The sequence below is a fragment of the Rhizobium sp. 18055 genome (assembly GCF_902706285.1).
Lineage (GTDB): Bacteria > Pseudomonadota > Alphaproteobacteria > Rhizobiales > Rhizobiaceae > Rhizobium.
Genome location: NZ_CACSKD010000006.1, coordinates 227,670 through 283,649 on the forward strand (window position 1 = coordinate 227,670; position 55,980 = coordinate 283,649).

At 62.7% G+C, this 55,980-nt stretch carries 55 protein-coding genes, 1 tRNA gene and 1 pseudogene (2 of these 57 running past the window's edge); 35 read left to right on the top strand and 22 right to left on the bottom strand.

Going from position 1 to position 55,980, the window contains the following annotated elements; all coding sequences use genetic code 11:
• From GVL52_RS13415 to GVL52_RS13445, 7 genes and pseudogenes are all read left to right on the top strand, one after another.
• Nucleotides 1-1,039, top strand: the 3' portion of a protein-coding gene (locus tag GVL52_RS13415) for a VOC family protein (RefSeq protein ID WP_160007812.1). It extends 392 nt beyond the left edge of the window; the window shows 1,039 of its 1,431 coding nt (coding positions 393-1,431); the start codon falls outside the window, past its left edge; the stop codon is at nt 1,037-1,039.
• A gap of 25 nt (nt 1,040-1,064) precedes the next feature.
• Complete coding sequence (locus tag GVL52_RS13420; protein WP_160007814.1) at nt 1,065-2,348, top strand: FAD-binding oxidoreductase; 1,284 nt, start codon at nt 1,065-1,067, stop codon at nt 2,346-2,348.
• Between the two features lie 25 nt (nt 2,349-2,373).
• A complete protein-coding gene (locus GVL52_RS13425; protein ID WP_160007816.1) occupies nt 2,374-3,912 on the top strand; it encodes an aldehyde dehydrogenase family protein in 1,539 nt (512 codons plus the stop codon).
• Nucleotides 3,913-3,996: 84 nt separating this feature from the next.
• Nucleotides 3,997-4,986, top strand: a complete 990-nt coding sequence (locus tag GVL52_RS13430) for an Ldh family oxidoreductase (RefSeq protein ID WP_160007818.1) — start codon at nt 3,997-3,999, stop codon at nt 4,984-4,986.
• Between the two features lie 137 nt (nt 4,987-5,123).
• Nucleotides 5,124-6,152 carry an iron ABC transporter substrate-binding protein gene (locus GVL52_RS13435; protein ID WP_160007820.1) on the top strand — a complete coding sequence of 343 codons (1,029 nt, stop codon included), beginning with the start codon at nt 5,124-5,126 and terminating at the stop codon, nt 6,150-6,152.
• A gap of 72 nt (nt 6,153-6,224) precedes the next feature.
• Nucleotides 6,225-7,897 (top strand): annotated as a pseudogene (locus tag GVL52_RS13440) (ABC transporter permease).
• On the top strand, nt 7,894-8,931 hold the full coding sequence (locus GVL52_RS13445; protein ID WP_160007822.1) for an ABC transporter ATP-binding protein: 1,038 nt from the start codon (nt 7,894-7,896) through the stop codon (nt 8,929-8,931). Before GVL52_RS13440 ends, GVL52_RS13445 begins: the two are co-directional and overlap by 4 nt.
• A gap of 16 nt (nt 8,932-8,947) precedes the next feature.
• Here GVL52_RS13445 and GVL52_RS13450 read toward each other — a convergent pair whose 3' ends face one another.
• Both GVL52_RS13450 and GVL52_RS13455 read right to left on the bottom strand, forming a co-directional pair.
• Nucleotides 8,948-10,276 carry a glucoamylase family protein gene (locus tag GVL52_RS13450; RefSeq protein WP_160007824.1) on the bottom strand — a complete coding sequence of 443 codons (1,329 nt, stop codon included), beginning with the start codon at nt 10,274-10,276 and terminating at the stop codon, nt 8,948-8,950.
• A 198-nt stretch (nt 10,277-10,474) separates the two neighbouring features.
• Nucleotides 10,475-10,549 (bottom strand) — tRNA-Gly (locus GVL52_RS13455).
• 254 nt (nt 10,550-10,803) lie between these two features.
• On the opposite strand from GVL52_RS13455, the gene GVL52_RS13460 reads away from it, so the two are divergent.
• The 4 genes from GVL52_RS13460 (at nt 10,804) to GVL52_RS13475 (ending at nt 13,361) form a co-directional block, all read left to right on the top strand.
• Nucleotides 10,804-11,313, top strand: coding sequence for a prolyl-tRNA synthetase associated domain-containing protein (locus GVL52_RS13460; RefSeq protein ID WP_160007826.1), 510 nt, complete (start codon nt 10,804-10,806; stop codon nt 11,311-11,313).
• Nucleotides 11,314-11,378: 65 nt separating this feature from the next.
• On the top strand, nt 11,379-12,365 hold the full coding sequence (gene trxA / locus GVL52_RS13465; RefSeq protein ID WP_160007828.1) for a thioredoxin: 987 nt from the start codon (nt 11,379-11,381) through the stop codon (nt 12,363-12,365).
• A gap of 126 nt (nt 12,366-12,491) precedes the next feature.
• A complete protein-coding gene (locus tag GVL52_RS13470) occupies nt 12,492-13,163 on the top strand; it encodes an LON peptidase substrate-binding domain-containing protein (RefSeq protein ID WP_160007830.1) in 672 nt (223 codons plus the stop codon).
• Between the two features lie 9 nt (nt 13,164-13,172).
• Nucleotides 13,173-13,361 (top strand): Trm112 family protein, encoded by a 189-nt coding sequence (locus GVL52_RS13475; protein ID WP_160007832.1) that lies wholly within the window; start codon nt 13,173-13,175, stop codon nt 13,359-13,361.
• An 11-nt stretch (nt 13,362-13,372) separates the two neighbouring features.
• On the opposite strand, the gene GVL52_RS13480 is transcribed toward GVL52_RS13475, so the two are convergent.
• Nucleotides 13,373-14,620 (bottom strand): ubiquinone biosynthesis hydroxylase, encoded by a 1,248-nt coding sequence (locus GVL52_RS13480; protein ID WP_280179104.1) that lies wholly within the window; start codon nt 14,618-14,620, stop codon nt 13,373-13,375.
• Nucleotides 14,621-14,673: 53 nt separating this feature from the next.
• Between GVL52_RS13480 and tesB the strand changes: the two genes are divergently transcribed.
• From tesB to GVL52_RS13510, 6 genes are all read left to right on the top strand, one after another.
• Nucleotides 14,674-15,558, top strand: a complete 885-nt coding sequence (gene tesB, locus GVL52_RS13485; RefSeq protein ID WP_160007836.1) for an acyl-CoA thioesterase II — start codon at nt 14,674-14,676, stop codon at nt 15,556-15,558.
• A gap of 211 nt (nt 15,559-15,769) precedes the next feature.
• Entirely contained in the window at nt 15,770-16,120 is a 351-nt protein-coding gene (locus GVL52_RS13490) for a P-II family nitrogen regulator (protein ID WP_183899926.1), read from the top strand.
• Between the two features lie 28 nt (nt 16,121-16,148).
• Nucleotides 16,149-17,513, top strand: coding sequence for an ammonium transporter (locus GVL52_RS13495; RefSeq protein ID WP_160007840.1), 1,365 nt, complete (start codon nt 16,149-16,151; stop codon nt 17,511-17,513).
• Nucleotides 17,514-17,756: 243 nt separating this feature from the next.
• On the top strand, nt 17,757-20,423 hold the full coding sequence (locus tag GVL52_RS13500) for a DNA translocase FtsK (protein WP_160007842.1): 2,667 nt from the start codon (nt 17,757-17,759) through the stop codon (nt 20,421-20,423).
• Between the two features lie 161 nt (nt 20,424-20,584).
• Nucleotides 20,585-21,259, top strand: a complete 675-nt coding sequence (locus GVL52_RS13505) for an outer membrane lipoprotein carrier protein LolA (RefSeq protein ID WP_160007844.1) — start codon at nt 20,585-20,587, stop codon at nt 21,257-21,259.
• A 438-nt stretch (nt 21,260-21,697) separates the two neighbouring features.
• A complete protein-coding gene (locus tag GVL52_RS13510) occupies nt 21,698-22,501 on the top strand; it encodes an exodeoxyribonuclease III (RefSeq protein ID WP_160007846.1) in 804 nt (267 codons plus the stop codon).
• An 18-nt stretch (nt 22,502-22,519) separates the two neighbouring features.
• On the opposite strand, the gene GVL52_RS13515 is transcribed toward GVL52_RS13510, so the two are convergent.
• Nucleotides 22,520-22,975: a cyclic nucleotide-binding domain-containing protein gene (locus GVL52_RS13515; protein ID WP_160007848.1), complete on the bottom strand. Its 456-nt coding sequence runs from the start codon at nt 22,973-22,975 to the stop codon at nt 22,520-22,522.
• 2 nt (nt 22,976-22,977) lie between these two features.
• Complete coding sequence (locus GVL52_RS13520; RefSeq protein WP_160007850.1) at nt 22,978-23,661, bottom strand: response regulator transcription factor; 684 nt, start codon at nt 23,659-23,661, stop codon at nt 22,978-22,980.
• A 170-nt stretch (nt 23,662-23,831) separates the two neighbouring features.
• On the opposite strand from GVL52_RS13520, the gene GVL52_RS13525 reads away from it, so the two are divergent.
• Nucleotides 23,832-24,353, top strand: a complete 522-nt coding sequence (locus tag GVL52_RS13525; protein WP_200847818.1) for a L,D-transpeptidase — start codon at nt 23,832-23,834, stop codon at nt 24,351-24,353.
• A gap of 139 nt (nt 24,354-24,492) precedes the next feature.
• Nucleotides 24,493-25,323 carry an aldo/keto reductase gene (locus GVL52_RS13530; protein WP_160007854.1) on the top strand — a complete coding sequence of 277 codons (831 nt, stop codon included), beginning with the start codon at nt 24,493-24,495 and terminating at the stop codon, nt 25,321-25,323.
• Nucleotides 25,324-25,576: 253 nt separating this feature from the next.
• On the opposite strand, the gene GVL52_RS13535 is transcribed toward GVL52_RS13530, so the two are convergent.
• From GVL52_RS13535 to GVL52_RS13555, 4 genes are all read right to left on the bottom strand, one after another.
• Nucleotides 25,577-26,113: a histidine phosphatase family protein gene (locus GVL52_RS13535; protein WP_160007856.1), complete on the bottom strand. Its 537-nt coding sequence runs from the start codon at nt 26,111-26,113 to the stop codon at nt 25,577-25,579.
• Between the two features lie 104 nt (nt 26,114-26,217).
• Nucleotides 26,218-27,627, bottom strand: a complete 1,410-nt coding sequence (gene leuC / locus GVL52_RS13540) for a 3-isopropylmalate dehydratase large subunit (protein ID WP_160007858.1) — start codon at nt 27,625-27,627, stop codon at nt 26,218-26,220.
• A gap of 258 nt (nt 27,628-27,885) precedes the next feature.
• The gene (locus tag GVL52_RS13550) at nt 27,886-28,707 is read right to left on the bottom strand and encodes an amino acid ABC transporter permease (RefSeq protein ID WP_160007976.1); all 822 of its coding nucleotides are present in this window, start codon (nt 28,705-28,707) and stop codon (nt 27,886-27,888) included.
• A gap of 22 nt (nt 28,708-28,729) precedes the next feature.
• Nucleotides 28,730-29,527, bottom strand: coding sequence for a transporter substrate-binding domain-containing protein (locus tag GVL52_RS13555; protein ID WP_160007860.1), 798 nt, complete (start codon nt 29,525-29,527; stop codon nt 28,730-28,732).
• Nucleotides 29,528-29,865: 338 nt separating this feature from the next.
• On the opposite strand from GVL52_RS13555, the gene GVL52_RS13560 reads away from it, so the two are divergent.
• Complete coding sequence (locus GVL52_RS13560; RefSeq protein ID WP_160007862.1) at nt 29,866-30,309, top strand: SRPBCC family protein; 444 nt, start codon at nt 29,866-29,868, stop codon at nt 30,307-30,309.
• A gap of 229 nt (nt 30,310-30,538) precedes the next feature.
• On the top strand, nt 30,539-30,910 hold the full coding sequence (locus GVL52_RS13565) for a DUF2007 domain-containing protein (RefSeq protein WP_160007864.1): 372 nt from the start codon (nt 30,539-30,541) through the stop codon (nt 30,908-30,910).
• An 80-nt stretch (nt 30,911-30,990) separates the two neighbouring features.
• Here the strand turns inward: GVL52_RS13565 and rplS are convergent, their stop codons facing one another.
• The 6 genes from rplS to ffh form a co-directional block, all read right to left on the bottom strand.
• Nucleotides 30,991-31,536, bottom strand: a complete 546-nt coding sequence (gene rplS / locus GVL52_RS13570) for a 50S ribosomal protein L19 (RefSeq protein WP_160007866.1) — start codon at nt 31,534-31,536, stop codon at nt 30,991-30,993.
• Nucleotides 31,537-32,509: 973 nt separating this feature from the next.
• Nucleotides 32,510-33,190, bottom strand: coding sequence for a tRNA (guanosine(37)-N1)-methyltransferase TrmD (gene trmD / locus GVL52_RS13575; RefSeq protein WP_160007978.1), 681 nt, complete (start codon nt 33,188-33,190; stop codon nt 32,510-32,512).
• A gap of 8 nt (nt 33,191-33,198) precedes the next feature.
• The gene (rimM, locus tag GVL52_RS13580; RefSeq protein WP_160007868.1) at nt 33,199-33,768 is read right to left on the bottom strand and encodes a ribosome maturation factor RimM; all 570 of its coding nucleotides are present in this window, start codon (nt 33,766-33,768) and stop codon (nt 33,199-33,201) included.
• 118 nt (nt 33,769-33,886) lie between these two features.
• Nucleotides 33,887-34,261 (bottom strand): 30S ribosomal protein S16, encoded by a 375-nt coding sequence (rpsP, locus tag GVL52_RS13585; protein WP_160007870.1) that lies wholly within the window; start codon nt 34,259-34,261, stop codon nt 33,887-33,889.
• A 48-nt stretch (nt 34,262-34,309) separates the two neighbouring features.
• On the bottom strand, nt 34,310-34,630 hold the full coding sequence (locus tag GVL52_RS13590) for a chorismate mutase (protein ID WP_160007872.1): 321 nt from the start codon (nt 34,628-34,630) through the stop codon (nt 34,310-34,312).
• A gap of 16 nt (nt 34,631-34,646) precedes the next feature.
• Complete coding sequence (gene ffh / locus GVL52_RS13595) at nt 34,647-36,233, bottom strand: signal recognition particle protein (protein ID WP_160007874.1); 1,587 nt, start codon at nt 36,231-36,233, stop codon at nt 34,647-34,649.
• A gap of 319 nt (nt 36,234-36,552) precedes the next feature.
• On the opposite strand from ffh, the gene GVL52_RS13600 reads away from it, so the two are divergent.
• The 6 genes from GVL52_RS13600 (at nt 36,553) to GVL52_RS13625 (ending at nt 43,454) form a co-directional block, all read left to right on the top strand.
• Nucleotides 36,553-37,560 carry an MBL fold metallo-hydrolase gene (locus GVL52_RS13600; RefSeq protein ID WP_160007876.1) on the top strand — a complete coding sequence of 336 codons (1,008 nt, stop codon included), beginning with the start codon at nt 36,553-36,555 and terminating at the stop codon, nt 37,558-37,560.
• 694 nt (nt 37,561-38,254) lie between these two features.
• On the top strand, nt 38,255-39,175 hold the full coding sequence (gene dapF / locus GVL52_RS13605; protein ID WP_160007878.1) for a diaminopimelate epimerase: 921 nt from the start codon (nt 38,255-38,257) through the stop codon (nt 39,173-39,175).
• Nucleotides 39,172-40,446: a tRNA (N(6)-L-threonylcarbamoyladenosine(37)-C(2))-methylthiotransferase MtaB gene (mtaB, locus tag GVL52_RS13610; protein ID WP_160007880.1), complete on the top strand. Its 1,275-nt coding sequence runs from the start codon at nt 39,172-39,174 to the stop codon at nt 40,444-40,446. Before dapF ends, mtaB begins: the two co-directional genes overlap by 4 nt.
• A 12-nt stretch (nt 40,447-40,458) precedes the next feature.
• The gene (gene ftsY / locus GVL52_RS13615; protein WP_160007882.1) at nt 40,459-42,159 is read left to right on the top strand and encodes a signal recognition particle-docking protein FtsY; all 1,701 of its coding nucleotides are present in this window, start codon (nt 40,459-40,461) and stop codon (nt 42,157-42,159) included.
• A 66-nt stretch (nt 42,160-42,225) separates the two neighbouring features.
• Entirely contained in the window at nt 42,226-42,870 is a 645-nt protein-coding gene (locus tag GVL52_RS13620; RefSeq protein WP_160007884.1) for a septation protein A, read from the top strand.
• Complete coding sequence (locus tag GVL52_RS13625; protein ID WP_160007886.1) at nt 42,867-43,454, top strand: DUF2585 domain-containing protein; 588 nt, start codon at nt 42,867-42,869, stop codon at nt 43,452-43,454. Before GVL52_RS13620 ends, GVL52_RS13625 begins: the two co-directional genes overlap by 4 nt.
• 38 nt (nt 43,455-43,492) lie before the next feature.
• On the opposite strand, the gene GVL52_RS13630 is transcribed toward GVL52_RS13625, so the two are convergent.
• The 5 genes from GVL52_RS13630 to ccmA form a co-directional block, all read right to left on the bottom strand.
• Nucleotides 43,493-44,122 carry a DsbE family thiol:disulfide interchange protein gene (locus GVL52_RS13630; protein ID WP_160007980.1) on the bottom strand — a complete coding sequence of 210 codons (630 nt, stop codon included), beginning with the start codon at nt 44,120-44,122 and terminating at the stop codon, nt 43,493-43,495.
• A gap of 77 nt (nt 44,123-44,199) precedes the next feature.
• Nucleotides 44,200-44,373 (bottom strand): heme exporter protein CcmD, encoded by a 174-nt coding sequence (gene ccmD, locus GVL52_RS13635; RefSeq protein ID WP_160007888.1) that lies wholly within the window; start codon nt 44,371-44,373, stop codon nt 44,200-44,202.
• A 3-nt stretch (nt 44,374-44,376) separates the two neighbouring features.
• Nucleotides 44,377-45,138, bottom strand: a complete 762-nt coding sequence (locus tag GVL52_RS13640) for a heme ABC transporter permease (protein ID WP_160007890.1) — start codon at nt 45,136-45,138, stop codon at nt 44,377-44,379.
• Nucleotides 45,139-45,185: 47 nt separating this feature from the next.
• Nucleotides 45,186-45,845, bottom strand: coding sequence for a heme exporter protein CcmB (gene ccmB / locus GVL52_RS13645; protein WP_160007892.1), 660 nt, complete (start codon nt 45,843-45,845; stop codon nt 45,186-45,188).
• Between the two features lie 565 nt (nt 45,846-46,410).
• Nucleotides 46,411-47,058, bottom strand: a complete 648-nt coding sequence (ccmA, locus tag GVL52_RS13650; protein WP_160007894.1) for a heme ABC exporter ATP-binding protein CcmA — start codon at nt 47,056-47,058, stop codon at nt 46,411-46,413.
• A gap of 259 nt (nt 47,059-47,317) precedes the next feature.
• On the opposite strand from ccmA, the gene acnA reads away from it, so the two are divergent.
• The 3 genes from acnA to GVL52_RS13665 all read left to right on the top strand — a co-directional run bounded on the left by acnA (nt 47,318) and on the right by GVL52_RS13665 (nt 51,749).
• Nucleotides 47,318-50,008 carry an aconitate hydratase AcnA gene (gene acnA, locus GVL52_RS13655; protein WP_160007896.1) on the top strand — a complete coding sequence of 897 codons (2,691 nt, stop codon included), beginning with the start codon at nt 47,318-47,320 and terminating at the stop codon, nt 50,006-50,008.
• 236 nt (nt 50,009-50,244) lie between these two features.
• Nucleotides 50,245-50,982, top strand: a complete 738-nt coding sequence (locus tag GVL52_RS13660; protein WP_160007898.1) for a thioredoxin family protein — start codon at nt 50,245-50,247, stop codon at nt 50,980-50,982.
• 353 nt (nt 50,983-51,335) lie between these two features.
• Entirely contained in the window at nt 51,336-51,749 is a 414-nt protein-coding gene (locus tag GVL52_RS13665) for a DUF2794 domain-containing protein (RefSeq protein WP_160007900.1), read from the top strand.
• Nucleotides 51,750-51,806: 57 nt separating this feature from the next.
• Here GVL52_RS13665 and GVL52_RS13670 read toward each other — a convergent pair whose 3' ends face one another.
• Nucleotides 51,807-52,364, bottom strand: coding sequence for a GNAT family N-acetyltransferase (locus tag GVL52_RS13670; RefSeq protein ID WP_160007902.1), 558 nt, complete (start codon nt 52,362-52,364; stop codon nt 51,807-51,809).
• Between the two features lie 202 nt (nt 52,365-52,566).
• On the opposite strand from GVL52_RS13670, the gene GVL52_RS13675 reads away from it, so the two are divergent.
• The gene (locus tag GVL52_RS13675; RefSeq protein WP_160007904.1) at nt 52,567-52,905 is read left to right on the top strand and encodes an Imm8 family immunity protein; all 339 of its coding nucleotides are present in this window, start codon (nt 52,567-52,569) and stop codon (nt 52,903-52,905) included.
• Nucleotides 52,906-53,108: 203 nt separating this feature from the next.
• Here the strand turns inward: GVL52_RS13675 and GVL52_RS13680 are convergent, their stop codons facing one another.
• Entirely contained in the window at nt 53,109-53,279 is a 171-nt protein-coding gene (locus GVL52_RS13680; RefSeq protein ID WP_244619170.1) for a hypothetical protein, read from the bottom strand.
• A gap of 464 nt (nt 53,280-53,743) precedes the next feature.
• Between GVL52_RS13680 and GVL52_RS13685 the strand changes: the two genes are divergently transcribed.
• The 4 genes from GVL52_RS13685 to soxR all read left to right on the top strand — a co-directional run.
• Complete coding sequence (locus GVL52_RS13685) at nt 53,744-54,217, top strand: hypothetical protein (RefSeq protein WP_160007908.1); 474 nt, start codon at nt 53,744-53,746, stop codon at nt 54,215-54,217.
• A gap of 99 nt (nt 54,218-54,316) precedes the next feature.
• A complete protein-coding gene (locus GVL52_RS13690) occupies nt 54,317-54,961 on the top strand; it encodes an HD family hydrolase (protein WP_160007910.1) in 645 nt (214 codons plus the stop codon).
• A gap of 5 nt (nt 54,962-54,966) precedes the next feature.
• Complete coding sequence (locus tag GVL52_RS13695; protein ID WP_160007912.1) at nt 54,967-55,422, top strand: hypothetical protein; 456 nt, start codon at nt 54,967-54,969, stop codon at nt 55,420-55,422.
• Nucleotides 55,423-55,605: 183 nt separating this feature from the next.
• On the top strand, nt 55,606-55,980 hold the 5' portion of the coding sequence (soxR, locus tag GVL52_RS13700; RefSeq protein WP_160007914.1) for a redox-sensitive transcriptional activator SoxR. It continues 66 nt past the right edge of the window; 375 of the gene's 441 nt are visible here — the first part of the coding sequence; its start codon is at nt 55,606-55,608; its stop codon lies beyond the right edge, outside the window.

A 55,980-nucleotide genomic window follows, 5' to 3' on the forward strand; every position in this document is an offset into this window, starting at 1 on the left:
TCGGGTCTTCACCTCGCTGCTACGGCTGGAGCTGATCGAGGACGAGGCGCTGAGGGCGGAAGCCGCCGATATCCTGTCTAGGCGCCGGATCTATACCGAGCGCGCCATCGCGCTGATCGAGCGCCACGAGCAGGTCGGCGGGCTGAGCGAGGCCGAGGCTGCAGAGTTCGTGGCTGAGGCGCTGGAGACGTTTCGTTGGCATGGCGAGGCCACCGTCAGCGCCGAGACCTACAAGCGGCTGCACGACGCGCACCGGCTGATCGCCGATGTCGTCAGCTTCAAGGGTCCGCACATCAACCATTTGACGCCGCGCACGCTCGATATCGATGCCGTGCAGGCGCGTATGCCGGAGCGCGGGATCACGCCGAAGGCGGTCATCGAAGGCCCGCCGCGCCGTGACTGCGACATCCTGCTGCGCCAGACCAGCTTCAAGGCGCTGGAAGAGGCGATTGCCTTTGCCGGCGACACGAGTGCTGTCAAGGGCACGCACACGGCCCGGTTCGGCGAGATCGAACAGCGCGGCGTGGCGCTGACGGCCAAGGGGCGGGCGCTCTACGACCGGCTTCTGGCGTCGGTTCGTGGCGAGGTGCAGGTCGGCGCCGGCGGTGCCAAGGCCGGTGATTACGGCAGCGAACTCTCCGAGCGGTTTCGCGAACTGCCGGACAGCTGGGCGGAATTGCGCCAGCAGGCGCTGGCCTTCTTCCACTATTCGGTAACGCCCGAGGGGATTGCCGCTGCCGTCAGCGAGACGCTTCCCGACGATGCCGATCAGCTGATCGAGTGCGGCTATCTGGTGTTCGATCCGATCGTCTACGAAGATTTTCTGCCGGTCAGTGCGGCCGGTATCTTCCAGTCCAATCTCGGCACCGACCAGCAGCAGAATTATGCGACGCGCTCGAACCGGGCGGCGTTCGAAGCGGCGCTTGGCGCCGTGGTTACCGATGAGCTTGACCTTTATGCGGAGCGTCAGGCACGCTCGCTGGAAACGGCGATCGAGCTGCTGAGGCTTGCCGGCCTGCAGCTGAAGACCGTGGCCTGACCTGATCGACGAATGGACCTGATCGATGCTCAATGATCCGCGCTCCCACGGCCTCTGGGAAAAGACAGCACCGCAGCCGCCCGCGACCTCTCCTCTTGAAGGCGCGGTGACGGCCGATGTCGTGGTCGTCGGTGGCGGGTATACCGGGCTGTCGTCCAGCCTGCATCTGGCGGAAGCCGGGAAAAAGGTGGTTTTGCTTGAGGCCAACGAGGTCGGCTTTGGCGGCGCGGGGCGCAATGTCGGGCTGATCAATGCCGGCATGTGGGTGATGCCCAACGATCTGCCCGGCGTTCTCGGCCCCGTCCATGGCGAGCGCCTGCTCGACCTGCTCGGCAATGCGCCGAGCCTGGTGATGGAGCTGATCGACAGGCACGGCATCGCCTGCGAGCTCGAGCGCAATGGCACGCTGCATGTGGCGGTTGGCACCAATGGCCTGAAGGAGATCACCGATCGCGCCCAGCAATGGGCGGCCCGTGGCGCCCCGGTGACGCTGCTCGATGCGGCAGAGACCGCGCGCCGGGTCGGCAGCCATGCCTATACCGGATCGCTGCTCGACATGCGCGCCGGCACGCTGCAGCCGCTCGCCTATGCCCGTGGGCTGGCACATGCCGCCGTCAAGGCAGGCGTGTCGCTGCACACGGGAAGCTCTGTCGTCTCGACCGAGAAGAGCGGCAAGCGCTGGACGGTGAAGACCGCGAAGGGCTCGGTCACCGCCGACTGGATCGTCGTCGCGACCGATGCCTACAGCACCGGCCCATGGGAACAGGTGCGGACCGAGCAGGTGCATCTGCCCTATTTCAACCTGGCGACCAGGCCGCTCAGCGACAATCTGCGCAAGTCGATCCTTGCCGGCCGCGAGGGCGTCTGGGACACCAAGGAAATCCTCTCCTCCTATCGCATGGACCAGGCCGGTCGGCTGGTGTTCGGCAGCGTCGGGGCGCTGCGCAACACCGGGCTTTCGGTGCACAAGGGCTGGGCCAAGCGTTCGCTGAAAAAGCTGTTCCCGCAGCTTGGCGATGTCGAATTCGAATGCGAGTGGTACGGCAAGATCGGCATGACCGACAATGCGCTGCCACGCTTCCACAAATTTGCCGACAACGTCGTCGGCTTCTCGGGCTACAATGGCCGCGGTATTGCACCCGGAACGGTGTTCGGCCGCACGCTTGCCCGCCATATCCTTGGCGAGATGAGCGAAGCCGATCTGCCGCTGCCGCTGACGACAGCCGTCGAGCCCAGCTTCCGCGCCGTCAAGGAACTATGGTACGAAGCCGGCGCCCAGGTCGCCCACTTCGCCGATGCCCGCTTTTAAGAACAATCAGGTTGGATAAACGACAATGACCATCGAAACGCTCGATCTTGCTTCCGAGACAAAGACACTGCTTTCCAAACTGGGCGTCAGCGCCGATCGCTTCACCGGCGGCACGCTGCGCGTCACCTCGCCCGTCACAGGCAAGGAGATCGGTGCGCTGAAGGAACATTCGGTCGCCGATGCCAAGATTGCCATCGCCGATGCGCACAAGGCGTTTGCCGAATGGCGTGCGGTTCCGGCGCCCAAGCGCGGCGAGCTGGTGCGCCTGCTCGGCGAAGAGCTGCGCGCTGCCAAGGCCGAACTCGGTCGTCTGGTGTCGATCGAAGTCGGCAAGATCACCTCCGAAGGCCTCGGCGAAGTGCAGGAAATGATCGACATCTGCGATTTCGCCGTCGGTCTCTCCCGCCAGCTCTACGGCCTGACCATCGCCACCGAGCGCTCCGAGCACCGGATGATGGAAAGCTGGCATCCGCTCGGCGTCGTCGGCATCATCTCGGCCTTCAATTTCCCGGTTGCGGTCTGGTCGTGGAATGCGGCGCTGGCGCTGGTCTGCGGCAATCCTGTGGTCTGGAAGCCATCCGAAAAGACGCCGCTGACGGCGCTCGCCACCCAGGCGCTGTTCGAAAAGGCGTTGAAGCGTTTCATCGCCGAAGGCGGCACGGCGCCGGCCAATCTGGCGACGCTGCTGATCGGTGGCCGCGATGTCGGCGAAGCGCTGGTCGATCACCCGAAGGTGCCGCTGGTGTCGGCCACCGGCTCGACGGCGATGGGTCGCGCGGTCGGCCCACGCCTGTCGCAGCGCTTTGCCCGCGGCATTCTCGAGCTTGGCGGCAACAATGCCGCGATCATCTGCCCGACGGCCGATCTCGACCTGACGCTGCGCGGCGTGGCCTTCTCGGCAATGGGCACCGCCGGCCAGCGTTGCACGACGCTGCGCCGCCTGTTCGTGCATGAGAGCGTCTACGACAAGCTGGTGCCGCGGCTGCAGAAGGCCTACGGCTCGGTCAGCATCGGCAATCCGCTCGAAGCCAGCACGCTGGTCGGTCCGCTGATCGACAAGCAGGCCTACAGCAACATGCAGTCGGCGCTGGAGCAGGCGAAGGCCGCTGGTGGCACGGTCACCGGTGGCGAGCGCGTCGAAAACGGGGCAACGGACGCTTTCTACGTGCGTCCGGCGCTGGTCGAAATGCCGTCACAGACCGGCCCGGTCGAGAATGAAACCTTCGCGCCGATCCTCTATGTGATGAAGTACAGCGATTTCGACGCGGTGTTGGAAGAGCACAATGCCGTGCCGCAGGGCCTGTCGTCGTCGATCTTCACCAACGACATGCGCGAGGCCGAAAACTTCCTGTCCGCCCGCGGTTCCGACTGCGGTATCGCCAACGTCAATCTCGGCCCTTCTGGTGCGGAAATCGGCGGTGCGTTCGGCGGCGAGAAGGAAACCGGCGGCGGTCGCGAATCCGGCTCCGATGCATGGCGCGCCTATATGCGCCGCGCCACCAACACCATCAACTACGGCAAGACCCTGCCGCTGGCACAGGGCGTCAAGTTCGACGTCGAATAATTGCTGCGGTCAATTGCTGCATTGCGACAAAGAGGACGATAACGTAACAGCGTTATTGTCTTTTTGTTTGCGTAGGTTTGTTCAATGCATCTGACACTGGCTGCGGCCGAGACGCTGGTTTTCGAGACGCTCATGCGAAACCGGGTCAGCGAGACCAATGCCCGCTCGGTGGCAAAGGCACTGGTTGCCGCGGAAGCGGCTGGCCAGGGTGGGCATGGATTGCGGCGCGTCGAGGCCTATTCGGCGCAGGCCAAGGCCGGCAAGGTCGATGGTTTTGCGGTGCCGCTGCTGACCCGGCCGTTCCCGGCAGTGGTCCAGGTGGATGCCTGTTACGGATATGCTTATCCGGCTATCGATCTCGCCGTTCCCACGGTTGCGGATACCGCAAGGCAGCAGGGCATTGCTCTGGCATCGTTCAGCCGTTCGCATCATGCAGGGGTATTGGGGCTCACCGTCGAGCGCTTTGCCGAGTTGGGTCTTGTCGCGCTGATGGTGGCCAATGCGCCGGCCTCGATGGCCGCATGGGGCGGGCGCAAGCCGGTGTTCGGCACCAACCCGATCGCCTTTGCAGCGCCTCTCCCCGGTGCCGATCCCATCGTGATCGATCTGGCGCTGTCACGCGTTGCCCGCGGCAAGGTGATGGCCGCCAAGCAGAAGGGGACCCCGATCCCGGACAACTGGGCCTTCGGTCGCGATGGCGAGCCGACCACCGATGCGGTGGAGGCATTGGCGGGGACGATGATGCCGTCGGGCGAAGCCAAGGGTGCGGCGCTGGCGATGATGGTCGAGATCCTCGCCGGAGCACTGACCGGCGCCAATTTCTCGTTCGAGGCATCCTCGCTGTTCGACGACAAGGGCGTGTCGCCGGCTCTCGGCCATATGCTCGTCGTCATCAATCCCGAAGCCAGCGGCGGGGCATCTGTGGCCGAGCGCATGGGTCGGCTTGCCGACGAAATCTCGTCCGATCCGGGCGTGCGGCTGCCCGGCCGGCGCGGCCAGAATGCCCGGCGCCATGCAATCGAAAACGGCATCGAGGTCGAGGACGAAGTGATCGCCGCGATCCAATCGCTCTAGAACCATTCTAAGATATAGCAATTATTTCAAGCCTTTGTGATCGCCCGCAGGTCGCCTAAACTTGAAATGAGCGTTCAACGAAAATATACCGCTGGCATCATCTCGGGTAACGCAGGTGAAACGCCATGGAGGGCATCATGAACATCTCCCTGAACCGCTTTTCCCGCGCCGTTGCGCTCACCGCCACGCTGCTTGCGGCAACGTCGCTGACCGCAGGGACTGCACGGGCCGACGATTCCGAGGGGATCGTGGTCTACAATGCCCAGCACCAGAGCCTCGGCCAGGAATGGGTCGATGCCTTCACCAAGCAAACCGGCATCAACGTGACGATGCGCCAGGGCAGCGACATGCAGTTCGCCAACCAGATCATCCAGGAAGACGAGGCCTCGCCGGCCGATGTGTTCCTGACCGAGAATTCTCCGGCGATGACGCTGGTCGATGCCGCCGGCCTGTTCGCGCCGATCGACACGGAAACGCTTGATCAGCTGCCGGAAGAGTTCCGCCCGAAGGACGGGATGTGGACCGGTATCGCGGCGCGCTCGACGGTGTTTGCCTATGACAAGACCAAGCTGACAGAAGACCAGCTGCCGAAGTCGATGCTCGATCTCGCCGATCCGGCCTGGAAGGGCCGCTGGGGGGCTGCACCCGTCGGTGCCGATTTCCAGGCGATCGTCAGCGCGCTGCTGCAGCTGAAGGGCGAAGAGGTGACTGCCTCCTGGCTGAAGGCGCTGAAGGAAAACGGGACGTCCTACAAGAGCAACACGGTGGCGATGAAGGCGGTCAACGCCGGTGAAGTCGAGGGCGCGATCATCTATCACTATTACTGGTTCGGCGATCAGGCGGCGACGGCTGAAAACAGCAAGAACGTGGCGCTTCACTATTTCAAGAACCAGGATCCGGGCGCTTTCGTCAGCATCTCCGGCGGCGGCATCCTGAAGTCCAGCCAGCACCAGAAGGAAGCCCAGGCGTTCCTGAAGTTCATCACCGGCAAGGCCGGGCAGGCGATCCTGAAGACCGGCACATCCTATGAGTATGCCGTCGGCAAGGGCGCTGCCTCCAATGAAAAGCTGGTGCCGATGCCGGACCTGCAGGCACCGAAGATCGATGCGGCGGCGCTGAACAGCAAGAAGGTGGTCGAGATGATCACCGCTGCCGGCCTGATCTGAGCCGCCGACCCGGGAGCTACCCTTGCGATCCCGGCCAAAACTATTGCTTTTGGCTCAAGAAAACTTTAGGCCATGACGATACACGGCAACCGCTCTTTCAAAGGCGGTTGCCTTCCTTTTTCGGCATGTAAAAGGCGGCGGCCTTGCTGCAGGACAACAGAGTGCTCGCTTCCGGCCAAAAGATGCCGGCAATCCGGCCGGCGATGGGGCTGGCGCGGCTGCGTCGGCGCATGCCGCATGCTTCCGTCGTCATCTTCGCCTCGATCGTTGCGCTGTTCAGCCTTGTGCCGCTCGGCTTCATCGCCTGGATCACCGTCGATGTCGGCTGGGAAACGGTCAAGCAGCTGGTATTCCGGCCGCGGGTCGGCGAGTTGCTGGTCAACACCGTATTGCTCGAAGTGATCACCGTGCCGCTGTCGATCGTGCTGGCGGTGGCGCTCGCCTGGATCACCGAGCGCACCGACGTTCCCTTTGCCCGCTTCTGGGCCTGGCTCGCTGTCGCGCCGCTGGCGGTGCCCGCCTTCGTCCATTCCTATGCCTGGGTCAGCCTGGTGCCCGGCATGCACGGGCTGCAGAGCGGCGTCTTCGTGTCCGTGCTGGCCTATTATCCGTTCCTCTATCTGCCGGTTGCGGCAGCGCTGCGAAGGCTCGATCCGGCCATCGAGGATGCGGCCGCCTCGCTCGGGCTCGGGCCGTGGGCGGTGTTTTTCCGCACCGTCTTGCCGCAGCTTCGGCTGGCGATCTGCGGCGGTGCTCTGTTGATCGCGCTGCATCTGCTGTCGGAATACGGGCTGTTCGTGATGATCCGTTTCGACACCTTTGCCACCGCGATCGTCGATCAGTTCCAGTCCGCCTATAACAGCCCGGCCGCCAACATGCTCGGCGGCGTGCTGGTCGCCTGTTGCCTGCTGCTGCTCGCCATCGAGGTTCTGGTGCGCGGCAACGAGCGATATGCCCGCGTCGGGTCCGGCTCGGCGCGGCCGGCCGATCGCCGTCGTCTCGGCTGGCTGGTGGTGCCCGCGGTGCTGCTGCCGATCGCGGTTGCGGCGCTGACGCTTGGCGTGCCGTTCGTGACGCTGGCGCGCTGGCTTTATCTCGGCGGCGCCGGCATCTGGCGGGTGGATACGGTTGGCAATGCCTTCCTGCAGACCATCGTGCTGGCGATGGCCGGCGGTATCCTTGCGACCATTGCGGCGGCCCCGATGGCATGGCTGTCGGTGCGGGCGCCGGGGCGCGTGCAGCGGGTCCTCGAGGCCTGCCATTATTATGTCGGCTCGCTGCCTGGCGTCGTCGTGGCGCTGGCGCTGGTGACGATCACCGTGCGGCTGGTGCTGCCGCTCTACCAGACGTTCGCGACGCTGCTGCTCGCCTATATCCTACTGTTCCTGCCGCGCGCCATGGTCGGCCTGCGCGCCAGCATCGCGCAGGCACCGGTCGAGCTGGAGCGCGCCGCCATGGCGCTCGGGCGCACCCCGGCGCAGGCCGTGCGGCAGATCACCATGCGGCTTGCCGCTCCGGGAGCTGCTGCCAGTATTGCGCTGGTGGCGCTCGGCATCACCAACGAGCTGACGGCGACCTTGATGCTGGCGCCGAACGGCGTCGAGACGCTGGCCACCAAGTTCTGGTCGCTGACCAGCGAGATCGATTATGTCGCCGCCGCCCCTTACGCCTTCATGATGGTGGTGCTGTCGCTGCCGCTGACCCTTCTTCTCCATGCACAATCGAAACGGACTGCCGGACAATGACGCTGCTCACGATTGACGGCACCAGCAAGCGCTATGGTCAGGTGCAGGCGCTCGACAATATCTGCCTCGACGTGACGGCCGGAAGCCGCACCGCCGTGGTCGGCCCGTCCGGCTCCGGCAAGACGACGCTGCTGCGGATCATCGCCGGCTTCGAGCAGCCGGATAGCGGACGCGTGACGCTGAACGGCGAGCTGCTCGCCGATGGCCCGGCCGCGGTGCCGGCGCACAAGCGCGGCATCGGCATCGTCGCGCAGGAAGGGGCGCTGTTTCCGCATCTGGATGTGGCCGACAATATCGGCTTCGGCTTTGCCCGCGGCACCGATAATCGCGACAAGCGCATCACCGATCTGCTCGACATGGTCGAACTCGACCGCACCATGCTGAAACGCCGACCGCACCAGCTTTCCGGCGGCCAGCAGCAGCGTGTGGCGCTGGCGCGCGCGCTCGGGCGAGAGCCGCGGCTGATGCTGCTCGACGAGCCGTTTTCGGCGCTCGACACGGGACTGCGCGAAAACATGCGCAAGGTGGTGGCGCGGGTGCTGCAGGAAGCCGGCATTACCACCATTCTCGTCACGCACGATCAGGCCGAAGCCCTGTCCTTTGCCGATCAGGTGGCGGTGCTGCGCGATGGCAGGCTGGTGCAGGCGGGATCGCCGCAGTCGCTCTACCTGCAGCCGTGCGACCGCGAGACGGCACTGTTCCTCGGCGATGCGGTGCTGCTGCCGGCAATCATCCGCAACGGCGTTGCCGATTGCGCGCTCGGCAAGGTCGCCGTCGACAGCGATCACCAGGGCAAGGTCGAGATCATGCTGAGGCCGGAACAGATCCGCGTGATCACCGACGCCAGCGACATGCCGCATCGCGGCCGGGTCGTCGAGGTGGATTTCGGCGGAGCGACCTGCACGGTGGCGGTGTCGCTCGATGGCGTGGCGCTGCCGCCGATCCTGATCAAGACCTCGAGCGTGGCGCTGCCAGCGTCCGGCGATCGGGTGCGGCTCGACATATCGGGCAAGGCACACGTTTTCGTTCGCTGACCGGGTCGCAGTTGGATCAGGCGATCTTGCGTTCCCTGTCTTCCGCATCCTCTTCCAGCCAGCCGCCGGTGAAGCCTGCGCGCTGCAGGCCGGTGCGGATCACCTCCGATTTGCGCATCAGGCTCCAGATGAAGTCGGAGCGATCGTTCTCGATGGTCATGACAAGCAGCCCCTGATCGATGCCGACGCAGCGATCATCGACCCAGCCTTCCGGCCTGGATGTCTTCACCGTCGGATTGAAGCCGCCGGGGAAGCGGTCCTCGTAGAGCATATCGGGATAGGCGGACAGCAGGGCGCGAACGCCTGACAGTGCGGCCTGCCGGTCGTAGGGCAGGGACGCAAGCGCTGCCCAGGGCGCGATGGTTCCGTCGTCGGGGCCAAGCGGGGCGCCGCGGGCGGCATAGCCGAGCACGCGTGGACGGCGACCGCCGCGCATGTTGCGGGTCGGCGGCGGGCCGTCGCAGGCAGACAGGCCCCAGACATCTTTGGAATAGCCGACGAAGTGGCCGGGGTTGCGGATCGCGTAGTCGCGCTGGACCTCTATGCAGAGCTGGGTGTTGCGGAAATAGTCCCAATCGCGTTCGGCCATCGGTCTGTCGCGGATGCCGCGGAAATCGATCCAGGCGTGGGAGAACAGATGGATGAACAGCGGCCCGGCATAGAGATAGGCCTGGTCGCCCGATAGCATCCAGGAATAGCTCGCGGTGAAGGCGTCGTAGCTCGATTGCGGGATCGGATGTGTCGGCGAAGCAAGCGCCAGCGTGTAGAGCAGAACCGCCTCGTCATAGCCCTGCCAGCGCCAGCGCAGAAAGCCGCTGCCGGGCTTCCAGCCCATGCAGATGGTCTCGCCCTTGTTCAGCGCCCAGTGCCAGTCGATCCGCTCGTAGATGACGGTCGCCAGCCGGCGAATCTCGGTCTCGGCGTCGTCGTCACCGTCGAAATAGGCGGCCGCGGTCAAGACGCCGGCGACCAGGAGCGTCGTGTCGATGGTCGAGAGCTCGCTGTTCCAGGCGCGGTGGCCGGTGTCCATGTGCAGGAAGTGGTAGAAGAAGCCCCTGTAGCCGATCGCATGGCGCTCGCGCCCCTGGTGGCCGTTTGCGAAGAAGCACAACGTCGTCGTGGTGCGCCGGATCGCCTCGGCACGCGTCATCCAGCCGCGCTCGACGGCGACGGCATAGGAGGACAGCGCAAAGCCGACGGCGGCGATGCTGCACGGCACACCGGATACGGAGGTATCAGCAACAAGTCCGGTGTCGGGGTTGGAATGCTTCGGAAAATAGTTGAACGCCGCCTGCTGCAGCCTGTCGACCAGCGCGGTATCCGTCTCCTCGGTCCGTGTCAGCATGCGCTCCCGCCCAATTGGTTATCCTGCTCCCGGCTGACCATGAGTAAGGATGGGTTGCAAATCAATGTTTATTGAGGGGATGGCGAGCAGGCAGGAAGACGACGGTTCCCAGACGGCCGTTATCGAACGCCAGAAACGCAAAGCCACCGGCTCGCCGCAGGCGATCGGTTGGGCAAAATCTCATGTAAAAGGAGAAAATGGAGCGGGCGAAGGGATTCGAACCCTCGACCCCAACCTTGGCAAGGTTGTGCTCTACCACTGAGCTACACCCGCTCATAATCCCTCGGCCTGTGGTAGTTGTAAGGGCCGTGGGCGCCACCTTGCGGCGACGGGCGCTATATCGCCCAAACGATTTTCAAATGCAACAGGGAAATGACGACGAGGCGAAGAAAAATTTGGGGAACGGGTCAGGAACCGTCTAAAATGCCGCAAATGCAGGGAAAAGAGGCGAGGGCGAAGATTGCAAAAAACAGGAGGGGGACGTAATCAGGACGCTTCACGTCCTATGCAAATCGCTGGAATTCGACATGACCGACAAGACGCCGAAGACTGCATCCGAACTGTTCGTCTTTCTCGACGGGCTCGGCATCAAGCACAGCACCAAGACCCATGCGCCGGTGTTCACGGTGGCCGAATCGGCGTCGCTGCGCGATGAAATTCCGGGCGGGCATACCAAGAACCTGTTCGTGAAGGACAAGAAGGATCAGTTCTTCCTGCTGACGGTCGAGGAGAATGCCGCGGTCGACCTGAAGACGGTGCACACGCTGATCGGCGCTGCGAGCAAGGTGTCGTTCGGCAAGCCGGAAAAGCTGATGGACTATCTCGGCGTCATTCCGGGCGCGGTGACGGCGTTCGGCGCCATCAATGATTCGGACCACAACGTCACTTTCGTTCTTGATGCCGACCTGATGAAGGACGAGATTGTCAATTGCCATCCGCTGTCCAACGATGCGACGACGTCGATCGCAAGTGCGGACCTCGTTCGTTTCATGGAAGCGACGGGACATAAGCCGCTTGTCTTGAAAGTGACGTCCTGACATACGATTTTAGCGCTAGATAAAGCCGGTTGACCGGCACGGCGGGCGATACCCGGGAGATATCCATGAGCGGCAACGACAATCCTTACAGCAATTCCTTCGGCCAGATGTCGGCAACGGCAAGCTATGGCAGCGCGCCTGCAGTCTCCGCTGCGGCGCCGGCGCCTGTAGCCGGCGGCTATATCACGGACACGACGACGGCGACCTTTGCCAGGGACGTCATCGAGGAGTCGCGCAACCAGCCGGTCCTCGTCGATTTCTGGGCGCCGTGGTGCGGCCCCTGCAAGCAATTGACGCCAGTCATCGAAAAGGTGGTCAACGAGGCGCAGGGCCGGGTCAAGCTCGTCAAGATGAACATCGACGATCATCCGTCGATCGCCGGCCAGCTCGGCATCCAGTCGATTCCTGCCGTCATCGCCTTCGTCGGCGGCCGTCCGGCCGATGGGTTCATGGGTGCCGTGCCTGAAAGCCAGATCCGCGAGTTCATCGATCGGATCGCCGGCCCTGCCGGTGCCGATCAGGCGGCCGAGATCGAGGCCGTGATCGTCGAGGCCGACGGCTTGCTGGCGACCGGTGATATCGATGGTGCCGCGCAGCTCTACGGCGCCGTGATGCAGGCCGATCCAGAGAATGCCAAGGCGCTGGCCGGCATGGCGCAGTGCATGATTGCCGCCAACCAGCATGAGCGGGCCCGCGAGGTGTTGACCGAGCTGCCGGAGGAGATGGCCGCCGATCCGGCGATCCAGGCGGTGCTGAAGAAGCTCGAGCAGATCGAGGAAGCGCGAAAGCTCGGCGATCCCGTGGCGCTGGAACAGGCATTGGCTGTTAACGCCGACGATCATGAGGCGCGGATGAAGCTTGCCAAGATCCGCAATGTCGAGGGTTTACGCGACGACGCGGCAGATCACCTGCTCTACATCATGCGCAAGGACCGTACCTTCGACGATGACGGCGCGCGCCGCCAGCTGCTGCAGTTCTTCGAGGTCTGGGGCTTCAAGGACCCGGCCAGCGTGGCTGGCCGGCGCAAGCTTTCGGCGCTCTTGTTCTCGTAGGGTTTGGACGAGGTCGGCACTCAAGTTTGCAAGATCAGGCCCTTGCGTTTTCGCGGGCGTACCCCACATTCCCGTTAGTGCGGGCGTGTGGATTTGAGCCTTGCCAATGATGCAGGACGAGTGCCTATGCAAGTGGGGAATGCACGATATCTGAAGCCCGGCGACGTGCCCGACACGATCGCCGTCTTCCCCTTGACCGGTGCTCTGCTGCTTCCGACCGGCCAGCTGCCCCTCAATATTTTCGAGCCGCGTTATCTCGCCATGTTCGATGCTGCAATCGCGGGAAACCGGCTGATCGGCATGGTGCAGCCGGCGCTCGGCGAAGTCGAGGGCCGGCACAATGACGGCCATCTCAGCGCCGTCGGCTGCATCGGGCGGATCACCTCGTTCGCCGAAACAGGCGATGGCCGCTATATCGTCTCGCTGACCGGCGTTTGCCGCTTTCGGCTGCTCGACGAGAAGGAGACGCACCAGCCCTTCCGCACCTTCCGGATCGCACCCTTCATCTCCGATCTGTCGGCGCGCAATGAAGAGGATGCGGTGGACCGCGTGGCGCTGCTTGCCGCCTTCAAGGCCTATCTGGAGGCCAACAAGCTGGAAGCCGACTGGGAGAGCGTCGAGCGCGCCAGCAACATGACGCTGGTGAACTCGCTGGCAATGATGTCGCCGTTCGGCCCCGCGGAAAAGCAGGCGCTGCTCGAGGCACCCGACCTGAAGACCAGAGCGGAAACCCTGATCGCGATCACCGAGATCGTGCTGGCGCGGGTGTTCGGTGACTCGGACACGATTCTGCAGTAAATCAGAGAGATGGACGAAAAACTCAGCCGCGTGGACCCCAAACTGCTCGAACTGCTGGTCTGCCCGCTCACCAAGAGCCGGCTGACCTATAATCGCGAGCTGAACGAGCTGGTCTCCGAAAAGGCGCGGCTTGCCTATCCGATCCGTGACGGGATTCCGATCATGCTGGTCTCGGAAGCGCGCGAGATCGAGGACTAGCTCTCTCGATCCTAGATCGTCTGGCCGGCGAGCAGGCGCGGGTTGTCTTTTGCCGTGGTGCCGGCTGCCTGGCCGATGAAGAAGGACTTCAGGCCGGGCAGGCGATCGACGATGCCGAGGCCGAAATCGCGGGCGATGCGGATCGGCGCGATGTCGTTGGAAAACATCCTGTTCAGCACATCCGTCGTCACGCCCATCCGGAACGTGTCGAAACGGCGCCAGGCCTGATAGCGCTCAAGGATGTTGATCGAGCCGATATCGAGGCCGAGGCGATCGGCATCGACGATGGTTTCGGCCAATGCCGCGACATCCTTGAAGCCGAGGTTAAGGCCCTGGCCGGAGATCGGGTGGATGCCGTGGGCGGCGTCACCTGCCAGCGCCAGGCGTGGGGCGACGAAGGCGCGCGCCAGCGTCAGGCCGAGCGGGAAGGCGCGTCTTTCGCCGATCACCTTCAGCGCGCCCAGCCTGTGGCCGAAGCGTCGCTCCAGTTCCTCTTCGAAAATCAGGTCGTCGGAGCGCACCAGGCGGTTGGCATCACCTGTCGTTTCGGTCCAGACCAGCGACGAGCGGTTGTCCTTCAGCGGCAGGATGGCGAAGGGGCCGGCGGGCAGGAAATGCTCTTCGGCGCAGCCATTGTGCGGGCGCTCATGCTCGACGGTGACGACGATGCCGGATTGGCCGTAGTCCCAGGACACCGTCTTGATGCCGGCGAGGTCGCGGACATGCGAGCGGACGCCGTCGCAGGCAACCACCAGGCGCGCGTCGATGGTGCTGCCGTCCGACAGCGTCACCTCGGCATGGGTGTCTTCGGTCTTCAATCCCGTTGCGCCGAGGCCGTGGCGGATCTCGATGCCCAGCCGCTCGCAGGCGCCGCGCAGCGCGCGCACCAGCGATACGTTAGGCACCATGTGGGCGAAGGGCTGGCCGTCGTCGCTTTCGCCGTCGAAGGTGAGAAATACCGGGCGCACCGGGTCGGAGGTCTTCGAATCGGTGACGATCATCCTGTTGATCGGTTGCGCGGTCGGCTCGATCTCGTTCCAGACGCCGAAGACATCGAGCATCTTGGTGGCGGCGGCGATGATGGCGGAGGCGCGCATGTCCTTCTGCCAGACGCCCTCCGGCGCTGCCTCGACCACCGTCACCTGAAGGTGGGGAGCCGCCTGCTTGACCGCGACGGCCGCGGAAAGCCCCACATAACCTGCGCCAACGACCAGCATGTCCCGCATAGCATCCAGTTCCGTTCTTTTAGAATATCCTATTGATCTATATAGATCATCGCCACCACACTTCCTACCGTCCGGAGCTGTACAAAATGACGCGCGACACCAAAAAGCCGACTGCCATGGAAACGCTGGTTGCGACGCTTGATCTGGAGCCGATCGAGGTCGATATTTTCCGCGGCACCAGCCCGCAGGTCGGCTGGCAGCGGGTGTTCGGCGGGCAGGTGATCGCGCAGGCGCTGATGGCGGCGCAGCGTACCGTCGAGCCCGAGCGGCGAGTGCATTCGCTGCATGCCTATTTCATGCGACCCGGCGATCCGTCGGTGCCGATCATCTATCAGGTCGAGCGCATTCGTGACGGCTCGAGCTTCAACACGCGCCGGGTGCTTGCCATCCAGCACGGCAAGGCGATCTTTGCGCTGTCGTCGTCGTTCCAGATCGAGGAACCGGGCTTCGACCACCAGATTGCCATGCCAGACGTGCCGATGCCGGAGACGCTGCTCGACGAGCAGCAGATCGCCGCGCAATACCTCGCCAATGCGCCGGCGGCGATCCGCAAATATTGGGAGCGCGAGCGGCCGATCGAAATCCGGCCGGTATCGCTGACGCATTATTTCTCCGACAAGAAGCTCGACCCGGTGCAGCACGTCTGGGTGCGGGCGACGGGGCCGGTTCCCGATGACCGACTTTATCAGGCGTCAATTCTTGCCTATCTTTCAGACATGACGCTGATCGATACGTCGCTCTATGCGCATGGGACGTCAATCTTCGACCCGACATTGCAGGTCGCCAGCCTCGATCACTCGATGTGGTTCCACCGGCCGGTCCAATTCGACGACTGGCTGCTCTATACGCAGGACAGTCCGTCTGCATCGGGAGCGCGAGGTTTGACCCGAGGTAATCTCTATACGCGAAATGGGGTGCTGATTGCGTCGGTGGCGCAGGAGGGTCTGATTCGTAAAAGGGCAAATGCGTAAATTGGGTGCAATTCCGTCCATTTGTGTATTTTTTGAGCGATTATTAGGCAATCATTTGCCTGTTTATTGGCGCCTTTAAATATATCCCTTATTTTTCAATAACTTAATAATTGGTTTCGAATCTGGCACGGCCCTTGAATGTAGAGAACCGGTCGCTGTTGGAAAACGTCAGTGGCAAGGAGAGTCGGCTCCGTGCCGAGGGTAACGAAGGATGGGAAACCAGATGAAAATTGTGATGGCCATTATCAAGCCGTTCAAGCTCGATGAGGTGCGTGAAGCCCTCACAGCGATCGGCATTCAGGGCCTGACCGTGACCGAAGTCAAGGGTTACGGGCGCCAGAAGGGACATACGGAAATCTACCGGGGTACCGAATACGCGGTCAGCTTCCTGCCGAAACTCAAGATCGAGATCGCAGTCGCAACCGAAATCGTCGACAAGGCCGTTGAAGCCATCGCAGCGTCGGCCAAGACCGGCCAGATCGGCGACGGCAAGATCTTCGTCTACTCGATCGACCATGCCGTGCGCATCCGTACCGGCGAAACCGACGCAGAAGCGCTGTAAGTAACGGTAGAGCAAGGAGCTTTTCTCTATGTCAATTTCGAAGTTTTCTCCCACTTTGGCGCGCTTTGCCACTGCGTCCGCAGCGCTTCTGGCGCCGGTCGTGGCGTTCGCCCAGGATGCCGCCACCACGGCTGCACCGGCTGTTGCCGCGACACCTGTCCCCGATAAGGGCGACACCGCCTTTATGTTCATTTCCACCCTGCTCGTTCTGTTCATGATCCTGCCCGGCCTCGCGCTGTTCTATGGTGGTCTCGTGCGCGCCAAGAACATGCTGTCGGTGCTGATGCAGTGCACGATGGTTGCCGCTGTTATGATGCTCATCTGGGTCATCTACGGCTACTCCTTCGCCTTCGGCGGTTCCGACAGCCCTTACTGGGGCGGCACGGCCAAGCTGTTCCTGTCTGGCGTAACCAAGGACTCGACGGCTGCAACCTTCTCGTCGGGCGTTGTCATTCCTGAGTTCATCTTCGTGATGTTCCAGATGACCTTTGCTGCCATCACGCCTGCCCTGATCGTCGGCGCCTTTGCCGAACGCATCAAGTTCTCGGCCGTGGTGCTGTTCTGCGCACTCTGGGCAACCTTCGTCTACTTCCCGATCGCCCACATGGTCTGGGATGCAAACGGCATGCTCTTCAAGATGGGCGCGCTCGACTTCGCTGGCGGCACCGTCGTTCACATCAATGCCGGCGTTGCCGGTCTGATTGGTGCGATCATGGTCGGCAAGCGTACCGGCTACGGCAAGGACATGATGGCTCCGCATTCGATGACGCTGACCATGGTTGGTGCATCGATGCTCTGGTTCGGCTGGTTCGGCTTCAACGCCGGCTCCAATCTCGAAGCTTCTGGCGGCGCCATGCTCGCCACGGTCAACACCTTCATCGCGACCGCTGCTGCCATCGTCTCCTGGTCGGCAGTCGAAACGCTGACCCGCGGCAAGGCCTCGATGCTCGGCGGCGCTTCCGGTATGGTTGCCGGTCTCGTTGCGATCACGCCTGCTGCCGGCATCGTCGGTCCGATGGGCGCCATCATCATGGGCCTGATCGTTTCGCCGCTTTGCTACTTCTTCGTCTCCGTGGTGAAGAACAAGTTCGGCTACGACGACACGGCTGACGTGTTCGGCGTTCACGGTATCGGCGGCATGTTCGGTGCCGTTGCCACAGGCGTCTTCGCCAGCGCGTCGCTCGGCGGCATCGGCTATGCCGAAGGGGTGACGATGGGCCATCAGGTCATGACCCAGATCACCGCAATCGCCACCACCATCGTATGGTGCGGCGTTGGTTCGGCGATCCTCTACAAGGTCGTCGATGTGATCGTCGGTCTGCGCGTTCCTGTCGAAGCAGAGCGCGAAGGTCTCGACCTCGCAACCCACGGCGAAGCCGCTTACCACTCCTGATCAAGGCATTGCGGCGCTCTTTCGAAGGGCGCCGCAGAACAGCCCGTCACGGCCTATTCACACCGTTTAAGTCGCTCCTAGCCCGGACCCTCGCAGGTTCGGGCTTTTTTATTTGCCGCGGCAGGATCTCGTGCGTGGATGGTTAACGCCACTTTAACCGTCCTTTGATTAGGTGGAGCGGACGCATTGGGCGCGGAGCGCATTGGCGATTCGCACGCTTTCAGGCATTGGACGGGTACACACATGGCAAGAAGCACATCGCCAGCAATGGATGGCCGGCCGGACCGTTTCTCCCTTTCGGGGTTCGTCTTCCGGCAGGCGCAAACCCTTCTGGGCTTTGCGATCTTCCTGCTTCTGGCACTGGCCATTGCGGCGCTGGCCACCTGGAACGTCGCCGATCCGAGCTATTCCTACGCCACCGGCAATGCCCCGACCAATATCCTCGGCTATAGCGGTGCTGCCTTTGCCGATATCCTCATGCAGTTCTTCGGGCTGGCCAGCGTCGTGGCGCTGCTGCCGGTGGTTGCCTGGGCGCTGGCGCTGATCTCCGGCCGCCGCTTCAGCCGCATTCCGGCGCGGGCCGCTGCCTGGGGCCTTGGCTCCGTCCTGTCGTCCGCCGTTCTCGGCTGCTTTCCGCCGCCGCTCACCTGGCCCATCCCCAACGGGATCGGCGGTGTCATCGGCGACATGATCCTGCGCTTTCCCGCTCTCTTCGTCGGCGCCTATCCGACCGGCACCTTCGCCACCGCCGTTGGCTGCATCTTTGCGGTCCCGACCGTGTGGATGATGCTGTTTGCATCAGGCATCGTCGGCCACACCGAAGAGGAAGAGGCCGAGGCCGAGGAAGAAAACTACGCCGCCAGCCGCTCCAAGCTGCGCTCGGTCGGCGATGAGGACGAGGAAGACGACGAGGGTGGCTGGCTTGCCTTCGGCGCTCTGACGCACGCCTGGTACATGAGCAAGGCGCGGATGCGCCGCCTGCTCGGCATGGGCCCGCGCAAGCGCAAGCCGGACGATTTCGAAAGCCCCTACGATTTCAACGATGACGAATTCGGCAAGCTCAACGAGCCGGTGCGCGCCAAGGCACCTGCTGCCCGCGGCGATCGGATGGAGCCATCGATGGAGCAGCGCGCCGGGTCGCAGCGCCGCATCGTGTCTGCGCCATCGATCTCGCTCAACGATGACAATGACGACGACATGGGTTTCGACAGCGACATGCCGCCGCGTCCTGCCGATATCCTGCCTGACGACGATGACAATGACTGGATGATGCGTGCGCCTGCCAGGCAGAGCGGCGGCCGGGCCGAGCCTCGTGTCGTGCCTGCCTCGACCCGCCCGAAACCCGGCGCCCGCCTGGAGCGCGAGCAGCAGGGCTCTTTCATCCGCCCCGAGGGCTTCCAGCTGCCGTCGATGCATCTGCTCACCGAGCCGAAGGCCGTGGTGCGCGATTCGACACTGTCGGCCGACGCGCTCGAACAGAATGCCCGCATGCTCGAAGGCGTGCTCGAGGATTTTGGCGTCAAGGGCGAGATCATCCATGTCCGTCCCGGCCCGGTGGTCACGCTCTACGAACTGGAACCGGCTCCCGGCATCAAGTCGTCGCGCGTCATCGGCCTTGCCGACGATATCGCCCGCTCGATGAGCGCCATTGCTGCCCGCGTGGCGGTCGTTCCCGGCCGCAATGCGATCGGCATCGAACTGCCGAACAACATCCGCGAGACCGTCTATCTGCGCGAGATGATCGCGTCGCGGGATTTCGAGACCTCGAAGGCGAAGCTTGCGATGGCGCTCGGCAAGACAATTGGCGGCGAACCCGTCATCGCCGACCTCGCCAAGATGCCGCATCTGCTGGTTGCCGGTACCACCGGTTCGGGTAAATCGGTCGCGATCAACACGATGATCCTGTCGCTACTCTACCGGCTGACGCCGGATCAGTGCCGCCTGATCATGATCGATCCGAAGATGCTCGAACTTTCCGTCTACGACGGTATTCCGCATCTGCTTTCGCCCGTCGTTACCGATCCGAAGAAGGCCGTCGTGGCGCTGAAATGGACGGTGCGCGAGATGGAAGAGCGCTACAAGAAGATGTCGAAGATCGGCGTGCGCAACATCGACGGCTTCAATTCCCGCGTCGAGCAGGCGCTGGCCAAGGGCGAGGCGATCTCGCGCACCGTGCAGACGGGCTTCGACCGGGCAACCGGCGAGGCGATGTACGAGACCGAAGAGTTCGACCTGAAGCCGCTGCCCTACATCGTCGTCATCATCGACGAAATGGCCGACCTGATGATGGTCGCCGGCAAGGATATCGAAGGTGCGGTACAGCGCCTGGCGCAGATGGCGCGCGCGGCCGGCATCCATGTGATCATGGCAACGCAGCGCCCGTCGGTCGACGTCATCACCGGCACGATCAAGGCCAACTTCCCGACCCGCATCTCGTTCCAGGTGACGTCGAAGATCGACAGCCGCACGATCCTTGGCGAACAGGGTGCAGAACAGCTGCTCGGCATGGGCGACATGCTCTACATGGCCGGTGGCGGCCGCATCCAGCGCGTCCACGGGCCGTTCGTGGCCGATGGCGAGGTCGAGGACATCGTTGCCTATCTGAAGACGCAGGGGCAGCCGCAATATCTCGACGCGATCACTGCCGATGACGACGAGGATGGCGATTACGGCGGCGGACCGGCCGGCACCTCCAACCTTAGCGAATCCGACGACCCCTACGATCAGGCCGTCGCCATCGTTCTGCGTGACGGCAAGGCTTCGACGTCCTATATTCAGCGCAGGCTGGGCATCGGATACAACAGGGCCGCATCGCTGATCGAGCGGATGGAACAGGAAGGCATCATCGGCCCGGCAAACCACGCCGGCAAGCGCGAGATCCTGGTTCCGACCGAAGACGACGTTCTTTGATCGCGGATGGCCTGATCGCTGATCATCCGGATTTATTCTGATAAATCCGGACTTCACGGAAACCTGATCGCTTCGAAATCGTTACCTTTGGCCGGCCCTGCTAAGACGCCATGAAGACGCCGCGTTTCGGCAGCATGCAGACTGCATATAAGGAGACATTGATGACCCACTCCGTGACCTTCCTGGATCGCATCACGCTGACCCGGCGCCACATGCTCGGCGCTCTGGCTGTCGCTGCAGCGTCCACGGCCATGCCGCTCAACCTCTTTGCGCAGGCCGCCGCCGCCGCATCGAACAGCTCGACCGCGCAGGCAATTGCCGATCACTTTTCCAGCGTCGGGACGATGCAGGGCGAATTCGTCCAGTTCGGTCCGAAGGGCGAGCAGACCGGCGGCAAGTTCTTCATCCAGCGCCCCGGCAAGCTGCGCTTCAACTATGACGACCCCTCGCCGATCCGCGTCATTGCCGACGGCAAGAACGTGGCGATCGGCAACATGAAGCTGAAGACCTGGGATCTTTATCCGCTGTCGAAGACGCCGCTCAGCCTGCTGCTCGCACAGCGCATCGATCTGTCGGCGGGCTCGGTGAAGAGCGTCAAGGAAGAGTCCGATCTCACCACCATCGCGCTCGGCAACAACACCGTGTTCGGCAATTCGACGATCACCATGATGTTCGATCCGAAGACCTACGACCTGCGCCAGTGGACGATCACCGACAACCAGGGCAAGGATACCTCGGTGATGGTTTTCAACGTCAAAACAGGCATGCAGTTCGACGACAAGGTGTTCAAGGTGCCTTACGAATCCATACCCGGAACGGCTGCGTATCGGGACTGAGTGGGTTGAGGGAGCGATATTTGGCCTCAGCGCTTTCCACGCGTTCATCCCTGTGCACGGGGAGGTGATCTGCCTACGGCTGCCGCGACAGGTACGTCGAGGGCCGAGCTCAGGCAGCCACAACCGTGGCATTCCGCGCAGCGTGCTTAGATCCTCGGGACAAGCCCGAGGATGACGCTGATGGTTGTATTTCAATGGGTTACGGACGCTATCCGCCCGGTCCGCCGTTATCCTCGGACTTGTGCCGAGGATCTGCTGATGGTGCCAGCTGCTCGCCATGAGTGGACATCTGGCGTCAGCAAGAGATGAGCAAGGCCGTCTGCGCCGGGAGGAAGGATGGGTCGCCAGGCCCTTCAACCATTTTCTTTGGCCCCACGCGTTCCATCCCGCTCCCCTTTCCTCTAAAGCCAGTTCCGTCAGTCAAGGAAAGGCCGCGGAATGAGCTTCTCGATCACCACCTGGAACATCAATTCGGTGCGGCTGCGGATGCCGATCGTCGAGCAGCTTTCCCTGAAGCATCGGCCCGACATCATCTGCCTGCAGGAAACCAAGGTGACGAACGAGCTGTTTCCCTTGGCGCCGCTGAGGGCCATGGGCTACGAGCACATCATCATCCACGGCCAGAAGGGCTATCATGGCGTGGCGATTGCCTCGCGCTTTCCGTTGATCGAGGATCACAGCACCGACTACTGCAAGGTTGGCGATGCCCGCCATATCTCGGCGGTGTTCGAGCGCGGCGGCAAGCGCATCCGCATCCATAATTTCTACGTGCCGGCCGGTGGCGACGAGCCGGATCGGACGATCAATCCGAAGTTCGGCCACAAGCTCGATTTCATCGAGGAGATGAAGCTGCTGAAGGCCGATGGCGAGGCCAATACTTCGTCGATCCTGGTCGGCGATCTCAACATCGCGCCGTTCGAGCATGACGTCTGGTCGCACAAGCAGCTCTTGAAGATCGTCAGCCATACCCCTGTCGAGACCGAAGGCCTGCTCGAGGTGATGAAGCGCGGCCAATGGCTCGACCTGATGCGCCAGAACGTGCCTGATACCCAGAAGCTCTATACCTGGTGGAGCTACCGCGCCAAGGACTGGGAAGCCGCCGATCGTGGCCGCCGTCTCGACCATATCTGGTCGTCACAGGATCTCGGTCCGCATCTGCAGCGCATCGAGATCCTGAAAGAGGCGCGCGGATGGGAACGGCCATCCGACCATGTGCCGGTGACCGCGCATTTCGATCTCTAGGAAGATCAGTTTGGGAAATCAGGCGAAGCGGTGAAGCTCGGCGGCAGCCCTTGCCGCCAGTGCTGCGATATTCTCGCGGATGCGCTTCTCGATCAGCAGGGCGGCGTCGGGATATTCCTCGATCAGCCGGTGGAACAGCGACCGGGTGATGCGGATGATCGCCGTATCTTCCTTGGCGATAGCCGTGAACTTGCGCTCGACCAGAGTGATCAGCGCAAGTTCGGAGAGCAGCGTACCGGTGCCGACGACCGCCTGGATTTCAGGCTGGCCATTGCGTCCGGTGCGGCTGAGTTCGACACTGCCGTTGACGATGACATAGGCGCTGTCGGCGGGCGAGCTTTCGCGAAAAAGCATCTGCCCGTTGGAAATGACGCGCCGATCCGCGCCGAAGGCGATCAGCCGCAGCTGATCCTCCGACATTCCGTTGAAGAGCGGAAGCTGCGACAGCAGCTGGATATCGTCATTCAGTGCCATGCTTACGGTACGATCTTGTAGCCGCCGTTTTCCGTCACCAGAATTTCAGCATTCGAGGGATCGCGCTCGATCTTCTGGCGCAGGCGGTAGACGTGGGTCTCGAGCGTGTGGGTGGTGACGCCGGAATTGTAGCCCCAGACCTCTTCGAGCAGCACGTCGCGGGTGACGACCTTCTGTTCGGCGCGGTAGAGATAGCGGATGATCGCCGCTTCCTTTTCGGTGAGGCGGATCTTCTGGCCGTTTTCGGTGGTCAGCAGCTTCTGGCTCGGCTTGAACACATAGGGGCCGACGCTGAAGGTGGCGTCTTCGCTCTGCTCGTGCTGGCGCAGCTGCACGCGGATGCGGGCAAGCAGGACGGCGAAGCGGAACGGCTTGGTGACATAGTCGTTGGCGCCGGCTTCCAGCCCCAGGATGGTGTCGGAATCGGTATCGTGTCCCGTCAGCATGATGATCGGCGCCTTGAGGCCGCCCTTGCGCAGCAGCTTGACGGCTTCGCGACCATCCATGTCAGGCAGCCCGACGTCCATGATCAGCAGGTCGATGGCGGTGGCGCGGGCGCGTTCGACACCCTTGGTTGCCGTCGCTTCCTGCAGAACCGTGAACTCGTCATAGAGCGAAAGCTGCTCGGTGAGGGTTTCACGGAGGTCGTCGTCGTCGTCCACCAACAAAATGGTGCGTGCTGTCATGCGGCTATGTCCCTCGCCATCTGGTTCCCTATTCCTACGCCACTTTAGGACGTTGGCAAAGATCAGGATACCAAGCTGTTGTCGTATATGGTGCTATATGATTTCAATCACTGCCCCGGCAATTGCAAAAACATGTGAGAAACATGGAAAAAACAAGGCGGAGACCGTCTATACAGTCATCGATCATTACCGTTAGACCAGCACCGGGGCAGAAAAGTCGGGCTTTGCTCCAGTTCGGTACAATGGTCGTGCCCGCTGCAGTTGGTCGAACGGGCCGAACAACACGCAAGCGTGAAGGTGATGGCGCCACACCGATCGGCTCGATGACCCTGCTTTCCGGCTTCCGGCGCGGCGAGCGGCCGCTCCGGGTTCAAACGCAGCTGCCGATTCGCCTTATCCGCGAGGACATGCTGTGGTGCGATCAGGCCGACGATCCGAACTACAACAGGCTGGTCAAGGCGCCGTTCCGGCCGAGCCACGAAGAGATGAAGCGCAAGGACGGGCTCTACGATGTCTGCCTTGTGATGGACTGGAACGTGACGTCAAGGTCGCGCAACCGCGGCTCGGCAATCTTCTTCCACCTGATCCGGCCCGGCTACCAGCCAACCGAGGGCTGCATCGCCATCCATCCGCGCGACATGCGCCGGATATTGCCCTACCTGCGCAAGGGAACGGTGGTCAGGGTTCTCTGACCGCAGGGGTGATATCGGCGCCGCGCTGACCTATATGAATTCCGACCGGCGCTCGGGCTTAGAGGCGCTGGGGCAATCCGCGAGGAGAGGCGGATTCGAGTATGCCCGATCCAATTCACTGATTTTGCGGAGATTTATTGTGGCACAACAATCCATCATCACGTTTCACGACGGACATTCCATTCCCCAGGTCGGCCTCGGCGTCTGGCAGACACCCGATGATATCGCTGCACCTTCGGTGCGGGCGGCGATCGATGCCGGATATCGGCATGTCGATACGGCGGCGATCTACGAAAACGAGGACGGCGTCGGCGAGGGCATCCGCTCCTCCGGCATCGACCGCAAGGAAATCTTCCTGACCACCAAGCTGTGGAACCAGGACCAGGGCTACGACACGACGCTGAAGGCCTTCGACAAGAGCCTGAAGCGGCTCGGCACCGATTATGTCGACCTCTACCTGATCCACTGGCCGGCACCGAACCGCGACAGCTATGTCGATACCTGGAAGGCATTCATCAAGCTGCGGGAAGAGGGCCGGGCGCGCTCGATCGGTGTGTCTAATTTCTATCCCGAGCATATCGAGCGGCTGATCACCGAGACCGGCGTCGTGCCTGTCATCAACCAGATCGAGCTGCATCCGGATTTCCAGCAGAAGGCTGCGCAGGCGGCGCACAAGAAGCTCAACATCGCCACGCAATCCTGGAGCCCGCTCGGCCAGGGCAAGCTGATCGATCATCCTGTCATCGCCGAGATTGCCAAAAAGCACGGTAAGACGCCGGCGCAGGTGATCATCCGCTGGCACATGGATAGCGGGCTGGTAGTGATCCCGAAGTCGGTGACGCCGTCGCGCATCGTCGAGAATTTCCAGGTGTTCGATTTCAAGCTGGATGGCGACGACATGGGTGCGATCGCCAAGCTCGACAGCAGCACGGCGCGGATCGGCCCTGATCCGAAGACAGCGACGTTCTGAGGGTTCTTTTGGGGGCGGCTGGCGCTTGCGCAGGCGGCCCCTCTTCGCCGGTGCAACGCGTTGCACCTGCCCTGCCGCCACCTTCCCCATGGGGGAGATGTGCGACACCCATTCGCCAGGATTTAGAACCGTCCGCATCCGGGCAGGGCAAAACGCCTGCCACCTGCCGCTTCTCCCCAACGGGGAGAAGTGCCGGAGCGCCAGCGAGGCGATGAGGGGGCGGCACGGCAGAGAGCCAGCTTAGCTTATTCATTCACCGCAACGAACGTGGCACCACGAACCGCTCGAGCACGCCGCTGCGCGGCCGCACATCGTCCCAGAAATGCGCCTCGAAATCGATGACCACAAGGGCACCGGTCGGGAACTTCTCATCCAGGCGGGTGCGGATCTCGCGGTCACCGCTGCCGACGAGGCCGAGTGCCAGATCGTGGAAGCCGGGGTTGTGGCCGATCAGAAGCAGCGTGCGCACCGAGGGGTCCATGGCGTGCAGCAGGGCGGCGAGCCTGGCGGCGGGCGCTTCGTAGAGATCGTCCAGGTCGCGCTGCTCGATCGATGCCGGCAGTTCTCTCTTGATCCGCCTCCAGGTCTGCTGCGTGCGTCTGGAGGTGGAGACCAGCGCCAGATCGGGCATGAGCCCTTCGCTGGCAATATAGGCGCCCATCCGCGGGGCGGCCTTCAGTCCGCGTTCCGACAGCGGGCGGTCGTGATCGGCGACGCCATCCGGCCAGGCGGATTTGGCGTGGCGGAGCAGCATCAGGCGGCGCTTGGGGAGATTGGTTTCGGCGGTCATGGCGCGCTCCGGAGGAGAGGACAGCATCGGCTGTTCGCAGCCGTCTGATCAGGCATGCCCGGGGCGGGCGGCCTCCCCCTCGCAGAGAGGGAGGCCATCCAGTTTCAGTTCCACTCGCGGATATCGACGAAGTGGCCGGCAATGGCCGCTGCGGCTGCCATGGCAGGCGACACCAGATGGGTGCGGCCCTTGAAGCCCTGGCGGCCTTCGAAGTTGCGGTTGGAGGTCGAGGCGCAACGCTCGCCCGGCTTCAGCCGGTCGTCGTTCATCGCCAGGCACATCGAACAGCCAGGCTCGCGCCAGTCGAAGCCGGCAGCCTTGAAGATCTTGTCGAGGCCTTCGGCTTCCGCCTGTTCCTTGACGAGGCCGGAGCCGGGGACGATCATCGCATCGACGGTCGATGCCACGGTCTTGCCTTCGACGACCTTGGCGGCAGCGCGCAGGTCCTCGATGCGGCCGTTGGTGCAGGAGCCGATGAAGACGCGGTCGATAGCGATGTCGGTGATCTTGGTGCCCGGCTTCAGGCCCATGTACTCAAGCGCGCGCCACTTGGAGGTGCGCTTGTTCTCGTCGGCGATCTCATCCGGGTTCGGCACGATGCCCTGCACCGAGATGACGTCCTCGGGCGAGGAGCCCCAGGAGACGATCGGCGGCAGTTCGGCGGCGTTGAGCGTGACGATGCGGTCGTAATGGGCGCCTTCGTCGGTCTTCAGCGTTTCCCAATAGGCAATCGCCTGCTTCAGCGTCTCGCCCTTCGGCGCGCGCGGCTTGCCGGTGATGTAGTCGTAGGTGGTCTGGTCGGGGGCGATCAGGCCGGCGCGGGCGCCGCCTTCGATCGACATGTTGCAGATCGTCATACGGCCTTCCATCGACAGCGCGCGAATGGCTTCGCCGGCATATTCGATGACGTAGCCGGTGCCGCCTGCCGTGCCGATCTCGCCGATGATGGCGAGCACGATGTCCTTGGCGGTGACGCCAGCGGGCAATACGCCGTCGACCTGCACCAGCATGTTCTTCGCCTTCTTCTGGATCAGCGTCTGGGTGGCCAGAACGTGCTCCACTTCAGACGTGCCGATGCCATGCGCCAGCGAGCCGAAGGCGCCGTGGGTCGAGGTGTGGCTATCGCCGCAGACGATGGTCATGCCCGGCAGGGTAAAGCCCTGTTCCGGCCCGATGATGTGGACGATGCCCTGGCGAATGTCGCTCGCCGAATAATACTCGACGCCGAATTCGGCCGCGTTGATCGCCAGCTGCTCGACCTGGATGCGGCTTTCCTCGTTCTTGATGCCGAGGTGGCGATCCGGCGAGGTCGGAACATTGTGGTCGACGACGGCCAGCGTCTTTTCAGGTGCACGGACCTTGCGGCCGGTCATACGCAGGCCTTCGAAGGCCTGCGGCGAGGTGACCTCGTGAACCAGGTGGCGGTCGATGTAGAGAAGACAGGTGCCGTCGTCCTGCTGATCGACCATGTGGTCGTCCCAGATCTTGTCGTAAAGGGTACGCGGTGCGCTCATGGCGGTATGTCCGTTTCTGGATGCGTAATGGAGAGATGGAGCTTGGTGGCGGACAGGGCCGCCGGCCGTCAGTCAATCGACGAAGGGATCAACGAAGTCGGCTGTTAAGCGCACCGGAAACGGCCGCAAAGAAACGTGCCGGCAGGCGATAGTGATCCTGCAGCACGAAAATATGAGCCCCAATGCAACTGAACTTGGATTCCATGCGCTGTGACTTATCAACTTTTCAAGGCGACGGCAATTCCTATCATCGAACCGCTACCGCAGATCCTTCCCGCGCATCCGTTTCTCGACTTGCCTGAGTGCAAGCGACAGACCGATGGTGAGGATGAGATAGATATAGGTGACGATCGAATAGGTTTCAAAGAAGCGGAACGAACCCGACGCATAGATCTTGCCCATCTGGGTGATGTCGGAGACGCCGAGCACCGAGACCAGCGAACTATCCTTGACCATCGCCACGAAATCGTTCGACAGCGGCGGGAAGATCACCTTGATCGCCTGCGGGAAGACGACAAAGCGGAAGCGGTGGTAACGCGACAGGCCGAGCGCCTTGGCGGCCTCGATCTGGCCGTGATCGACCGACTGGATGCCGGCCCGGAACACTTCTGCGATGAACGAGGAATAACCGATCATCAAGGCGATGATCGCCCGCCACATCAGCGAGAAATCGCGCACCAGCACCGGCTCGGCCAGTCCTGCCCTGACCAGCGGCAGGGTCAGGAAATTATAGGCTGCGACGATCGTAGGGGCGCCGACGAAGGCGATGTAGAACAGCAGCACCAGCATCGGCACGCCGCGGATCACCTCGACATAGAAGCGGGCGATCTGGCGCAGCAGGACGCTGTCCGACAGCCCCAGCAGGGCAATGCCGAGGCCGAGCACGGTGGCCAGTGCAAAGCCGACCAGCGTCACGAAAACGGTAACGCCGACGCCATTGAAGACGGTGCGGAACACCTGGGCATAGATATCGTTGGCGATGATGACGGCGGCGAGCGCCAGGCCGATCAAAACGAGGGCGACCAGCCACCAGGGGTAGTCGCCCTTCTCATGCCCACGCGGGGCCGGCTGCGGAGCCATCATGCTCTGTTCCCGGGCAGGATCACTGTCCCATCTTGTAGTCGAGGAACCACTTCTTGTTCAGGGCATCCAGCGTGCCATCAGCCTTGAGGCTTGATATTGCGGCATTGACCGGCGCCACCAGATCGGAGCCCTTCGGGAAGATGAAGCCGAAATCCTCGGTGCCGAGCGGGCCGCCGATGACCTTGAGGCCGCCCTTGGAGGCATCGACATAGCCCTGGGCGGCAACACTGTCGGTCAGCACCGTATCGACGTCGCCGGTCTTCAGCGCCTGCACGGTGGCGCCGAAGGTTTCGAACAGTTTTATGCGCGGGTTCTGCTCGTTGCCGTCGAGGATCTCGTAGACGGCGGCATAGAAGGGCGAGGTTCCGGGCTGGGCGCCGACCAGGCCGTCCTTGAAGGCGCCGAAGGTCTTGGCGTCGGTAAACCGGGTCTCGTCGCCGCGCACCAGCATGAACTGCTGCGAGCGCATGTAGGGGTCGGAGAAATCCACCTTGGCCTTGCGGTCGTCCTTGATGGTGATGCCGGTCATGCCGATGTTGTACTGGTTGTCGGAGACCGCCTGGATCATCGCGTCCCAGCTGGTGTTCTGGTACTCAAGCTTGAAATTCAGCCGCTTGGCGATCTCGTCCATCGCATCATATTCCCATCCGACCTGCTTGCCGGACTTCGGATCGACGAACTGCAGCGGCGGATAGGCATTCTCGGTGACGACGACGACGCTTTTGCCCTTGAGATCGGGCAGATCGGCAGCGGTTGCCATCAGCGGCGACAGGATAAGAGCGGTCAGTCCGGCAAGGACGGTGCGGCGGAACGGCATGATATATCTCCCCAAAATGGCGCTCGCGGAACCTGTCATAATTGCAAAGCCGCTGGCAAGGGGATTGGCCCGCGGCGGCGGGGGAAAATGGGAATGGGGTTTCAAAAATCGGTCGGTTTGGGGCATGGCACTCGCCACTGGTCTCTCTGCAGCCCGCCGCCCTCGGTCGGTGCCCGCGTGACAGCAAGGCGATGGGGGGCGGCACGGTGGGAGGTCAGTGCCAGGGGCAGCCCCCCGCATGATTCCACTTGAACAAAATCCCGATCGCCTGTCGGATTGCCGAAACCCGGTTCGTCCTTGGGTTTTCGCCTGTTCCGTCAATTGGGAGGATCAAGAACATGCCAAGCACCATCCATCTGCACCGCGTTCTCACCACCACCCCGCAGAAGATCTACCGCGCCTTTCTCGAAGCCGATGCGGTCGCCAAATGGCTGCCGCCGAACGGATTTGTCTGCACCGTCGATCACCTGGAGCCGACAGTCGGCGGCACCTTCAGAATGTCGTTCCGGAATTTCACGTCAGGCAACAGCCATGCCTTTGGCGGCGAATATCTCGAACTCGTGGCCGGCGAGCGGCTTCGCTATGTCGACCGGTTCGACGACCCCAATCTGCCGGGCGAGATGGAGGTGACGGTGACGTTGAAGAAGGTTTTGGTAGGGACCGAGGTGAATATCACCCAGGCCGGCATTCCCGACCTGATCCCGCCGGAAGCCTGCTATCTGGGCTGGCAGGAATCGCTGCGCAATCTGGCGAAGCTGGTGGAGCCGGAGATTTCGGAGTAGGCGGCGGGCTCTCGCCAAGGAAGGCCCTTCCCCAACCGCGCCCCACCCCCTCCCCAGAAGGGGGAGGGGCGTTGCCCGCGGATCGCTTGGAGCAAGAAAGCGCCATCGAGGGTGTTGCGGAGGCCTCATTCGGTCAGGTCCCGCCGCGTAGGCGAAAGTGCTTCATATGCGGGTATTTTTAACCGGATACCGCTATAGCGTTCCGCAGATCGCCGTCCTGGAGCCCCGCATGAAACCCCATCGATCGGATTTTGCCACCGCCGGTTGGGCCTATGGGCCAGCTGAGGTCGCCTCTGCCCTCTCTATTCTCCAGGCTGCCGGTATCGGCGTGCTGCCGCACGGTTATCATCACGCTTCGACGGTATGGCATTACGTCACGGCGCTTGGCGGCGTCGAGCTTCGGGTGCCCGCATCGCAGGCCGAAGCCGCCCGGGAGATCCTGAGCGCGATGCCGTTTACGAGAACGCGCGGCAAGGCCTGGCTGGGTTTTGCCAGCGCCTGCCTGCTGTTGATGTGGGCCGGCGTGGCGGTGCCGCCACCACCGGGGGGGCTCTATGCCGTGCGGCCAGCCGTTGCGACCGGGAAGAAGCCGGGGCGGTAATTGCCGGGACATGCCTCATCCCAAAACGAAAAAAGGCGACCCGAAGGTCGCCTTTCCTATCAATCCGTGAGGATCGAAGCTTATTCTGCTGCCGGCTCAGCTGCTGCGGCGGCTGCTGCTGCTTCTGCAGCGGCCTTGGCTTCAGCGGCTTCCTGTGCTGCCTTTTCGGCTGCCAGCGCCTGCGCTGCTGCAACCTTTTCGGCTTCCAGACGTGCCTTTTCCTGGGCCAGAGCGGCGCGCTCGGCGTCGTTCAGCTTGCGGGCGCGGGTGCCGGTGTCTTCAACGATACGGGCAGACTTGCCGCGACGATCGCGCAGGTAGTAGAGCTTGGCGCGACGGACCTTACCGCGGCGAACGACTTCTACGCTTTCGATTGCCGGCGAGTAGACCGGGAACAGGCGCTCGACGCCTTCGCCGTAGGAGATCTTGCGAACCGTGAAGTTTTCCTGCAGACCGCCGCCGGAGCGAGCGATGCAAACGCCTTCGTAGGCCTGTACGCGGGTACGCGTGCCTTCGGTGACCTTCACGTTGACGCGGACGGTATCGCCCGGGGAGAATTCTGGAAGCTTGCGCTTGGCTTCGATCTTGGCGACCTGTTCGGCCTCAAGCTGCTGAATGATGTTCATCGTCTTAACCCTTATTTCTTCTGAAACAGCCAGAGCGCTCGGCACGTGTCCTTTGGTCATTGACCTCCGGATTTAGCCCTTTACGGACGGGAGCGGGTTCGCCATTCTTTGTTGCTGGTAGACGGGGATAACCCCATTTCCGCGTGCGCTCCTACACCAATGTGGGCCGCTTGTCATCCCTTGCAGCGGATTTTTATGGCTGGCGGGGCGTGGATTCTGGCCAAGGAAGCGGAACCTGCGCTTCTTCCGGCGCGCGAACGTCCTTTCGTCGCGCTCGGCCTTGTGATTGAGATGCATGCCGGGAGACGGGACCGGGCCCTCGGGAAAAGCCCGAGGATGACGTCGAGAGGGTGGAGAAAACGTCATTTCAATTGGTGGGAGCCGGCATCCACCCGCTCCGCCGTCTTCCTCGGCCTTGTGCCGAGGATCTGCCGAGGGTGATCACGAGCGCGAGGCCGATGGCTTAAAGCGCCTGCTCGTCCAGCAGATCCGGCCGCCGCTCTGTCTCCAGTTGCGCCGCCGTGCCGGGTAATCCGCCGACGTTGCATGCCGGGAGACGTGCTTAGGTCCTCGGGACAAGCCCGAGGATGACGTCGAGAGGGTGGAATCATTGTAATTACAATAACTTGGAACCGAACCCACACGCTCCGCCGTCTTCCTCGGCCTTGTGCCGAGGATCTGCCGAGGGTGATCACGAGCGCGAGGCCGATGGCTTAAAGCGCCTAGTTCGCCCAGCAGGTCCGGCCGCCGCTCTTTCGTCAGTTGCGCCGCCGTGCCGGGCATCCGCCGACGTTGCATGCCGGGAGACGTGCTTAGGTCCTCGGGACAAGCCCGAGGATGACGTCGAGAGGGAGGAATCCTTGCAATTCCAATAATTTGGAAGCTCGTCCCACACGCTCCGGCGTCTTCCTCGGGCTTGTCCCGAGGATCTGCCGAGGGTTGCCAAGACCGCGAGCCCCATGGCTCGAAACCCCTACTCGTCCAGCAGGTCGGGCCGCCGCTCTTTCGTCAGTGCGACCGCCTGCTCGCGCCGCCACTTGTCGATGGCGCCGTGGTTGCCCGAGGTCAGGATGGCGGGGATGTCGCGGCCTTCCCATTCCTGCGGGCGGGTGTAGTGCGGGTGTTCGAGCAGGCCGCCCTCGAAGCTTTCGTGCAGGCCGGAGAGGTCGTTGCCCATGACGCCGGGCAGGATGCGGATGATGGCGTCGAGCACCGTCAGGGCTGCCGGTTCGCCGCCTGACAGCACGTAGTCGCCGATCGAGACTTCCTCGAGCTGCCGGGCATCGATAACCCGCTGGTCGACACCTTCGAAGCGGCCGCAGATGATGATGACGCCATCGCCCGATGCCAGCTCGCGCACCCGCTTCTGGGTCAGCGGCTTGCCGCGCGGGCTCATCAGCAGCCGTGGGCGGGTGTCGTTGTCGGAGACGGTGTCGATGGCGCGTGCCAGCACGTCGGGCTTCAGCACCATGCCGGCGCCGCCGCCGGCCGGCGTGTCATCGACGGTGCGGTGCTTGTCGGTGGCGAAATCGCGGATCTGCACGGCGTCGAGCGCCCACTGGCCGCGCTCCATCGCCTTGCCTGCAAGGGAGTAGCCGAGATGGCCGGGAAACATCTCCGGGTAGAGTGTGAGCACGGTCGCCCGGAAGGCCATCTGATCGCTCACTTGTTCTTCTTCGGCTTGTCCGGGGTGAAGGACGGGCCGTCGTCCGGATCGTCGATCAGGCCGGCGGCGCGCGGGTCGATGGTGATCCTGCCGCCTTCGAGGTCGATCTCCAGCACCGAGGCTTCGGAGAAGGGGATGAGCACCGGGCGCTTGCCGGGGCCTTTTAGCTCCAGCAGGTCGCCAGCGCCGAAATCGAACACGCCGGTCACCTTGCCGTAGCTGACGCCCTGATCGTCGAGCGCTTCCAGGCCCTCCAGATCGGCGTAGAAGAACTCGTCTTCCTCAAGCTCGTCGTCGGGCAGGTTGTCGCGGTCGACATAGAGCTCCAGGCCGTTCAGCGCCTCGGCAGCGTCGCGGTCGTTGACGCCGCGCAGGCGCATGACGACGACGTTCTTCATCTCGCGGATTTCGAGGATCTCGAAGCTGCGGCCGTCCATGCTGTGCAGGTGGCCGTAATCGCCGAGCGCCGTCGGATCGGCACTGTAGGACTTGGCACGCACTTCGCCGCGCAGGCCCTGCGCGCCGCCGATCGTTGCCATCAGCACCGGATTTTCAAGCTTTGTCATGGCACCCTTCGTCTGAAGCCGGAATTCTGGTTTCTCATAGCCGAAGTGAACGGGAATGGAAACGAAAACGGGCGGCATGTCGCCATGCCGCCCGTTCGATCAAGGCCAAAGCCTCGAATTATTCAGCAGAAGCGGTCGCAGCGGCTTCAGCAGCGTCGGCAACCTTCTGTGCCTTTTCAGCAGCACGCTCCTGAGCGCGCTTGCCTGGCTTTGCCTTTTCAGGGTTGTTCTTGGCTTCGCGCTTGGCAATGCCTGCTTCGTTGAGGAAGCGAAGAACGCGGTCGGTCGGCTGTGCGCCCTGGTCGAGCCAGTGCTTGATACGGTCGCCGTCGAGCTTGACGCGGGCTTCGTTGTCCTTGGCCAGCATCGGGTTCCACGAACCGAGGTTCTCGAGGAAGCGGCCGTCGCGTGGCGAACGGGCATCAGCCAGAACGACGTGGTAGTAAGGGCGCTTCTTGGAACCACCGCGTGCGAGACGAATTTTCAGTGCCATGTTGTTAACTCCTTGGATGTGTCTGAGCCGCATATCCTGCGGCGTTGGTTACTTTGCAGCGGCGCCCTGTTCGGCGTGATCCGCTGCGATCTGCTCATGATGCCGGATGACTTCGGTGATGACGAAGTTCAGGAACTTCTCGGCGAAATCCGGATCCAGATGTGCGTCTTCGGCAAGCTGCCTCAGACGGGCTATCTGGTATTCCTCGCGCGCCGGGTCCGCCGGCGGCAAATTGTACTTGGCCTTCAGCACGCCGACCTCTTTGGTGCAGCGAAAGCGTTCGGCCAGCATATGGACGAGCGCCGCGTCGATATTGTCGATCGACTGGCGGTAGCTCAAAAGCTGGGCTTTTATTTCAGGATCAGTCATCGTTTACGCGACCCTTTCACTTCTTCTTAGGCAGGCCGGGAAGGCCCGGGAAACCACCGCCGAGGCCCGGCAGCTTGCCGCCGCCCAAACCTGGCAAACCGCCTGGCAAACCACCGCCGAGGCCGGGCATGCCGCCGCCGGGCTTGCCGAGACCGGCGGCTTCCGCCTGCTTCTGCAGGGCTTCGAGCTGCTTCGGATCCATGTTGGCGAGATCGGGCATGCCGCCCATGCCGCCGCCAAGGCCACCGAGGCCCATCTTGCCGGCCAGGCCGCCCATCATCTGCTTCATCATGCCGCCTTTGCCCTTGCCGCCCATCATCTTCATCATGTCCGCCATCTGGCGGTGCATCTTCAGAAGCTTGTTGATGTCGGAGGCGTCGGTGCCGGAGCCGGCGGCGATGCGCTTCTTGCGGGAATGCTTGAGCATGTCGGGATTGGCGCGCTCGGCCTTGGTCATCGAGCCGATGATAGCGATCTGGCGGCCGAACAGGCTGTCGTTGAGGCCGGCAGAGGCCATCTTGTCCTTCATCCCGCCCATGCCGGGCATCATGCTCATGATGCCGCCCATGCCGCCCATCTTCTGCATCTGGCGCAGCTGGTCGGCGAGGTCGTTGAGGTCGAACTTGCCCTTGGCCATCTTGGCAGCCATGGCGGCTGCCTTTTCGGCATCGATGTTTTCAGCGGCGCGCTCGACCAATGAGACGATATCGCCCATGCCGAGAATGCGGTCGGCGATACGGCGGGGATGGAATTCCTCCAGCTCGCCCATGCGCTCGCCGACGCCGATCAGCTTGATCGGCTTGCCGGTGACGGCACGCATCGACAGGGCCGCACCGCCGCGGCCATCGCCATCCATGCGGGTCAAAACGAGGCCGGTGATGCCGACGCGTTCGTCGAAATTGCGGGCGAGGTTGACGGCGTCCTGACCGGTCAGCGAATCCGCGACCAGCAGGATTTCGTGCGGGTTCGACTTCTTCTTGATGTCGGCCATTTCGGCCATCAGGGGTTCGTCGATATGGGTGCGGCCGGCGGTGTCGAGGATGACGACGTCATGGCCGCCGAGCCTGGCTGCCTGCACGGCGCGGGCGGCGATATCGGTCGGCGACTGGCCGGCAATGACGGGCAGCGTGTCGATGCTGCCCTGGACGCCGAGCTGGCGCAACTGCTCCTGCGCTGCCGGACGGCGCGTGTCGAGCGATGCCATCAGCACCTTCTTCTTGTCGCGCGTCATCAGGCGGTGGGCAATCTTGGCGGATGTCGTGGTCTTGCCGGAGCCCTGCAGGCCGACCATCATGATGACGACAGGGGCAGCGGCGTGCAGGTCGACGCCAATGCCTTCGCCACCGAGCATCTCGATCAGCTCGTCATGGACAAGCTTGACGACCATCTGGCCGGGCTTGATCGACTTCAGAACCTCGGCGCCGACGGCCTTTTCGCGGACGCGGTCGGTGAAGGCACGCACCACGTCGAGCGCGACGTCGGCTTCCAGCAACGCACGGCGAACCTCGCGCAGCGCTGCGGAAACATCAGCTTCCGAAAGCGCGCCACGGCCTGTCAGTCCATTCAGAATGGAACCAAGACGGTCCTGGAGGTTTTCAAACATCGGCTCTTCCTTGTGGTTCCGGGATCACGGAAACCTCGTGCTTTTCCTTGACGAAAACAAGACGCATAGCCAAAAAGCACCCGAGGGCGCATCGCGCTGTCGGGTGTGGACCTCCGGGATCAGTTTATACCGTTTGACGGGTCCCGGTCGGTGGCTCGAGTCTTGAAGCTCGTCGCAGATTGAGCGGCGGTAAACAGGAAATCGGCCACGGAGTCAAGGCAAAGCCGGCAAATAAGCCGATCGCGGCCTTTCAAAAGCCGGTACGGCAACCCAAATGCAGATCCCATCCCGCCACACCCGTTCAGCAGGCCCCCACCCTATGGCAGACGCCAAATCCAAGAACCCCTACTACTCCGGCCCGGTCTCCGACCATTTCGACGGCACCCGTTTCTTCAACCCCGGCGGTATCGCGCCGCTCGGATTTCGCCAGGTGCTGCGCTGGCAGTTCAATGGCGAGCGGCAGCGCTGGGCAAAGCAGGTGCCAAGCCCGTTTGCGCCGGCCAAGCCCGATGCGCGCGTTTCGGGCGAAGGGCTGCGGGTGACGATGGTCGGCCATGCCTCGATGCTGGTGCAGGTGGCGGGGCTCAACATCCTGACCGATCCCGTCTGGTCGGACCGCGCCAGCCCGTTCACCTTCGCCGGGCCGAAGCGGGTGACGGCACCCGGCATCCGTTTCGAGGATTTGCCAGAGATCGATCTCGTTCTGGTTTCGCACAATCACTACGACCATCTCGACGTCGCAACACTGAAGCGGCTGCAGGCAGCGCACACGCCGCATTTCGTCACCGCGCTCGGCAACGACACGATCATCCGCCGCGCCGTGCCCGACGCCCGCATCAGCATGATGGACTGGGGCGGCCGGATGTCGATTTCCGACGGGATCAGCATCGACGCGGAGCCGGCGCATCATTGGTCGGCGCGCGGCACCGGCGACCGCAGCATGGCGCTGTGGGCCGCCTTCGTGATCTCGACGCCATCAGGCAAGATCTACCACGTCGGCGATACCGGCTTTCACGACGGCATCAATTACCGGGCAGCGGGCGAAAAGCACGGGCGTTTCCGCCTGGCGATCCTGCCGTTCGGCGCCTACGAGCCGCGCTGGTTCATGCTCGGCCAGCACCAGAACCCGGAGGAGGCGGTGAAGGGCATGCAGCTCGCCAACGTCTCCTATGTCGCCGGCCACCACTTTGCGACCTTCCAGCTGACCGACGAGGCGATCGATGCACCGGTGACGGCGCTGGCCGCCGCCTTGCGCGAGCAGGGTGTGGCGGCGGAGCGGTTTCGGCCGCTGCGGGCGGGAGAGGTGTTCGACGTTCCGGCTGTGTGAGGGCGTGCACCAAATGCCGCGCTGGAGCTTTGCTCCGCGACGGTTCAGCGCATATCTTTTCCCGGATGGGAATGGGCAGGCAGAGTATATTGTGGTGGTAATAATGTGTCAGGCGTTTCCACCTGCCCGATCGTTTCGAGGCTTTCCGGTTCGTCCAGGCCGACAGGAACGTCTCTCGGCCTTTCCTTGCCGGATGAACCGGCAGCCCTGACGAGCTTTCGATCCACCCCGCTGCAATCGTCATCGAACGCCGGATTTGCAGACCTTGGCGTTACCGGTTCGCGAACCCGGCTCCCTGTCCGATGACGTGGATATTGTGTCGTCGCTTTGGATGACGGGGATGAACGCGGATCGTGATTTTTGCTATGGCATTGATGTAGAACGGCTATTTTTATCAGGGTGGATAGAGTTTTCCTCGAAGTTGGCGCCAGTTCTTCCCTTCTCCCCTCGGGGAGAAGGTGGCCCCGAAGGGGTCGGTTGAGGGGGCTGCCGGCGCCGGCTCCAGCTTTCTACCGAGCCGCCCCCTCATCGCCTCGCTGTCGCTCCGGCACCGACCGGGGTCGAGCCACCGGTCTCGACCCGTCCTTCGGCCCCCCGTCGGGAAGAAGAGGCCGGGCGCGCCACCACGCCAGCCCACTGGTAATTCCCGCGTATTTCCGCCATATACAGCCCAAACAGACATGGACACGAGACGATGAGCGCAACGGTTGAATTCGCCAGGATGAACGGGCTTGGCAACAAGATCCTGGTCGTCGACATGCGCGGGCGCACCGACAAGGTAACGCCGGCAGCGGCGATTGCGCTGAATGCGGCGGAAGCGACGCAGTTCGACCAGATCATGGCGATCCATGATCCGAAAGCCGAAGGCACCGATGCCTGGATCGATATTCTCAACTGCGACGGCACCAAGGCGCAGGCCTGTGGCAACGGCACGCGCTGCGTGGTGCAGGCGCTGGCTGCCGAAACCGGCAAGAAGGTGTTCACCTTCCAGACGGTGGCCGGCATTCTGAATGCCGTCGAGCTCGAGGACGGGACGATCTCGGTCGATATGGGCAAGCCTGTGTTCGCGTGGGACAAGATCCCGCTGGCGGAAGAATTCTACGATACCAGCCGCATCGAGCTGCAGATCGGGCCGATCGACGATCCGGTGCTGCATTCGCCCTCGGCCGCGTCGATGGGCAATCCGCATGCGATCTTCTGGGTCGATCGCGACGTGATGTCCTACGATCTCGCCCGCTTCGGGCCTTTGCTCGAAAACCATCCGATGTTTCCCGAGCGCGCCAATATCACGCTCGCCCAGGTGACCTCTCCCGACGCGATGACGACGCGGACCTGGGAGCGCGGTGCCGGGCTGACGCTTGCCTGCGGCTCGGCTGCCTGCGCGGCGGCAGTGTCTGCGGCGCGCACCGGGCGGACAGGGCGCAAGGTGACGGTAACGGTCGCCAGCAGCCCGAACCGCGGATCGCTGACGATCGACTGGCGCGAGAGCGACGATCACGTCGTCATGACCGGCCCTGCCGAATGGGAATGGTCGGGCAGCGTCGATCCGTCGACCGGGCTGTGGTCACGCGAGGCGTCCATACAAGCCGAGGCTTCGGGGGCCGACGCACGGTGAGCGGTGTCGAGGTCATCACCTTCGGCTGCCGCCTGAACACCTACGAATCCGAAGTGATGCGGGCCGAGGCCGAAAAGGCCGGGCTCAACAATGCCATTCTCATCAATACCTGCGCCGTGACCGGCGAGGCGGTGCGACAGGCACGCCAGGCGATCCGCCGGGCGCGGCGCGACAATCCGCATGCCCGCATCATCGTCACCGGCTGTGCCGCGCAGACCGAGAAGGAGACCTTTGCCGGCATGGCCGAGGTCGATGCGGTGCTCGGCAACGAAGAGAAGCTGAAAAGCGCCAATTATCGGGCGCTGCCGGATTTCGGCGTTTCGGCCGAAGAGAAGCTGCGCGTCAACGACATCATGAGCATCAAGGCGACGGCGCCGCAGATGGTCAGGCATATCGACGGCCATGTGCGCGCCTTCATCCAGGTGCAGAACGGCTGCGATCATCGCTGCACCTTCTGCATCATCCCCTATGGCCGCGGCAATTCGCGCTCGGTGCCGATGGGCGCCGTCGTCGATCAGGCGCGGCGGCTGGTGGAGAGCGGCTACCACGAGATCGTGCTGACCGGGGTGGACGCCACCAGCTACGGCGCCGACCTGCCGGGCGAACCGACGCTGGGGCTCTTGGCAAAGACGCTGCTGAAGCAGATCCCGGAGATCCGGCGTCTGAGATTGTCGTCGATCGACAGCATCGAGGCCGACAGGCATCTGCTCGACCTGATTGCCGACGAGGCGCGGTTCATGCCGCATCTGCATCTGTCGCTGCAGCATGGTGACGACATGATCCTGAAGCGGATGAAGCGCCGGCATTCGCGCGCCGACGCGCTCGGCTTCGTCAACGAGGTCAGGCGTCTCAGGCCGGAGATTTCGATCGGCGCCGACATGATCGCCGGGTTCCCGACCGAGACGGAAGAGATGTTCGGCAATGCGGTTCGTTTGGCCGAAGAGGCCGGCATCGCGCATCTGCACGTGTTTCCCTACAGCCCGCGACCGGGCACGCCGGCAGCGCGGATGCCGCAGCTCGACCGGGCTGTTGTCAAGGAACGGGCGGCACGGCTGCGCGCCACTGGACATCTTCTGCACCAGTCCCATCTCGACGGCATGGTCGGCACGCGGCAATGGCTGCTGGTGGAAAACAACGGACTGGCGCATACGGAAAACTTCACGCTTGTCGCGGCGCCGGGTCTTGCCCCGCGCTCGCTGGTGCCGGTCGATATTACCGGCCATAACGGCAAGCATCTCGACATGCAATTGACGGCCGCCGACGCGGCCTGAGTGGGAAGTCTTATGGCGTTCAGTTTCATCAAAAAGGTCTTCACCTTCGGCCCCGACAAGGCGGAGGAGCCAAAGCCGGTCGCGGTCGAGACGACCGTCGCGGATGGGGCGGAGCCGGTTGCGGCATCGCCCGAGGTGGTTTTGCCTGAGGTGGCTTTGCCTGAGGTGCCTGCGCCTGAAGCGTCCGTGGTGGTCGATGGCCTGCCGGTTGCGGCCGATCCGGTGCTGCCGGAAGAGATGGAAACGGCCGGTGGGCCGGCTGGCGATGTTGATGACGATGCCGCTGAGGCCGCGGCCGAAGACGACGTGTCCGAGATTCTGCCGGCCGCGCTTGCGACCGGCGAGGTGGGGCTGGTGCCGCTGTCGTTGCTGGAAGCCGAAGCGGCGGCGGAACCTGTTGCCGATGCTGCGACCACACCCCCCTCTGTCCGGGGATATCTTCCCCACAAGGAGGGGGATCGATCGGAGAGCGCAGCGACCGATAAGAATGACGAGGACGAAGAGACTGCTGCTGCAACAAAAGCAGACGTAGAGCCCGTCGATGTCGCCGAAGCAAAGTCGAACCTCATCTCGACGGAAGAGGCAGAGCAAGAAGCCCCCGCCCAGCCGATCTCCCCACCTGTGGGGGAGATGCCCGGCAGGGCAGAGGGGGGTGCCGCCCCCGCCGAGGCCAGCGAAACACCTGCACCGTCAGACACACCCACACCCCCCGAGCCCGACAGCACCCCCATTCTCCCCAAGGGCTTCGCTACCGGCCCTGCCGTACCCGAACCCGTCACCATCGTCCCGGCCTCGAAACTCTCCTGGTTCCAGCGCCTGCGCGCCGGGCTTGCCCGCACCTCGTCGCAGCTGACCGGGCAGATCTCGGCGCTGTTCACCAAGCGCAAGCTCGACGACGAGACGCTGCAGGATCTGGAAGACCTGCTGATCCAGGCCGATCTCGGGCTGGAGACCGCGCTCCGGATTACCGATACGCTGGCGTCCGAGCGCTACGGCAAGGATGTGTCGGGCGAGGATGTCAGCAAGATCATGGCGGCCGAGATTACCAAGGTGCTGAAGCCGGTGGCCAAGCCGCTGCAGCTCGATCTCAGCCACAAGCCGCATGTGATCCTCGTCGTCGGCGTCAACGGCACCGGCAAGACCACCACCATCGGCAAGCTGGCGGCGAAGCTGTCGGGCGCCGGGCTGAAGGTGATGGTCGCCGCCGGCGATACGTTCCGCGCTGCGGCCATCGAGCAGCTGAAGATCTGGGCCGATCGCACCAATTCGGAATTCGTCGGCACCAAGCTCGGCGCCGATGCGGCAGGTCTGGCGTACGATGCCTTCGAGCAGGCCAAGCAGAAGAAATGCGACGTGCTGATCATCGACACCGCCGGCCGCCTGCAGAACAAGACGGAGCTGATGGCGGAACTCGAAAAGATCGTCCGGGTGCTCGGCAAGCTCGATCCGGATGCGCCGCATACCGTGCTGCAGACGCTGGATGCGACCACCGGGCAGAATGCGTTGAACCAGGTGGAGATCTTCCGCAATGTCGCCGGCGTCAACGGGCTGATCATGACCAAGCTCGACGGCACGGCGCGCGGCGGCATTCTTGTCGCCATCTCGGCCAAGCACAAGCTGCCGGTCTATTTCGTCGGTGTCGGCGAAGGGGTGGACGATCTGGAGCCGTTCGAGGCTGAGGATTTCGCCCACGCCATTGCCGGGCTCGACTAATACTGCCACAGATATGCCCGCAAGCGCGGGCAAGCCTTTGCCTGTTACCAACGGATTTGAGAGCGAATGACCACCGAGAGCGATACCACCCCGTCGGCTGCCGACAAGCAAAATCCGATGCTGAAGCTGGCGCTGGAGCTCGGGCCGCTGATGATCTTCTTCTTCGCCAATCTGCGCGGGCCGTGGCTGGTGGAGAAGTTTCCGGCGCTTTCCGCACTCGGCGGGCCGCTGTTCGTGGCCACCGCGCTGTTCATGGCGGCGACGATCATCTCGCTGGTGATCTCGAAGATCGTGCTCAAGCACCTGCCGATCATGCCGTTTGTCTCGGGCGTCGTGGTGCTGGTGTTCGGCTCGCTGTCGATCTACCTGCAGGACGAGACCTTCATCAAGATGAAGCCGACGATCATCAATGCGTTGTTCGGCTTTACCCTGCTTGGCGGCCTGTTGTTCGGCAAGTCGCTGCTCGGTTATGTCTTCAACGCCGCCTTCCAGCTCGATGCCGAGGGCTGGCGCAAGCTGACGGTTCGCTGGGGCGTGTTCTTCCTGTTCCTGGCTGTCCTCAACGAGGTCGTCTGGCGCAATTTCACCGATGATACCTGGGTGGCCTTCAAGGTCTGGGGGACGATGCCGATCACCATCCTGTTCACCCTGTCGCAGATGCCGCTGATCATGAAGCATACGGTGGCACCCGCAGGAGAGACCGAGAAGTGACGGCGCTCGATACCGCCGAGCGCAGCAAGCATCAAACCTTCTGGTTCGCCGCCTGCGCTGGCGTGCTGCTGATCCAGATCGCCACCGAATACCTGATGGGGCGGACGCCGATCTGCACCTGCGGCTATGTCAAGCTGTGGGAGGGCACGGTCCATTCCAGCGGCAACTCGCAGCATCTCTCCGACTGGTACACGCCGTCGCACATCATTCACGGCTTCCTGTTCTACGGGCTGACGCATCTGGTGCTGCGCGGCAAGCCGTTTGCGCTCAGGCTGCTTGTGGCGCTGGTGATCGAGTCCGGCTGGGAGCTGCTCGAAAACTCGCCGCTGATCATCGAGCGTTACCGCGCGGCGACGATCTCGCTCGACTATTACGGCGACAGCATTTTGAACTCGGCGATGGACACGGTGTTCATGGCCGTCGGCTTCTTCTTCGCGTCGCGCGCCCCGGTGGCGCTGACGGTTGTCATCGCCATCTTCTTCGAGATCTTAACCGGCTATATGATCCGGGACAATCTGACGCTCAACGTGCTGATGCTGGTCTGGCCGCTGGAGGCGGTGAAGACGTGGCAGGGTGCGGGGTGAATAGGCGTTTTCGGGGGGAGTGAAGGCCCCTTTGACCCTTACGACGCCGGCTTGCCCAACGCCTTTTCCATCGCCGGAAACAGTCCCTCATTCAGGCTGACATCGTCGAACGGGCCGACGCGTTTGTAGAGGATCGTCCCGTCGGGGCCGACCAGATAGCTTTCCGGGATGCCGTAGACGCCCCAGTCGATCGCCGACTGGCCCTTGGGATCGATGCCGATCGCCTTGTAGGGGTTGCCGAGCTCGCCGAGGAAGCCGAGCGCGTTGTCGTTCTTGTCCTTATAATTGATCGCCACGATATTGAGCCGGCTATCTTTCGCCAGTTCCTTGAGGATCGGATGTTCCTCGTGGCAGGGGATGCACCAGGAGGCGAAGACGTTGACCAGCGTCAGCTTGCCCTTGATGGCGGCATCGGTCAGCGCCGGCAGGTTGGCGCCTTCGAGCGGCGGCAGGTTCAGCGACGGGGCTTTCGTGCCGAGCAGCGCGGAGGGGATCTCGGCGATGTTCTTGCCGTGGACATCCTGGTCGTAGAGCATCTTGGCCGCAGTGCCGGCGATGCCGCCAAAGACGATCAGCGGGATGAGGGCGAAGGCGTAGCGGCCGAGGCCGCGCTTTGCGGCGGGTGGTTGCCCTGCGGCTGCCGGTGTTTCGACGGTCGGCGCTTCCACGGATTGGCTTGTCGCAGCTTTGCTTTCGGCGGATTGGCTTTGCGCGGCTTTCGATGCCGACGTCTCGGGCGCGCCGGTCACGACGTTTGCCTAGTGCGGGCCGAGCGGCGGCGAATGCCGGAGGCTTCGAGCACGGCCATTTCCCTGCGGCGGGCGCGGCCGTCGAGCCAGGTCCAGAGGGTGATGGCGACGGTGACGAGGCCGGCGAAGGCGTAGGAGCCGTAGACGTAGAAGGCGTAGGACTGGGTCATCTCTTATGCCTCGCGGCTGGCAAGGCGGGCAGCCAGCCGGCGCTGGGCGGCGATGCGGCGGCGCCAGATCTCGTTGCGGATGGCCATCACATGCAGCGTCAGGAACAGCATGGTGAAGGCAATCGCCATCACCAGCAGCGGGCGCAGAAATTCCGGGTCGATCGCCGGGCCGTCGAGGCGCAGGACGCTGGCCGACTGATGCAGCGTGTTCCACCAGTCGACGGAGAACTTGATGATCGGGATGTTGACGAAGCCGACGAGGATGAGGACGGCGCTGAGGCGGGCGGCTTTCGAGGCGTCGTCGATGGCGCGGTTGAGCGCGATCAGGCCGAGATACATCAGGAACAGGATGAAGACGGAGGTGAGCCGCGCATCCCAGACCCACCAGGTGCCCCACATCGGCTTGCCCCACATCGAGCCGGTGACCAGCGCGATCAGGGTGAAGGCGGCACCCAGCGGTGCGGCGGCCTTGGCCGAGACGTCGGCCAGCGGATGGCGCCAGACCAGCGTGCCGATCGCCGACAGGCTCATGATCGTATAGCCCATCATCGACAGCCAGGCTGATGGCACATGGATATACATGATGCGGACGGTTTCGCCCTGCTGGTAGTCGCTCTCGGTGGTGAAGCTGAGATACAGCCCGACGATAAAACAGAGGGCGGTGATGCCGGCCATCCACGGAATGAGGCGGGCGGCGAGCGCCAGGAACCGCGTCGGGTTGGCGAGATCGCTGAATTTGGTGATGGACAGGCTGGTTTCACTCATGGGTTTTCCTTAGCGCGATCTGCCGTTTGGGGCAATCGAGCCGGTGATCAATCCGATGTGTTGCGCAGCGCCAGCGCTGCTGCGGCAGGGCCGATGACGGCGAAGAACAGGGTCAGCGCGATCAGGATCAGGAAGGGCGGCAGGAAGGGCGCGGGTCCCTGGACGGCCGAATAGGTGGCGCTGACGCCGAAGATCAGCACCGGGATGGTCAGCGGCAGGACGAGGATCGAGACCAGCAGGCCGCCGCGCGGCAGCGCCACCGCAACGGCTGCGCCGACCGCGCCGATGAAGGTGATGGCCGGTGTGCCGACCAGCAGCGTCAGCATGGTGGCGCCGATCGCCGTCTCGCTCATGTTCATGAACAGGCCGAGCAGCGGCGAGGCGATCACCAGTGGCAGGCTGGTGGCGATCCAGTGGGCGAGACACTTGGTCAGAACGGTGAGGACGAGCGGCGTTTCCTGCATCAGCATCAGGTCCAGCGCGCCATCGTCGCGTTCGGCCTGGAACAGCCGGTCGAGGCCAAGCAGCGCTGCCAGCAGCGCGCCGATCCAGACGATGGCCGGACCGATGCGGGCGAGCAAGGCGAGATCGGGCCCGACGCCGAAGGGGATGACGGCGACGACGGTCAGGAAGAACAGCACGCCGATCAGCGCACCGCCGCCGGCGCGGATCGAGAGCTTGATGTCGCGCAGGAGGAGGGCGGTCATGCGGCACGCTCTGTGTTCGGGGTGGCGGCGCTTTTCCTGGCCTTGGTGCCAGAGATACCCCCCTCATCTGCCTGCCGGCATCTTCTCCCCGTGGGGGAGAAGGGACTCGTGGCGGCGTTGCGGCGATCTCCCCTTCGCCCCGGCGGGGAGAAGGTGGCCCGAAGGGTCGGATGAGGGGGCGCGGCAGGTGCAATTTCAACCAGCCCTGCGCCCGCGTTACCCCTCTCTGTCCTGCCGGACATCTCCCCCGCAAGGGGGGAGATCGGCAAGTGTCGAGCGGCAGCGCCCAGCCGATCTCTCCACCCGTGGGGGAGATGTCCGGCAGGGCAGAGGGGGGCCGGGCCGGCACAAGGCCGGCGCTTATTGTCATGCACGTGCACGGTAGCAGACCCCTCCCCAACCCCTCCCCACAAGGGGGAGGGACTCAGCTGCGGCAATATCCGGTGCCGAAAAACGACCCATGCGGCAGTTGACCTGTTTCGATCGTGATTAGCGGTTGCGCCAAGGAAGTCCCTCCCCCTTGTGGGGAGGGGTTGGGGAGGGGCCATTGCTGCGGACATATCCATCATCCCCACACCCCGATATCCACGCCTGAAAACCCGGTCATCTTCAATTCCCGCGCATCCGCCAGCCCGAGCGGCTGGTGCGTCGCGGCGATGACGATGCCGCCGGCCTTTCGGTGCGCCTCGATCAGCCCGGCGAACAATGCGTCGGCGCTGGTATCGAGTGCTGCCGTCGGCTCGTCGAGGAGCCAGACGGGGCGGTGGGCGATCAGCAGCTTGGCGAAGGCGAAGCGGCGCTGCTGGCCGGCGGAGAGATAGCCGAAGGGGAGGTGGGCGATGCCGGGCAGGCCGACGGCCTCGGCGGCATCCTCGACCGAAAAGCTGGAAACACCGTCGATATCGCCGAGGAAATCGCGCCAGAAGATGAGGTTTTCGGCGACCGTCAATTCGCTTTTCATCGCATTGCGGTGGCCGAGATAGTGGCTGATCTCGCCAAGGTTGCGCTCGGCTTTCCCGTGCGAATCACTCACCGCCACAATGCCCTTTTCGGGCTGCAGCAGACCGGCCAGGACGCGCAGTAAAGTTGACTTTCCCGATCCATTTTTACCTGTCAAAACCAGTGCTTCGCCGGATTCCAGACGAAACGACACGCCCTCGAAAATCAGGTCTTCGCCCCGGCGCGCCGAGAGATTGGTGGCTTCGACATGCATGGAATATCCGCGGTTTAAGTTTTCAGTCATCGCAATGCAAAAAATTCAGAAATGGGTCATCCCCTCTCTGGCACCTTTCTGAGAAATTATCTATAAGACCTGCAACCACGCCAGCGGTCGGCGTGAATTTCATCCTAGCGCCGAACATGAGGTCCAACTTCATGTGCGGACAGCGGAAATGGCCGTACCCGCATCCTGATGTGCATCACGTGCATAGGCGTCCGCACAATTGTGTTCGCTATCAGAAACGGGGTCTCTCGTGTCTAAATCTCTTGACAGTTTCAATTGTCGGTCCACGCTCACCGTCGATGGCAAGGACTATGTCTATTTCAGCCTTCCCAAGGCTGAGGCCAACGGTCTTGCCGGCGTTTCGAAGCTTCCCTACTCGATGAAGGTTCTGCTCGAGAACCTGCTGCGCTTCGAAGACGGCCAGTCGGTGACCAAGGAGCATATTCTCGGCGTTGCCGAATGGCTCAACAACAAGGGCACTGTCGAAAACGAAATCGCCTATCGCCCGGCGCGCGTGCTGATGCAGGACTTCACCGGCGTTCCCGCCGTCGTCGATCTGGCCGCGATGCGTGATGCGATGGTGTCGCTCGGTGGCGATCCCGAGAAGATCAATCCGCTGGTTCCCGTCGATCTGGTCATCGACCACTCGGTTATCGTTGACGAATTCGGCACGCCGACGGCGCTTGCCCGCAACGTCGAGCTCGAATACGAGCGCAACGGCGAGCGTTACCGCTTCCTGAAGTGGGGCCAGCAGGCGTTCAAGAATTTTCGCGTTGTTCCCCCGGGAACGGGCATCTGTCACCAGGTCAATCTCGAATATCTCGGCCAGACGGTCTGGACCAAGGAAGAGGACGGCGAGACGATCGCTTATCCGGATACCTGCGTCGGCACCGACAGCCACACGACGATGATCAACGGTCTCGGCGTTCTCGGCTGGGGCGTCGGCGGTATCGAAGCGGAAGCGGCCATGCTCGGCCAGCCGGTCTCGATGCTCCTGCCTGAAGTCATCGGCTTCAAGCTCACAGGCAAGCTCAAGGAAGGCTGCACCGCAACCGACCTGGTGCTGATGGTCGTGCAGATGCTGCGCAAGAAGGGCGTTGTCTCGAAGTTCGTCGAATTCTTCGGCGCCGGCCTCGACAACATGTCGCTCGCCGACCGCGCGACGATCGGCAACATGGGCCCGGAATACGGCGCCACCTGCGGCTTCTTCCCTGTCGACGGCGAAACCATCAACTACCTCACCATGTCCGGCCGCACCACCGACCGGATCGCGCTGGTCGAAGCCTATTCGAAGGCGCAGGGCATGTGGCGTGACAGCGACGGTTCCGACCTCGTTTTCACCGACACGCTGGAACTCGATCTCGGCGACGTCGTGCCTGCCATGGCCGGCCCGAAGCGCCCTGAAGGTCGTGTGCCGCTGGAAGGCATCGCTGCCGGTTTTGCTGCGGCACTGGAAGCCGACTACAAGAAGCCGGGCCAGCTGTCGAACCGCTATGTGGTCGAAGGCACCGACTACGATCTCGGCCATGGCGACGTGGCGATTGCCGCCATCACGTCCTGCACCAACACCTCCAACCCATCGGTGCTGATCGCTGCCGGCCTGCTCGCCCGCAACGCGGTCGCCAAGGGGCTGACATCGAAGCCCTGGGTGAAGACCTCGCTGGCGCCTGGTTCCCAGGTCGTTGCCGAATACCTCGCCAAGTCCGGTCTGCAGACCGACCTCGACAAGATCGGCTTCAATCTGGTCGGTTTCGGCTGCACCACCTGCATCGGCAATTCCGGCCCGCTGCCCGCACCGATCTCCAAGACCATCAACGACAAGGGCCTGATTGCCGCCGGCGTTCTCTCCGGCAACCGCAATTTCGAAGGTCGCGTGTCGCCCGACGTGCAGGCGAACTACCTCGCTTCGCCGCCGCTGGTGGTGGCCTATGCGCTGGCCGGCTCGGTGCAGATCGACCTGACATCGGAACCGCTCGGTGAAGACCAGGACGGCAATCCCGTGTTCCTCAAGGATATCTGGCCAACCTCGCACGAGATCCAGGAATTCATCCTGAAATACGTCACGCGTGAGCTCTATGAGACCAAGTATGCCGACGTCTTCAAGGGTGACGCCAACTGGCAGGCGGTTCAGGTTCCTCCGGGCCAGACCTATGCCTGGGACGACAACTCGACCTACGTGCAGAACCCGCCCTACTTCGTGGGCATGGGCAAGGCCGGATCGGGTATCTCCGACATCAAGGGCGCCCGCGTTCTCGGCCTGTTCGGCGACAAGATCACCACCGACCACATTTCTCCGGCCGGTTCGATCAAGGCTGCGTCGCCTGCCGGCGCCTACCTGCTGGAGCACAATGTCGGTGTTGCCGACTTCAACCAGTACGGCACGCGCCGCGGCAACCATGAAGTGATGATGCGCGGCACATTCGCCAACATCCGCATCCGCAACCACATGCTCGGCCCGAACGGCAAGGAAGGTGGCTACACCATCCACTACCCGTCGAAGGAAGAGGAATCGATCTACGACGCGGCCATGCAGTACAAGGCAGAGGGCGTTCCGCTGGTCATCTTCGCCGGTGTCGAATACGGCAACGGCTCGTCGCGTGACTGGGCTGCCAAGGGCACCAACCTGCTCGGCGTCAAGGCCGTGATCGCGCAGTCGTTCGAGCGTATCCACCGCTCGAACCTGGTCGGCATGGGCATCGTGCCGTTCGTCTTCGAAGAAGGCACGACCTGGGCATCGCTCGGCCTCAAGGGTGACGAGATCGTCACCATCGAGGGTCTGGTCGATATCAAGCCGCGCGAGAAGAAGATCGCCAAGATCACCTATGGCGACGGCACCGTCCGGGACGTTCCGTTGCTGTCGCGCGTCGATACGCTCGACGAGGTGGTCTACCTCAACAATGGCGGCATCCTGCAGACGGTTCTGCGCGACCTCGCAGCCTGATTTTTAACTGCTATCACTGATAATGACCGCCGGAGAGAAATTTCCGGCGGTTTTTGTTTGCGCGCCGGCGCTTCCGGCGATGCTCACAGGGATGTGTTGGGCAGTTGACCGCGCAGGCATTGTCTCACCCGTTCGTGATTTTTCGTTTGGACCGGGAGCGATTATCTCTAGGTTGAAGAGCAGGCGCCTGTGCCGGCATGTCCGGCTGCAGGTGGTGAGGAAAAAGGTTGAGGTGGATGTCCCCGCGGTTTTTGATTTCGCTGATTGCAGGTATCGCTTTCGCGGGTCCGTCGTTCGGCCAGGAGGCGCCGAAAGGCGTGGTCGAACTGTTCACGTCGCAGGGCTGTTCGTCCTGCCCGCCGGCGGATGCGGCATTTCGCAAGCTGGTTGAACGCGGCGATGTCATCGCTCTCGCCTATCATGTCGATTACTGGAACTATCTCGGCTGGGCCGACACGCTGAGCTCGAAGGAAAACACCGAGCGGCAGTATGCCTATGCGCGCACCATGGGTCGCGCCAATGTCTATACGCCGCAGGTCGTCGTCAACGGCCGTGACCATGTGATGGGATCGGATCTCGGCGGCATCGAGAAGAAGGTCGATGGCTTTCTCACCGAAGGCGAGGGCCTGATCGTGCCGATCAAGGCGCAGGTTCTGGGCGATCAGCTGGAGATCACCGTTGCTGCCGGCCAGGGCAAGGCGAATGTGGTGATGGTCTATTTCGATCGCGAAAAGACCATCGATGTCGAAAAGGGCGAGAATAGCGGCCAGAAGATCGCCTATGTGCACAGCGTTTCCGACGTCGAGACGGTCGGCATGTGGGACGGCAAGCAGACAAGGCTGACGCTGCCGGCGACGTTGCTGCAGAAGGCCGATCTCGAAGGCTGCGCGGTTCTCCTGCAGTCGTCCACGGCCGATGGAACGCCGGCGGCGATCCTTGGTGCCGCGGTGGTCATGGCCGGCAAGAATATCTGAAAGGTTTCACCTGTGTTTAAGGTGGAAGCGGGGCGGCCCGACCGATCGTATTCGGGGCTGGGGTTAAGGTCGATACGATCAGCCGGGCCCTTTGGCGCGCGAGCGCCAACTGTCGCATCTCCTCCCGAAAAGCCGGAAGACGATGCGCAAAAATCGGTGTCAGCGAATCCTCCAGGGGTGCGCCGCTCAAGTGCTGGCGAATTTCACTTTTAATTGAGGCGCTGTTTTGACTGAAATACGGCGCGCCGGAGATTGCACACACTATGCTTAATGCGCGCGAGCCGGCGCTTGCAATTTGTGAATGCTGAGGCAAACTGTCACCTGCGCGTCATGAGCGGAGGCATTCGAGACTGATGACAGATCAGCCGGATTTACGGCATGGGAACAATCGCAGAGACAGTCGGGCTACCGACAGCGACCCTGCCATCGTCGTGGATATCAAGGACTACAAGCAGAGCCAGGATCCGCTGCCGGTGACGTTTCACCGGCGAGAGCTCGATGCGATCCTCTGGATCTACGGCCGGATGGTCGGCGAGGGCGAGTGGCGCGACTACGCGATCGACCACATGAAGGACCTGGCGGTGTTTTCCGTCTTCAAGCGCTCCGGCGAAATGCCGCTCTTCCGCATCGAGAAAAACCCCAGGCTCGCCGCCAAGCAGGGCGCCTACGCGGTGGTCAACACCCATGGGGTAATCCTCAAACGCGGCCACGATCTGCAGCAGGTTCTGAAGGTGTTCAACAAGCAGCTGAAGCTGGTGGAGAAATGAGGCGTTGCCCACAGGCAGCCTTGCCGGGCGCGCAGGCTCGGCTTGCTGATGTAGGCGTCAGTCCTTGAACAGTGTACCGGGGTATTGCAACAGATCGGCATCGGTGGTGTTGCCATCGCCGAGTTGCCGCTGCATCAGCATCGTGTCCAGCCAGCCGCCGTGCTTGAAGCCGGAGCCGGTCATGCGGCCGATCTCGTAGAAACCGAGTGCGGCATGCAAGGCAATCGAGGCCGGATGGGCGCCGCCGATCACCGCCACCATCTGGCGGAAGCCGAGCGTCGTGCAGCGGTCGATCAGTGCCGACAGCAGCCGTTTCCCGATCCCCTTGCCACGCGCTTCCGGCGCCAGATAGATCGAGTCCTCGACCATCCAGCGATAGGCCGGCCGGGTGCGGAAAGCCGATGCGTAGGCATAGCCGAGCAGGCGTCCGTCCTCGCCGATGGCGGCGATAAAGGGGTAGCCCTTGTCGGTTATGGCCGAGAGCCGTGCCGCCATCTCGACGCTGTCCGGCGGGGCGATCTCGTAGCTGGCGACGCCATTCAGCACCGATTCGCGATAGATCGCGGTGATCCGGTCGAGATCGGAGGCAAGGATATCACGCAGGAGAACGGGCATTCGGGCAGCCGATGTCTGGAGGGCGGTAGATGCTGAAAATCATGTGATGGGAGATTTGGCAAGGGGAAAGCGAGGTGCGCGCCGGATCAGATGCGGCGAGGCGGCTTTGCGGCAATTGCGGACATAGAGCTGATCGGTCCTTGTATTTGAAACGAAGTCCATGCGATCAATGGTCGGTATTGTTTATGAGGGTAGGTACAGCATGACTCGGGGGTACATAGGTTTCTATATTACCGAGGACGAGGACTGGCACCCCGCCAATTTAACAGACTTCGGTTATTGGATGGACTTCTACGTTGGCGACGATCGTGGAAGTGACGCTTTTACCGTCTTGGTCTGTACGCCATCATGGTTCGCCCGTGAACGGGGCGCAGAGGTGACGAGCGGCCGCAATGTGATCTTTATGCCCAGATTCGATCGCAACGCCTTAGACAATTTTCTTAGAGCAGAATGTACAGGCGAAATTGGCAAGGGCACTGAGACGACGATGCTCAAAATTGATGGCATTGGTGAGTGGGAGTTTCGCTACAGAAGTTTATAGATGGTATTCACTTGTCACCTTCGGGCCGAATGCCGTCATGGCAGGAATGCGCCATTGGGAGACGTTGGCTTCATGTCGCTCGTGCGGCTCCCTTTTCTCCCGTCCAGCTGAACTCATGCGTGCGACCTGAAACCCTCCCGATCACGGGAGGGGCCAGATTGCATCTGGGAGCGCCTGCGGGGCTTGATGCATCAATGATGCCATCATGGGAAGCTCAGGTCCAAACCGAGCATCCTGCTCACGACGAAGGTGACAAGCGCCACGCATAGGAGCACCAGCACGAAGACTGCGGCCATCTTGCCGCCCGTGCGCAGTGCCGCTCGCCTGTCGCCCTTCTCACCTCGATCGTAATGCCACTTGATGGCGAAGAACATGGCTGTGCCCAACGCGAGAATCTTGAACGTGACGAAAACTATCGGGACCCAATCCATAATAAATACCCCTCATGCGCATCGGCTACGCGCCTTATGATCCTATTTTTCGCAAACGCATACGCCTCACTATGCAACGCTGATATGTAATAGCAGGTGGTGGTTCCTGGCCCTTGTCGTTGGGTTCGGCAATGACCGCTCAGGCCCCGGAGCGGAAGATCCACCGGTTCGACAGCGGCGGCGATCAATCATGTTCCCTCGCAGACAGCAGCCGCGCTCAAGGTCCGCCGCTTGGGCTGGCGCGGAGTAGCGGCTGCCGTGATCATGGCTGAAGACCGACGCTGAAACGCCACGTTAAACGGACCATCCGCGCTCGTTGATTGCGCCTGCAGAACACGTTCGCTCCGGCCAAGTCTTGCCTCTTGCCCCTGCCTGCTTTAGCTCATGAACCAAAGGGAGCAGGCCAAATGGTTTTCATGGTAGTCGCGGTGCCGATCGTTCTCGTCTGCTTCTTCCTGTTTCCCCGCCGCACCTTGATCGCATTGGCCGCCGTTGTTTGCCTCGCCGCGGTCGTCGGGCTCTATCTCTACCTCAGGCAATCCGATGGCCAGAACGCGGCGAGCATGGTGACCGGGACGAGCAGCGGGATCGAAGACTGCGTGGATCCGGCCCGGCCGGTTTCCGTGCAACTGTCCAATGGTTCTGACCGGCAGGTCAACGTGGTGCGCTTCCGGCTGATCGCCAAACGCCCCGGTTTCAGCACCGAGACCTATTCCGACTATTTTACCAGCGACAAGATCATCGAGCCGCACGCCGTGTTTGCTCGTTGCTGGGCGCTCAACCCATATCGCGGCCTGGAGACCTTGCCGGGCAAGCCGTTGCCCGGGGATTTCGTCTGGTCCGTCGATATCTCATCCGTCGAATTCGCCGATAATGAATAGGTCGGTTCGGGAGCGATGGCGATGTCCGCGTTGCCCGGGCGCGGGCGCGGGTGTGCACGTGATGGCGGGCGTGAGGATCAATGGAGCGAGAGGCTGGATATGCCGGAACAGATGAATGCGGATTACCTGGAAAGCCTGCTTGGCAATCGCCGGCTGATGGAGCAGCTGGCATTCATCCTGGAGGTCGAGAAGTTGAAGACCGTCCTGCGCCGGACGACGTTGCTGGACCGCTCCCGTGTCGAGAACGACGCCGAGCACACATGGCAAATCTCCCTGATGGCCATGGTGCTTTGCGAACATTCCCGCGAGCCCGTCGATCTGCTTCGCGTTCTCAAGATGCTGCTCATTCACGATATCGTCGAGATCGATGCCGGCGACACGTTTGCCTACGACAGCGTTGCGCGCAGCAGCCAGGCCGAGCGCGAACTGAAGGCTGCCGACCGCATCTTCGCGCTGTTGCCCGATGACCAGGCACGGGAGTTCCGCGGGCTCTGGGACGAATTCGAACTGAAGGCCTCCGCCGAGGCCCGGTTCGCCAATGCGATGGATCGCCTGCAGCCGCTGCTGCACAATTTCTTCACCGATGGCGGCACCTGGATCACCAACACCGTCACCTCCTCCGATGTCGACCGTCGCATGCAGCCGATCGGCGTGGCGTCAAGGACGCTGGGCGATCTCAGCGAAAGGCTGATTTCGCTCGCCATCGAGCAGGGGATTCTTGCACCAGGACCGTCCGGCGCCTGAAAGGTGTGAAGCTGAACCAGCAGGTTCTGAAATCGCCGGAGGAAGGCAAGAATTCTTCCTGCCTGAAACTGAATATCTGCTTCTTACGGCGCGCGCCGCCAATGGCGGTTTCCTTGCGCCTTTCATGGTTTGCGAGGCAGTATTGGGGGGCGCAAGAACCAATGCCGAAAAACGTTGGCAACAAGTGCACCGGTGCCCAGCCCCGCGAACCCCTGAGCCAGCAGAAGATCGGGGAGCGAGAAAGACGCAAACCAGTAGAAGGCCGAAAAAATAACAACGCAGTACGCCGCAAGCCTAACGGTACGATCCGAAACGGGCCAGCTGAAAGCAATGAAATGAAAGCCCATGCATACTCCAGCAAGGCAGGTCAGCAAGTGGCCCAGGACAGCCCCGGGTCTGTGCAGATAGCCGCTCATGAGCCAGAAGACAGCTGCTGCGATGCAGGCGTACAGGAGTTGTAGCGCCACCGCACCGGCCAAGACTATCCCGCGTGGATATCTCGGCGCCGAGTATCTGAAAAATTCGATCACAAACTTCTCCACTGCGGGCGATCGGCGAATTTCGCTCTCGCTGGCTGAAAATAAGACCTGTCTGCTTGACTTTCGTACAACCTCAAGCTTGCTTGAGGTCAAGAGGGTTTTGCGATGGCACGGGATTTTACTGTAGGGGAGGTTGCTAAGCGGGCAGGCATCGCTGTTTCCGCATTGCACTTCTATGAAACGAAGGGGCTGATCTCCAGTCACCGTACTTCAGGCAACCAGCGTCGTTACAGCAGCGATGTTTTGCGCCGCGTTGCGGTCATTCGCGTGGCGCAAAATTTGGGATTGCCGCTCTCGGTGATAGGAAGAGCACTCGCGCGGTTGCCCACCGGGCAGCCGTCGCGTGCTGACTGGGATTTGCTGTCGGCGGAATGGTCGCTGGAATTAAATGAACGCATCGAGAAGCTTCAGAGACTTCGAGACGGATTGTCCGATTGTATCGGCTGTGGCTGCCTCTCGCTTGATAAATGCGCGCTCGTC

What these genes read in the sequence shown, in the direction of transcription:
- leuC (WP_160007858.1), bottom strand. Translation starts at nt 27,627, where the DNA reads ATGAGCGCACCGCGTACCCTTTACGACAAGATCTGGGACGACCACATG.
- trmD (WP_160007978.1), bottom strand. Translation starts at nt 33,190, where the DNA reads ATGGCCTTCCGGGCGACCGTGCTCACACTCTACCCGGAGATGTTTCCC.
- GVL52_RS13445 (WP_160007822.1), top strand. Translation starts at nt 7,894, where the DNA reads ATGACGCTGCTCACGATTGACGGCACCAGCAAGCGCTATGGTCAGGTG.
- GVL52_RS13600 (WP_160007876.1), top strand. Translation starts at nt 36,553, where the DNA reads ATGGCAGACGCCAAATCCAAGAACCCCTACTACTCCGGCCCGGTCTCC.
- GVL52_RS13425 (WP_160007816.1), top strand. Translation starts at nt 2,374, where the DNA reads ATGACCATCGAAACGCTCGATCTTGCTTCCGAGACAAAGACACTGCTT.
- GVL52_RS13470 (WP_160007830.1), top strand. Translation starts at nt 12,492, where the DNA reads ATGCAAGTGGGGAATGCACGATATCTGAAGCCCGGCGACGTGCCCGAC.
- GVL52_RS13555 (WP_160007860.1), bottom strand. Translation starts at nt 29,527, where the DNA reads ATGCCGTTCCGCCGCACCGTCCTTGCCGGACTGACCGCTCTTATCCTG.
- GVL52_RS13690 (WP_160007910.1), top strand. Translation starts at nt 54,317, where the DNA reads ATGCCGGAACAGATGAATGCGGATTACCTGGAAAGCCTGCTTGGCAAT.
- GVL52_RS13670 (WP_160007902.1), bottom strand. Translation starts at nt 52,364, where the DNA reads ATGCCCGTTCTCCTGCGTGATATCCTTGCCTCCGATCTCGACCGGATC.
- GVL52_RS13565 (WP_160007864.1), top strand. Translation starts at nt 30,539, where the DNA reads ATGAAACCCCATCGATCGGATTTTGCCACCGCCGGTTGGGCCTATGGG.
- GVL52_RS13495 (WP_160007840.1), top strand. Translation starts at nt 16,149, where the DNA reads ATGTCAATTTCGAAGTTTTCTCCCACTTTGGCGCGCTTTGCCACTGCG.
- GVL52_RS13665 (WP_160007900.1), top strand. Translation starts at nt 51,336, where the DNA reads ATGACAGATCAGCCGGATTTACGGCATGGGAACAATCGCAGAGACAGT.
- GVL52_RS13640 (WP_160007890.1), bottom strand. Translation starts at nt 45,138, where the DNA reads ATGAGTGAAACCAGCCTGTCCATCACCAAATTCAGCGATCTCGCCAAC.
- ftsY (WP_160007882.1), top strand. Translation starts at nt 40,459, where the DNA reads ATGGCGTTCAGTTTCATCAAAAAGGTCTTCACCTTCGGCCCCGACAAG.
- GVL52_RS13435 (WP_160007820.1), top strand. Translation starts at nt 5,124, where the DNA reads ATGAACATCTCCCTGAACCGCTTTTCCCGCGCCGTTGCGCTCACCGCC.
- GVL52_RS13680 (WP_244619170.1), bottom strand. Translation starts at nt 53,279, where the DNA reads ATGTTCTTCGCCATCAAGTGGCATTACGATCGAGGTGAGAAGGGCGAC.
- GVL52_RS13460 (WP_160007826.1), top strand. Translation starts at nt 10,804, where the DNA reads ATGACCGACAAGACGCCGAAGACTGCATCCGAACTGTTCGTCTTTCTC.
- dapF (WP_160007878.1), top strand. Translation starts at nt 38,255, where the DNA reads ATGAGCGCAACGGTTGAATTCGCCAGGATGAACGGGCTTGGCAACAAG.
- GVL52_RS13475 (WP_160007832.1), top strand. Translation starts at nt 13,173, where the DNA reads ATGGACGAAAAACTCAGCCGCGTGGACCCCAAACTGCTCGAACTGCTG.
- tesB (WP_160007836.1), top strand. Translation starts at nt 14,674, where the DNA reads ATGACGCGCGACACCAAAAAGCCGACTGCCATGGAAACGCTGGTTGCG.
- GVL52_RS13500 (WP_160007842.1), top strand. Translation starts at nt 17,757, where the DNA reads ATGGCAAGAAGCACATCGCCAGCAATGGATGGCCGGCCGGACCGTTTC.
- GVL52_RS13420 (WP_160007814.1), top strand. Translation starts at nt 1,065, where the DNA reads ATGCTCAATGATCCGCGCTCCCACGGCCTCTGGGAAAAGACAGCACCG.
- GVL52_RS13490 (WP_183899926.1), top strand. Translation starts at nt 15,770, where the DNA reads ATGGGAAACCAGATGAAAATTGTGATGGCCATTATCAAGCCGTTCAAG.
- GVL52_RS13660 (WP_160007898.1), top strand. Translation starts at nt 50,245, where the DNA reads ATGTCCCCGCGGTTTTTGATTTCGCTGATTGCAGGTATCGCTTTCGCG.
- GVL52_RS13510 (WP_160007846.1), top strand. Translation starts at nt 21,698, where the DNA reads ATGAGCTTCTCGATCACCACCTGGAACATCAATTCGGTGCGGCTGCGG.
- ffh (WP_160007874.1), bottom strand. Translation starts at nt 36,233, where the DNA reads ATGTTTGAAAACCTCCAGGACCGTCTTGGTTCCATTCTGAATGGACTG.
- rplS (WP_160007866.1), bottom strand. Translation starts at nt 31,536, where the DNA reads ATGAACATCATTCAGCAGCTTGAGGCCGAACAGGTCGCCAAGATCGAA.
- GVL52_RS13675 (WP_160007904.1), top strand. Translation starts at nt 52,567, where the DNA reads ATGACTCGGGGGTACATAGGTTTCTATATTACCGAGGACGAGGACTGG.
- GVL52_RS13505 (WP_160007844.1), top strand. Translation starts at nt 20,585, where the DNA reads ATGACCCACTCCGTGACCTTCCTGGATCGCATCACGCTGACCCGGCGC.
- ccmA (WP_160007894.1), bottom strand. Translation starts at nt 47,058, where the DNA reads ATGCATGTCGAAGCCACCAATCTCTCGGCGCGCCGGGGCGAAGACCTG.
- rimM (WP_160007868.1), bottom strand. Translation starts at nt 33,768, where the DNA reads ATGACAAAGCTTGAAAATCCGGTGCTGATGGCAACGATCGGCGGCGCG.
- trxA (WP_160007828.1), top strand. Translation starts at nt 11,379, where the DNA reads ATGAGCGGCAACGACAATCCTTACAGCAATTCCTTCGGCCAGATGTCG.
- ccmD (WP_160007888.1), bottom strand. Translation starts at nt 44,373, where the DNA reads ATGACCCAGTCCTACGCCTTCTACGTCTACGGCTCCTACGCCTTCGCC.
- GVL52_RS13520 (WP_160007850.1), bottom strand. Translation starts at nt 23,661, where the DNA reads ATGACAGCACGCACCATTTTGTTGGTGGACGACGACGACGACCTCCGT.
- GVL52_RS13550 (WP_160007976.1), bottom strand. Translation starts at nt 28,707, where the DNA reads ATGGCTCCGCAGCCGGCCCCGCGTGGGCATGAGAAGGGCGACTACCCC.
- GVL52_RS13560 (WP_160007862.1), top strand. Translation starts at nt 29,866, where the DNA reads ATGCCAAGCACCATCCATCTGCACCGCGTTCTCACCACCACCCCGCAG.
- rpsP (WP_160007870.1), bottom strand. Translation starts at nt 34,261, where the DNA reads ATGGCACTGAAAATTCGTCTCGCACGCGGTGGTTCCAAGAAGCGCCCT.
- GVL52_RS13620 (WP_160007884.1), top strand. Translation starts at nt 42,226, where the DNA reads ATGACCACCGAGAGCGATACCACCCCGTCGGCTGCCGACAAGCAAAAT.
- GVL52_RS13535 (WP_160007856.1), bottom strand. Translation starts at nt 26,113, where the DNA reads ATGACCGCCGAAACCAATCTCCCCAAGCGCCGCCTGATGCTGCTCCGC.
- GVL52_RS13430 (WP_160007818.1), top strand. Translation starts at nt 3,997, where the DNA reads ATGCATCTGACACTGGCTGCGGCCGAGACGCTGGTTTTCGAGACGCTC.
- GVL52_RS13515 (WP_160007848.1), bottom strand. Translation starts at nt 22,975, where the DNA reads ATGGCACTGAATGACGATATCCAGCTGCTGTCGCAGCTTCCGCTCTTC.
- GVL52_RS13685 (WP_160007908.1), top strand. Translation starts at nt 53,744, where the DNA reads ATGGTTTTCATGGTAGTCGCGGTGCCGATCGTTCTCGTCTGCTTCTTC.
- ccmB (WP_160007892.1), bottom strand. Translation starts at nt 45,845, where the DNA reads ATGACCGCCCTCCTCCTGCGCGACATCAAGCTCTCGATCCGCGCCGGC.
- GVL52_RS13590 (WP_160007872.1), bottom strand. Translation starts at nt 34,630, where the DNA reads ATGACTGATCCTGAAATAAAAGCCCAGCTTTTGAGCTACCGCCAGTCG.
- GVL52_RS13450 (WP_160007824.1), bottom strand. Translation starts at nt 10,276, where the DNA reads ATGCTGACACGGACCGAGGAGACGGATACCGCGCTGGTCGACAGGCTG.